Below are 54,092 nucleotides of genomic sequence, written 5' to 3'. Positions count from 1 at the left end.
GGGATCGATGCCGGGCGGTAGAAGATGTCGACGCGGACATGGTCGTCGCGCAACAGCGCGAAACCGGCCACGGCGGTGAACATCGCACCGTTGAGCCAGATGTAGAGGTCCTGCATCCAGACATAGCTGACCGCGAAGACGTAGCGCTGCACCACCACGGTGAAGCAGACCGCGACGATCCCCAGTGCCAGCCACGAAAAGACCTGTCCGACGATCCGGTTCAAGGCCGATATGGCGGTCACCACCGCCGCGAGCGCGCGCATCCTGTCCTCCCTCGGGTTCCCTTGCTTTGCGCGCTCTCATGACATGTCGGACGTGCATGCCGCAACGCCCGGCTTGAGCTGCGACCGGGAAAAATGCCCGGGACTTCGGCAATCGCGCGGCCGACGGCGCCGACTTTCTGCGCAGCGGCGTATTGACCTCGCGTATGCGGCATCCCCGAGCCAACCGGCAGTTGACAGTCGAACCGCCACCCGCCTAGCCTCCGAGCAAGCCGTCCGGGGGAAACGGAGACGGCGTCAAACGGGAGGAAGGCCGTGAGCTTGATCACGATAGCCGGTCCGCGCATGCAGGGCCGACGCTGATGGATGCTGTTCTCAGGGCCGAAGGGCTGACCAAGGAATTCAAGGGCTTCGTCGCGGTCAACAAGGTCGACCTCGCGGTCGAGCGCGGATCGATCCACGCGTTGATCGGGCCCAACGGGGCGGGCAAGACGACCTGCTTCAACCTGCTGACCAAGTTCCTGCAGCCGACGCGCGGGACGATCACCTATGACGGGCGCGACATCACCAAGATGGCGCCGGCGGACATCGCGCGGCTGGGCATGGTGCGCAGCTTCCAGATCTCGGCGGTGTTCCCGGATCTCAGCGTGCTGCAGAACGTCCGCGTGGCACTGCAGCGCAAGCGCGGCGACAGCTTCGACTTCTGGCGCTCGGAGCGCGGGCTGAGCCGGTACGACGACGAGGCGCGCGAGCATATCGACGCGGTGGGCCTGTCGTCCTTCACCGACACCCGCGCGGGCGAGCTGTCCTATGGGCGCAAGCGCGCGCTGGAGATCGCCACCACGCTGGCGCTCGACCCGGAGATGCTGCTGCTGGACGAGCCGATGGCTGGCATGGGTCAGGAAGATGTCGAGCGGACCTCGGCGTTGATCAAGCGGATCGCGGCGAACCGCACGATCCTGATGGTCGAGCACAACCTTAAGGTCGTCGCGGATCTATCTGACAAGATTACGGTTCTTGCCCGTGGCGAGATTCTGGCCGAAGGCGATTACGCCACCGTGTCGAAATCGCCGGATGTGATCGACGCCTATATCGGAGCCGGACATGACTGACGCCGCCGCCATGACCCACCGCCCCGCCGCGACCGGCGAGGCCCTGCTCAAGGTCGAAGGACTTCAGGGCTGGTACGGCGAAAGCCACGTGCTGCACGGCATCGACTTCGAGGTGCGCGAAGGCGAGGTGGTGACGCTGCTGGGCCGCAACGGCGCCGGCAAGACCTCGACGCTCAAGGCGATCATGGGGATCCTGTCCAAGCGCACCGGATCGGTGACCATGCGCGGCAAGGAGACCGTCGGGCTCGAGCCGCGCCACATCGCCAAGCTCGGCATCGCGCTGTGCCCCGAGGAGCGCGGCATCTTCTCCTCCCTTAATGTCGAGGAGAACCTGATGCTGCCGCCCAAGATCGCCGAGGGTGGCCTGTCGGTGGAGCGCATCTATCAGCTGTTCCCCAACCTGCTGGAGCGCAAGCGCAGCCAGGGCACCAAGCTGTCGGGGGGCGAGCAGCAGATGCTCGCCATTGCCCGCATCCTGCGCACCGGCGCCAAGCTGCTGCTGCTCGACGAGCCGACCGAGGGGCTCGCCCCGGTCATCGTCCAGCAGATCGGCGCGACGATCCGCGAGTTGAAGCAGGAGGGCTTCACCATCGTGCTGGTCGAGCAGAACTTCCGCTTCGCGGCCTCGGTCGCGGACAGGCATTACGTCGTCGATCAAGGCCGCGTGGTGGACATGATCCCCAACGCCGAACTCGACGCGAACATCGACAAGTTGCACGCCTATCTGGGCGTCTGACGTTTCAAGGCGCATGAAAAGCGCCGCTCACTGGGAGGAAAACATGAAGAAAACGGTACTCGGGGCGCTGACCGTCGCCTCCTTCGGCCTGCCCGCCATGGCCCAGGACAACATCGAGGTCACGCTCGGTGTCCTCAACGACCGCTCGGGCGTCTATGCCGACCTCTCGGGCGAAGGCTCGGTGGTGGCTGCGCGCATGGCGGTCGAGGATTTCGACGCCGCCTCCAAGGGCCTCGACGTCGAGGTGATCTCGGCTGACCACCAGAACAAGCCCGACATCGCCTCGAACATCGCTCGCCAGTGGTACGATCAGGACGGCGTCGACGCGATCCTTGACGTGCCGACCTCCTCGACCGCGCTCGCCGTGGCCGACATCACCGCGCAGGCCAACAAGGTCCTGATCGACAGCGGCGCCGGCTCCACCGCGCTCACCGGCGAACAGTGCCAGCCGACCACCATCCACTGGACCTATGACACCGCGGCGCTCGCCAAGGGCACCGGCGGCGCCGTGACCGAGCGCGGCGACACCAAGTGGTTCTTCCTCACCGCCGACTACGCCTTCGGCCACTCGCTCGAGGAAGAGACGATGAAGATCGTCGAGGAATCCGGCGGCGAGGTCGTGGGTTCGGTGCGCCACCCCTTCCCGGCCACCGACTTCTCCTCCTTCCTGCTTCAGGCGCAGGGCTCGGGCGCCGACGTGATCGGTCTCGCCAACGCAGGCGGCGACACGGTCAACGCGATCAAGCAGGCCTCGGAGTTCGGCATCACCCAGGCCGGCCAGTCGCTCGCCGCGCTGCTGATGTTCATCACCGACGTTCACGCGCTGGGCGCCGAGACGGCCCAAGGGCTGGTGCTGACCGAGGCGTTCTACTGGGATCACGACGACGACACCCGCGAATGGTCCGCCCGCTTCGAGGAGAAGTTCGGCTCCAAGCCGACCATGGTTCATGCCGGCGTCTACTCGGGCACGATGCATTACCTGCGCGCCGTCGAGGCCACCGGCTCGACCGATGGCGACGTCGTGGCGGAATGGATGAAGGCCAACTCCTTCGACGATCCGCTGTTCGGTGAAGGCTATGTCCGCAAGGACGGCCGGGTGATCCACGACATGCACCTCTACGAGGTGAAGACGCCGGACGAGTCGACCGGCGAGTGGGATCTCTACAAGCACGTCTCGACCATCCCCGGCGAGGAAGCCTTCCTGCCGATGGAAGGCTCGGGCTGCGCCTTCGCCAACGAAAGCTGATCCTGACCGGGCGCGCCTCAGGCGCGCCCATCCCCGCCCGTGCGCGGGCCAACTGACAAGAACGGGACAGGCATGTTCGACCTTCTAGGCATTCCGCCGCAGGTCCTGATGGGGCAGCTGCTGCTCGGGCTGATCAACGGCTCGTTCTACGCGGTGCTGTCGCTCGGGCTGGCGGTGATCTTCGGCCTCCTCAACATCATCAATTTCAGCCACGGCGCGCAGTACATGCTCGGCGCCTTCGTCGCCTGGATGCTGCTCGAATATCTCGGGATCAACTACTGGTGGGCGCTGATCCTCGTGCCGGTGGTGGTCGGCGCGACCGGCGTGGTGCTCGAGAAGCTGGCGCTGCGACGGCTCTACCATCTCGACCATCTCTACGGCCTGCTGTTGACCTTCGGCGTCGCGCTGATCATCCAAGGGCTGTTTCGCAACTATTACGGCATCTCGGGCCTGCCCTACCAGATTCCCTCCCAGCTCTCCGGTGGGCAGAATCTCGGCTTCATGTTCCTGCCGAACTACCGCGCCTGGGTGGTGGTCGCCTCGGTGATCGTCTGCTTCGGCACCTGGTTCGTGATCGAGAAGACCCGGCTCGGCGCCTATCTGCGCGCCGCGACCGAGAACCCGACGCTGGTCGGCGCCTTCGGCATCAACGTGCCGCTGATGATCATGCTGACCTACGGCTTTGGCGTGGCGCTGGCGGGCTTCGCGGGCGTGCTCGCGGCACCGATCTACTCGGTCAACCCGAACATGGGCGCGGATCTCATCATCGTCGTCTTCGCGGTCGTGGTGATCGGCGGCATGGGCTCGATCATGGGCGCCATCGTCACCGGCTTCGGCCTGGGCGTGGTCGAAGGCCTGACCAAGGTGTTCTACCCGGCCGGTTCGGCGGTGGTGATCTTCGTGATCATGGCGATCGTGCTGATGATCAAGCCCGAGGGCCTGTTCGGGAGGAACGCGTGATGAGCGTGAGCGACATCCAGGCCACCGAGAACGAGCGTCGCCCGGCGACGGTTGGCATGTCCAAGCTGCACATGGCGATCTTCGCGGTGCTGTTCATCGTGCTCGCCGTGCTGCCGATGCTGGTCTACCCGGTCTTCGCGATGAAGGTGATGTGCTTCGCCCTCTTCGCGGCGGCCTTCAACCTGCTCTTGGGCTTCGGTGGGCTTTTGTCCTTCGGCCACGCCGCCTATTTCGGCGGCGCGAGCTACGTTGCGGCCCATGCCTCCAAGGTCTGGGGCTGGACGCCCGAGGCCTCGATCCTGGTGGGTACGGCAGCCGCCGCGCTGCTCGGTCTCGCGATCGGCGCGTTGGCGATCCGGCGGCAGGGCATCTATTTCGCCATGGTCACGCTGGCCTTCGCGCAGATGGTCTACTTCTTCGCACTGCAGGCCGAGTTCACCGGCGGCGAGGACGGCATCCAGTCGGTACCGCGCGGCGAGCTGTTCGGCCTGTTTCCGGTCAACAGCAACGAGGCGCTCTACTACCTCGTGCTGGCCGTGACCTTCGGCGGCATCCTGTTCCTCTACCGGATCGTGCACTCGCCCTTCGGGCAGGTGCTCAAGGCGATCCGCGAGAACGAGCCGCGCGCGATCTCACTGGGCTACCGGGTCAACCGCTACAAGCTTCTGGTCTTCATGCTCTCCGCCGGCTTTGCCGGGCTCGCCGGGGCGACCAAGAGTCAGGTGTTCCAGCTTGCCTCGCTGACCGACGTGCACTGGTCGATGTCGGGCGAGGTGGTGCTGATGACGCTTCTGGGCGGTGTCGGCACGATCTTCGGCCCGCTGATGGGGGCGACCATCGTGGTGACGATGCAGAACTACCTCGCCTCGATGGGCGCCTGGGTCACGGTGATCCAGGGCGTGATCTTCGTGCTCGGCGTGCTGCTGTTCCGCGAAGGCGTGGTCGGCGTGATCTCGCGCTGGATCAAGCGGCCGCTCTGAGACCGCTTCCAGGACAATGAAGGACCCGGGGCCTAGCCCCGGGTCCTTTGCGTTTCAGGACCGCTCAGCCGAAGCGCCGCCCGGCGTCGAGCGCCAGGCCGGTCCCGACCGAGCCCAGCATGTCGCCCGTGGCGATCCGTGCCTCCGGCAGTAGCGTCTGAACCAGGCCCCGCAGCACCGGCAGGCGCGACGAACCCCCGGTCATGAACACGGTGCCGATCGCCGACGCGCCGACCCCGGCCTGCGCCAGCACGGTCTCGATCCGCGCCCCGATCCGCGCCAGCGGCGCCGCGATCGCCACCTCGAAGGCCTCGCGCGTAACCACCGGGTTCGGACCGCCGACCAGTGGCTTGAGTTCCAGTCGCGCTGCCTCGGCCTCGGAAAGCGCGACCTTGACCCCTTCCACCGCCATCGCGATGGCGTGGCCGCGCCGATTCTCGACCGCGCGCAGCATTCGTTCCACGCGCTCGGGCGCGTCCGCCTCGCGCAGCAGTGCCTTCAGGTCCGACAGGGCCCGGGCCGCATAAAGCCGGTTGATGCGATGCCAGGTGGCGAAATCGACGTAGTAATGGCGCGGCATCTCGCCCTTGCCGCCCCGGATCGGGCTCCCGAGGCCCAAGTGCGGCATCGCCGCCGCGAGGCTCAGCAGCCGGTCGAGATCGGTGCCGCCGACGCGGATGCCGTCATTGGCGAGGATGTCGTCGGCGCGATCGGGACGGGCCCGGCGACCGGGGCCGACCCGCACCACCGAGAAGTCCGAAGTGCCGCCGCCGATATCGACGATGAGCACCAGCTCCTCTTCCGAGATGCCGCTCTCGTAATGCAGCGCGGCGGCGATCGGCTCGTACTGGAAGCCGACCTCGGCGAAACCCGCGCCGCGCGCGATCTCTTCCAGCGCGCCTTGGGCTGCGCGGTCACCCTCCGGGTCATCGTCGACGAAATGCACCGGACGGCCCAGCACCGCCCGCTCGATCCCCGGCGCGACCGCGTCGAGCCGCGCGCGCAGATGCCCGAAATAGCGCCCCAGGATTTCGACGAAGCTGACCGACCGGCGACCGATGGCGGTGCGCTCTGTGATCAACGACGATCCCAACGTGCTCTTGAGCCCGCGCAGCAGCCGCCCGTCCTCGCCCTCGGCATAGGCCGCGATCGCGGCGCGGCCGAAGATCGGCGCCGGGTCGTCCACCTCCCAGAACACTGCGCTGGGAAGCGTCGCCTCCTCGCCTTCGAGCGCGATCAGTTGCGCGCCATCCGGGCGGCCGAGCCCCAGCGTGGAGTTGGAGGTGCCGAAATCGATGCCGCAGGCGGTGGGGGTCATGCATGCGCTCCGTGCTGAACGGCCCTCGCGGGCCAAACCGAGCGGACCGGTCTAGCCCCGCGTGAGCGCCGAGGGAAGCCCCTCAGCCCGCAGGATCGGCGCGGCGCAGCGGCGCGGGCGGTTGCGGCGCCTTGGGCAGCGTCACGTTAATGCCCGCCTCGCCCAGCATGCGGTAGATCTCGGCAAAGCTCTCATCGGCGCCCATCGCCTCGCCCTTGCGCTGGCTGAGAAAGACATCGGCGGGACGGGCGAAGCGGATCGCGGCATCGACCTCCTCGTCGGAGCCGTCCTTGTAGGCGCCGATGCGGATCAGCTCCTCCATGTCGGCATGGCGCGCAAGGCTGCGGCGGGCGGCCTGCAACACCGCGTATTCGGCCGACGAATGGCAGCCGGGCAGCATCCGCGAGATGCTCTTCTGGATGTTGACGGCCGGAAAGCGGCCCTGCTCGGCGATCGCGCGGTCGAGCACGACGTGGCCGTCGAGCACGCCGCGCACCGCGTCGGCCACGGGCTCGTTCATGTCGTCGCCATCGACCAGCACGGTATAGAGCCCGGTGATGTCGCCCTGCCCCGCGGCGCCGGGGCCGGAGCGTTCCAGAAGCTGCGGCAGCTCGGCAAAGACGGTGGGCGGATAGCCCTTGGCGGTCGGCGGCTCCCCCGCCGCCAGCCCGATCTCGCGCTGCGCCATGGCAAAGCGGGTGACGCTGTCGAGAAGCAGGAGCACCTCGAGCCCCTGGTCGCGGAAATGCTCGGCCACGGCGGTGGCGGTCCAGGCCGCCTGGCGGCGCATCAGCGGCGGCTCGTCCCCGGTGGAGACCACCATGACGGTGCGGGCCATGCCCTGCTCGCCCAGATCCTCCTGGATGAAGTCCTGCACCTCCCGGCCACGCTCGCCCACCAGCCCGACGACGATCACGTCGGCCTTGGCGCCGCGCGCCAGCATCGCCATCAGGGTCGACTTGCCGACGCCCGAACCGGCGAAGACGCCCATGCGTTGGCCGCGGCAGAGCGGCACGAAGACGTCGAGCGCCTTGATCCCGGTATCGAGCCGGGCACCGACCCGGCGCCGCGCGAAGGCCGAGGGCGGGCTGGCGCGGACCGGGCGCGGGCGCTCGCCCTCGACCAGCAGGCCGCGCCCGTCGAGCGGCGCGCCCAGCGCGTCGACCACCCGCCCGATCCACGAGGCGTCGGGCCGCACCAGGTCGCCGCGCGGGCTGTGCTCCACCCGGTCGCCCACCACCACGCCGGCCCAGGAGCCGAAGGGCAGAAGATGCGTGCCGCGCGCGTCGATGCCGACCACCTCGCCGAGAACCGGGCCGCGCGCGCCATGCACGGTGCAACGCCCGCCGATGCCGACCGCGCGTTCGAGGCCGCTCACCGTCAGCGACAGGCCCAGAACGGCACGCACCTCGCCGGTGATGCTCGCCTCGGGGGCGTTGCGCGCAAGTGACGTCAGCTCGGAAAAGGCGGTCTGCATGAAGCTCATCCCGTAGTCATGACAATTTATACATGCTATTCATGGCTCGTCCAAAAGGAAAAGCTTATGCTCGACGGCATGTCCTTCTTTGCTCTTGCTTCCAAGCGGCTCGACTGGCTTGCGGCGCGGCAGAAGGTGATTTCCGAGAACATCGCCAATGCCAACACGCCGCAATACCGTGCGCGCGAAGTGGCAGGGTTCGAGACGGTGATGGCCGGCGCCCGCTCAGGCGGCGTGGCCACGACTGATCCGCGCCACATCACCTCGACCGGGGGATCGCAGGGCGGCCCGCGGGTGATGGATGACCCCGCCGCATGGGAGCGCAGCTTCGACGGCAACACCGTCGTGCTCGAACAGCAGACCGTGAAGGCCGCCGAGGTCAGCGAAAGCTACCGCCTCGCGACGCAGCTCTACCGCAAGGGCCACGAATTGCTGACCATGTCGGCAACCGGCCTGCGCTGAGTAAGGAGTAACAGATGGACCCGCTTTCCTCGATCAGCGCCATTGCCGCCAGCGGCATGCGGGCGCAGGGCGAACGCCTCAAGATCGTCTCCGAGAACGTCGCCAACGCGGATTCGACCGGCAACGCGCCCGGTGCCGATCCCTATCGCCGCAAGACGCTGGCCTTCGAGGAGATGCTCGACCGCGAACTGGGTGCGTCGATGGTGCGGGTCGAGAAGATCGGCCGCGACGACAGCCCGTTCACGCTCGTACACGACCCCGCCCACCCGGCGGCCGACGCGCGAGGCATGGTCAAGATGCCGAACGTCAACCCGATCCTCGAGATGAGCAACATGCGCGAGGCGTCGCGCAGCTACGAGGCGAACATGAACATGTTCGAAGCGGGTCGGAAGATGCGCAACCAGATGATCGACCTCCTGCGATAGGGCTGACTGACCGATGACCGAGTTTTCCTCGATCCTCTCCACCTCCAACATCCGTGGCGCCTACAAGTCGTCGCAGGAGCTGACGACCTCCCCCGTCGCGCCGGAGCCGCAAGGCACGGGCGAAAGCTTCGCCGACGTGCTGCGCAACGCCGCGCAGTCGACGGTCGAGACCACGCGCCAGGCCGAGGCCGTCGCGCAGCAGGGCCTGACCGGCAAGGTCGGCGCGCAGCAGGTGGTCGAAGCGACGCTCGAGCTAGAGAGCACCGTCAAGGTGATGATCTCGATGCGCGACAAGGTGGTCGAGGCCTACCAGGAAATCATACGGATGCCGATCTGATCGCGCTGGCGATCGGGCGGCGCGAGGGGCCCCGGCGATGACCGAGAGCGACACCTACGACATCCTGTCGGACACCATCCTCGCGGTGCTGATCGGCTCCGGCCCGATTCTGGCGCTGGCGCTCGGCGTCGGCCTTGCCATCGCCTTCTTTCAGGCGCTGACCCAGATCCAGGAAATGACGCTGACCTTCGTGCCCAAGATCGTGGCGATCTTCCTCGGGCTGCTGGCGGCGACCCCCTTCATCTACGCCACGCTGACCCGGCTGTCGGACCGGGTGTTCGACCTGATCGCGAGCGGCGGCGCGTGAGGCGGCTTGGCCTCGCCTTGGCGCTGGTGGCGGCGCTCGCCCCCCGGCCCGGCCTCGCCGGCTGGGGCGATTTCTATCGCGGCAGCGAGGCGCTGAACGCGGGTCGCGAGACGATCTCAGCGGCCGGCGCGCCGGTGGCGGGCGCGCCGCTCGAGCGCGGCGTTTGCGTCGCCGAGATCCTGCGCGCCCAGCTGCGCCATCGCATTCCCGGCAACCTGCTTCTGGCGATCGGTATTCAGGAGGCCGGTGTGACGCGCGGCGGCCACCTGACGATCTGGCCTTGGGCGGTCAACGCCGCCGGCGAAGGCCGGCTGTTCGACAACCGCGATCAGGCGCTCGCCTGGATCGCCGCCCGCCGCGCCGCCGGAATCGACAGCATCGATGTCGGCTGCATGCAGATCAATCTGCGCTGGCACCCCGACGCCTTCGACGGCGTCGCACAGGGCTTCGATCCGGCCCGCAACGTCGAATACGCCGCCCGCTTCCTCCGCGGACTTTATGAGGAGTTCGGCGACTGGACCGCCGCCGCCGGTGCGTATCATTCGCGCACCCCCGAGGCGCAGAAGGTCTATCTCGCGGCGCTGCGCGGCAATATCGAGGTCGCTAACGAGCGCATCGCCGGCTTCAGGGACGTGGCCGCGCCGGGCATGCGGAGCGCGGCACCGGCTTCCACTCCTGGCGCCCCAGTGGCCCCTGCCGCCGCGCCCGGCGCGATCCGACGCGGCTGGTCGGTCGGTGGCGGCGATGGCGCCCGCTTCGGCATCTACTCGGACGCGCCGCTCCGACCGATGATCGGTCGCGCGGCGCCGTCGTCGTGAGCCGGTCATGAGCAGCGAACCCACCCGCAGGCCCAACGGGGCCAGGATGCTGGCACTGGGCCTGGCCAACCGCGACGTCGGCTTCGCGGTCGGCGTGACGCTGGTGTTGGCGGTGCTGTTCGTGCCGCTGCCCTCGGTGCTGCTCGATCTCGGTCTCGCGGTGTCGTTGGCGCTCTCGGCGCTGATCCTGATGGTGGCGCTGTGGATTCCGCGCCCGCTCGACTTCAACTCCTTCCCGACGCTGCTGCTGGTGGTCACCATGCTGCGGCTGTCGCTCAACGTCGCCTCGACCCGGCTGATCCTGAGCCAGGGCCATACCGGTCCCGGCGCCGCGGGCGGGGTGATCGAGGGCTTCTCGCGCTTCATCGTCGCAGGCAGCTTCGTGATCGGCATCGTGATCTTCGCGATCCTCGTGGTGATCAACTTCATCGTCATCTCCAAGGGCTCGACCCGCATCGCCGAGGTCTCAGCGCGGTTCTCGCTCGACGCGATGCCGGGCAAGCAGATGGCGATCGACGCCGATCTCGGCGCCGGGCTGATCGACGAGGCGCAGGCCAAGGCGCGGCGCAAGGAACTCGAAGACGAGAGCGGCTTCTTCGGGGCGATGGATGGTGCCTCGAAATTCGTGCGCGGCGACGCGGTGGCCGGCCTGATCATCACCATGATCAACATCGTCGGCGGCATCCTGATCGGCGTGGTCCAGCACGGGCTGCCGATCGGCGAGGCGGCGAACGTCTATACCACGCTGACCATCGGCGACGGACTGGTGAGCCAGATCCCGGCGCTGATCGTCTCGCTCGCCGCCGGCCTGATCGTCACCAAGGGCGGCACCGAGGGTGCGGCGAACGAAGCGGTGCTGAGCCAGCTCGGACGCTTTCCCAAGGCGCTGTGGATGGCCGGCGGGCTGCTGTTCGGCATCGGCCTGCTGCCGGGCTTCCCGCTGCCGGTCTTCGCCATACTGGCGCTGATGCTGGTCGGACTGGGCTGGGTCATGGATCGCGAGGCCAAGGCCCGGGTGACGCGCGAGACGGCGCAGGCCGCCCAGGCCGAGCGCGACGAGGCGACCCCGGCCGAGGACGACGTCGCCGCGACGCTGCGGCTCGATGAGCTGCGGCTCGATCTGGGCGGCGCGCTGGTGCCGCTGATCAACCGTCCCGACGCCGCCCTGCCCGGCAAGATCAAGAGCCTGCGCCACCTCTTCGCGCGCGAATACGGCTTCGTGCTGCCCTCGGTGCGGATCAAGGACGACCCGGCGCTTTCGGCGGACGCCTATGCGATCACCGTGCAGGGCGTCCGGGCCGCGACCGCCGAGGTGCGAGCCACCGGCATGATGGTGATCAACCCCTCCGAGGCCGGGATCGACCTGCCCGGCCAGCGCACCAAGGACCCGACCTTCGGGCTCGAGGTGGTCTGGGTCGACCAGCAACTCGCCGAGACGGCCGAGGCGGCAGGCTGCACCGTGGTCGACCCCGAAAGCGTCATCACCACCCACCTGACCGAGATCATCAAACAGCACATGCCCGAGCTGCTGACCTATGGCGCGGTGCAGGAGCTGATCGAAAAGCTCCCGCGCCCCTACCAGAAGCTCGCGGGCGAGATCTCGGGCACCAGCCCCGCGATCCTGGTGCAGCACGTGCTGCAAGCGCTGCTGCTCGAGCGGATCTCGATCCGCAACCTGCCGCTGATCGTCGAGGCGATCGCCGAGGCCAACCGCACAACCTCGAGCGTGACGCTGATCACCGAGCATGTCCGCCGCCGCCTGTCGAACCAGATCTGCCACGCGCTCACCGACGGACAGGGCTTCGTGCCGGTGATCACCATGTCGGCGGCCTGGGAGGGTGAGTTCAACGCCGCCGTCCGGATGAACGGCGAGGAGCGCAACTTCCTGATGTCGCCGCAGCGGGTGCAGGAATTCGTCCTCGAGGCGCGCAAGGAGATCCAGCGCTTCGCGCAGGCCGATGAGTGGCCGGCGCTTATGGTCAGCCCCGAGGTGCGCAGCTTCGTGCGCTCCATGCTCGAACGGGTGAGCCCGATGACGCAGGTCATCTCCCACAACGAGGTGCATCGGAAGGCCGCGCTGCGCACCGTCGCCACGATCGGCGGCTAGGCCGGTGGAGCTGGGCGAGCTGCTGGTCGCGCAGGCGCTGGCCGCCGCGCTGGTCTTCGCCCGTTTCGGGGCGGCGCTGATGTTCCTGCCCGGCTTCGGCGAGCCGTCGATCCCGGTACGTCACCGGCTGCTCTTCGCGCTGGCGCTGAGCGCGGCGCTGTCGCCCTTGGCGCCGATCGAGGGCGCGGCGCAGGTCTCGCCGATCACCCTTTTGGCGATGTTCGCGACCGAGATCACCATCGGGCTGTGGATCGGCACCACCGCGCGCATCCTGTTCTCTGCCTTGGGCTTCGCTGGCTACCAACTCGGCATGGTGGCGGGCCTGTCGAACGCCTTCGCCCCCAGCCAGGGCAGTTTCGAGGGCTCCACCCTGATCGCCGGGCTGCTGCTGATGGCCGGGGTGGCGCTGGTCTTCGCGACCGAGCTGCATCACGTCATGATCCGGGCGCTGCTCGACAGCTACGAGCTGTTTCCGCCGGGGCGGCTGATGCTGGGCGATCTCGCCCAGCAGATGGTGCGGGCGGTGGCGCAGAGCTTCTATCTCGGGATTTCGCTGGCCGCGCCGTTCTACGTGCTGTCGCTGGTGCTCAATCTCGGCATGGGTCTGGCCAACCGGGCGATGCCCAGCCTGCCGGTTTTCTTCGTCGCGGCGCCGCTGCTGATCGTCGCCGGTCTCGCGGGCCTCGTCTTCGCGGGGCCTGCCATGCTATCGGGGACGGTGCAGGCCCTGGCCGACTGGCTGATCGGCTTCGAGTTCTGAGGGGGCGCGATGTCGGACGAAGACAAGAGCAGCAAGACCGAGGAACCGACCGAGCAAAAACTGCGCAAGGCGCGGGAGAAAGGCGACGTCCCCTCCTCCAAGGAAACCGGGAACATGATGAGCGCCTTCGCGCTGCTCGTCATCTCGCTCTACGTGCTGCCGATGATGTTGCCGCGGCTGGCGGGCGACCTGTCGGGGCTGATCGCCCAGGCCGGCGGAATGGAGATCGGCAACGGCGCCGCCGGGCTGCGCGATGTCAGCGGCGTGGCGCAGGCGCTGGCCACGACGGTGGCAGGCACGCTGGCGCCGGTGGTGCTGGTGATGGTGCTCGCGGCGCTGTTCGGCGTGCTGATCCAGGGCCAGACCGTGGTCGCGCTGGAGCGGATCAAGCCGAAGCTGTCGAAACTCAACCCGCTGTCGGGCTTCAAGCGGCTGTTCTCGGCCGACGCCTTCGTCGAGTTCGGCAAGAACGTCGCCAAGGTAGCGGTGGTGGCGATCATCGCCGCGCTCGCGGTGCGCGGCTCGGTGATGGAGATCTGGGAAGCGCCCGGCTTTTCGCCCGAGACGCTGCTGCCGCATGCGCAGGGCGCGATTGTCCGGATGCTGGTCGGCGCCACCGCGTTTCTCGCCGCCGTGGCGCTGATCGACATCATCTGGAAGCGGATCGACTACATCCGCAAGCAGCGGATGAGCCTCAAGGAGATCCGCGACGAGCACAAGGACAGCGAGGGCGACCCGCATATCAAGGGCAAGCGGGCCCAGATCCGCCGCAAGCGGGCACAGCAGCGGATCGGCGTTGCGGTGCCGCAGGCGACCTTGGTGCTCACCAACCCGACCCATTACGCGGTGGCGCTGCGCTACACACCGGGGGTGGACCCGGCCCCGGTCTGCGTTGCCAAGGGCACCGACCTGATCGCCGCCCAGATCCGCCGCATCGCCCGCGAGAACGACGTCAGCATCGTCGAGAACAAGCCGTTGGCGCAGGCGCTGCACGCCGTGGTTGAGGTCGATGACGCGATCCCGGCCGAGCATTGGCAGGCTGTGGCCGAGATCATCGGCTACATCATGGATCTCAAACGACGCATCCGCCGCGCCCCGCCCGAAGGGTCGAAGCTGCACGAAGAGGACTGAGCCATTATTGCAGGCGGATGCCGTCGAGCCGCTGGTCGCCCGGAAGCTTGGAGCGTTCGAGGATGATCATCGAGATCGCCTGCGCCCGCACGACGTTCATCGCGGCCAGGATCGGTGCGGCGTCGCGCTCGGGCATGGCGCCCAGCACCGTCACCGCCACCTCGATGTCGAGATCGTTCATGATCGTCGCGGCTTCGCGCGGCTTCATGTTGACGTAGAGCGCGACCAGCCGGTCGACATCTGCCTGCCGGGCCGCGTCGATCTCGACCAGCAACCCCTCGAGCGCACCGCGCAACTCCTCGAGCCGGGCGGTCTCGACCGCCAGCGTCTCGCGTGCCAGCGCGATCTCGGCCGCGCGGGCATCGAGCGTGTCGCGCTGCTCTTCGAGCAAGCCGCGCTCGGTGGCGATCGCCGAGAGCACCTCCTCGGGCGCGGCGCAGCTTTGCGGGATCGCGGCCGGGGCCGGTTCCGCGGCAGGCGCGGGCTCTGCCGGGGCCTCGGCATCGCCGGCAGCGGCGTTCGCGGCGCTCACGAAGAGGCCGGGACGCGGCTGCGGCGGCGCGGTGGTGTCGCCGACCAGCAGCGCCGCCTTGGCGACCCCGGCCAGCGCCAAAGCGCCTAGAACGATGTGGAAAGGACGCGGTGTCGTCACTGATCGCGCTCGCGCACGCTGTCGAAGAAGCCCTGCACCAGTTCGGTCTTGCCGGTCACGCGGGTCACGCCGGCAGCCTGGGCGCGGGCGCGCGCGGTGCGCGCCGCCTTGTCGCCGACGCGGGGGGTGGTCTTCGCGGCAGGTGCGGCCGGCTTGGCGGCGGGCCGGGCCTCGGCCTCCTCCAGGCCACGCGCGGCGGTGCTCAGGCCGCGCACCGATTCCTCGGAGCGGTCGACGGCCGCCGAATAGGCGTTGATCGCGGGTTGCAGCTCGCGCAGCGTCTCCATCAGGCGCCGCACACGGCGATCGACCATGAGCGCATAGGCCAGCACCCCGGCCAACAGCAGCAGGATCATGGCGTCAATCAACACCGCCATCGTCGCGCTCCTTTTCCTCGCCCAGATCGTCGGTCACGCGCAGCGCCACCGCGCCGTTCCTGCGCCGCCCCATCGCCGCGCGAAACAGCGCACGGCCGTTGCAGGATACGGTAGCCTCATGCTCCATGTCGATGCCGAGATCAATCATATCGCCCGCCTTCCAGGCGAGGACCTCGCGCATGCCGATCCGGACCTCGTGGAGAACGGCGGTCAGCTTGGCCTCCGACCCCTCGATTGAGCGCCCCAAGGCGGCGCGCCAGCCGCTGTCGCTCCCGGTCTCGCCCGCCGGAAAGCTCTGGACCAGCAACGTCCGGATGCTGTCGATGGCGGCATCCGGGATCACGAAAGTCAGCGTGCCGCCGCGCCCCTCGAGGCCGACCGAGAGCGTGACGCGGACCGCGGCCGAGTTGGGCGGCGCCAACACGGCGTTGATCGGGCTATTCTCGAGGTGGTCGACCCGGAAGGTGACCGCGCCCACAGTGGCAAAGGCGTTGGCCAGATCGGCCAGGACCAGCTCCGCCAGCCGTTGGCCGAAGCGGCGCTCGATCGCGGTGAAGCTGCGCGGCGTCCAGGGCCGGCCGCTGGCATTGCGACCGCCCAGCATCAGTTCGAGCATCGAGAACAGCAGCTCGGGCGATAGCGCTACGCCGATCCGCCCGTCCCATGCTTCGGCCCGCGCCACGGCCGTCAGGGCCGGCGCCGGAATGCCTTCGAGCGCGGCGCCGCAGGGCAGGTATTCGAAGGCGGTCAGCACCGCCTCGGCGGGCATCGCGGCGAAGCCCTTGAATGCGGCGCCCAGCGACAGGGCGTAGCGTTCGAAGATCGCTTCCAGCAGTGGCAGCCGCTCGTAGCTGAGCGAGGCCATCTGGATGATCTGTTCCTCGATCGGCCCGTCGGCAAGGCCGCCCTCGGGCTGGCGCAGTGTGCGCTGGCTGCTCATCATGCGCCCCTTCTCACTGCACGATCATGTCGGAGATGAGAATCTCGCGCGGCGCCTCGCCACCCGAGATCGCACGCGCCCGGCGCAGCAGCTCGGACTTCAGTTCGGCCAGGCCGAGGCTGCCGCGCAGGTCGCGCTCATCGAGCGTGCGCAGGTAGTCCTGAAAGCTGTCGCGCATGTAGATCTCCCGCTCGGCCAACCGCGCCGCATCGGGAGCGGCCGCGTCGTAGATCAGCGCCAGGTCGAGCTTGAGGAACCGGCTGGTCTGCCGACCGGTCGCGGTCGTCGCGGTGATGTTGACGATGATCTCCTCGAGCGGCAGCGCCATGCGGCCCGGATCGGCGGCCAGCGCGGCGCGCATCTCCTCCGTCGAGGGTTCCGCCGGGGTTTCCGGCGCCACCTCGTCGGCCGCGCCACCCAGCCCGGCCAGCTCCGCCAGCCGCGACGGCCCGACCGCCGCGATCAGCCCGCCACCGAGCGCCAGCACCGACACAAGGAGCATCAAGATGAATCGCAGCCGCCCGGGCCGGGCGCCGCTTTCCTTGCCTGTCGTCTTCGCTGCCGCTTCGCTCATCCGGGGTTCCCGCCGATCGTCGGATCATGGACAACATGTGTCATATGGGCCGAACAGGCAAGAAGTTATCCATGACTATACTTGTTCGAACCGATGGATTGGGGATAGTTTTGCAACAACGACCGGCTAGGACGAGGCCCTTGTGCAATCCATCATCGATAATCTCGCGGGCCTCGGCCGGACGCGGCTGATCGCTCTGGGCGCCACCGGGCTGGGGCTCGTGCTGGCCCTGTCTGTCGGCCTCAACCTCGTCCTCGCCCCGAGCTTCGCCCCGCTCTACTCGGACCTGTCTCTGGCCACCGCCGGGCGGGTCGTCTCGGCGCTCGAACAGGATGGCTTCGATGTCGAGCTGTCCGGCGGCGGCACCATCGTGTCGGTCCCGCAGGATGACGTGGCGCGGGCGCGCATGTCCCTGGCCGAGCAGGGCCTGCCCGGCGAAGGCGGCGCGGGATGGGAGATCTTCGACCAGTCCTCCGGCCTCGGCATGAACAGCTTCATGCAGCAGGTCAGCCGCCTGCGCGCGCTCGAAGGCGAGCTCGCCCGTTCGATCCAGACCATCGACGGCATCGACGCGGCCCGGGTGCATCTCGTACTGCCCGAACGCGAGGCCTTCTCCCGCACCCGTCCCGAGCCGTCGGCCTCCGTCATCGTGCGGGGCCGCGCCACCTCCTCGATCTCGCGCCGGCAGGGCCTCGCGATCCGGGCGCTGGTGGCTTCGGCGGTGCCCGATCTTGCCCCCTCGCGCGTCACCGTGCTGTCGGCCAGCGGCGAGACCATCCTGAGCGAGGAGACCGAGGGCGACGCGGGCGTGCAGGCCGCAGGCGCATCGATGCAGGAGCGGCTGCAGCGCTCGATCACCGAGATGCTCACCGCCCGCGTCGGCGCCGGCAACGCCCGGGTGCAGGTCAATGTCGACCTCTCGACCGAGCGGCAGGTGATCCGCGAACAGAGCTTCGACCCCGACCAGCAGGTGGTCCGCTCGACCGAGACCCGTCAGGAAGAAGCACAGGATCGCGAGGGCACCCAGACCGAGGTCGGCGTGGCCAACAACCTGCCGCCCGAGCTCGGCGGCGACGCCGGCGGCGAGCAGTCGGCCTCGACCTCGACCCGCACCGACGAGATCGTCAATTACGAGATCGGCTCGACCCAGCGCGAGACGGTGCGCGAGCCCGGCTCGGTGGAGCGGATCTCGGTCGCGGTTCTGGTCAACGGCATCTACAACGTCGCCGCGAATGGCGAGACGGTCTACGAGGAGCGCAGCCCCGAGGAGCTGGAGCGGCTGACCGCGCTGGTGCGTTCGGCGGTGGGCTTCGACGAGGCGCGCGGCGACACCGTCTCGGTCGATAGCCTGCGCTTCATGGATTACTCGATGGATGTCGGCGCGCCGATCGGCCTGTCGCTCGGCCAGACCATCGCGCAGAACTTCGGCGCGATCCTGCGTGGTACCTTCGCGCTGGCGCTGGTCGCGGCGGTGCTGGGCTTCGGCCTGCGGCCGATGCTGCGCCGGGTGCTCCCTGAAACCGGGACCGGCCTGGCGCTCGCGGGCGCGACCGCCGGCGCGGGCAGCGCGGGTCAGCTCGGCTACGAGGCCGCCCCCGGCCAGGCGCCGCAGCTTCCGGGCGCGGCGCGCGACGCCGCCGGCCAGCCCGGCGCGCTGGCCCAACAGCCCGGTGCACGCGGTCCGAGCCAGCAGGCGATGCTGCCCTACGAGCAGCAGATCGCCACCTATGACGGCGACGAGATGGTGAGCCTCGCCTCGGTCGACGGCAAGATCGGCATGCGCCGTCTCGTCTCGGTCGGCGAGATGGTCGAGAACGAGCCGGAGGCCTCGCTCAAGGTCGTCCAGAGCTGGCTCGCCGAGGAGGCCTGAGATGTCGATCTTCGAGCGGGATTTCGACAGCGAGATCGCCCAGGAGCGCCAGCTCGCCCGACGCGGGGCCACGGCGCGCCACAGCGATGATGCCTTGCAGGCGGCGGTGGCCGAGGCGCGCGCGGCGGCTCTGGCGCAGGGCCGCGCCGAAGGCCGGGCCGAGGCCGAGGCCGAAGCGCGCGCGGCCGAAGCCGCGTCGCGGGCCGCGGCGCTCGAGCGGATCGCCGCACGGCTGGGCGAAGTGATGGATGACGCGGCACGGCATCGCGCCGCGCTCGAAACCCAACTCCTGTCCTACGCCGCCACCACCGCCGAGACGGTGCTGCCCGAAATCCTCGCCAGCCGGGCCGAGGTCCGGGCGCTGGCGCAGATCCGGCGCGGGCTGAGGCTCGGGCTGGACAGCTCCCGGCTCGAGATCGCCCTGCCCCCGGGCGCGAAAGAGCTGCGCGCGGAGGTCGAGGCGCTCTTGGCGACGCAAGGCCTTACGGGCCGCACCACGCTTACCGAGGATGCCGGACTCGCCCCGGGCGACGCGCGCGTCGTCTGGGATGGCGGACGGCTCGATTACAGCTTTGCCGGGATCTGCGACGCGATCCTCGGCACATTGCGGGCCCGCACCCGCACCCACCCCGAACCGGAGGACCGCACGTGACGGACACCCCCACCAAGGCCACCGGCGCCGAGTTCCCGGAGATCGAGGACGACGCCGCCGGGATCTTCGATGACGCCCCGCAGGCCGAGGCCCCCAAGGGTGGCCGCAACATCGAAGCGATGCTCAATGTCGGGCTCGACGTGCAGATCGTGCTCGGCCATGCCCGGCTGCCGATCTCGCAGCTTTTGAAGTTCGGCCGCGGCTCGGTGATCGAGCTAGACAAGAAGATCGGCGAGCCGGTCGAGGTGATGATCAACGATCGGCTGGTCGCCCGGGGCGATCTGGTCAAGCTCGGCGAGGCGCGGATCGGCGTGTCGCTGACCGAGATCGTCAAGGACTACGTTTCGGGCGACTGACCAGCAGCATGATCCGCACCCTCCCCTTCGTCGCCGCCGCCGCGCTGGCGCTCATGGCCCTGCCCGTCTCGGCGCAGGACGGCGCCGGCGTGCTCGACGCGCTGGGGGGCGTGCTGTCGGATGCGGCGCCGGGCACGGATCAGCGCGCCACGCTGTCGGGGCGGATCATCCAGCTCGTGGCGCTGATGACGGTGCTGTCGATCGCGCCGGGCCTGTTGATGATCATGACCAGCTTCACCCGCTTCGTGATCGTCTTCTCGATGCTGCGCTCGGCGCTCGGTCTCAACCAGACGCCGCCGAACATGGTCCTGTCCTCGATGGCGCTGTTCATGACCTTCTTCGTCATGCAGCCGGTCTTCGAGGATGCCTGGGAGGGCGGCCTGCAGCCGTTGATGAACAACGCGATCACCGAGGAGCAAGCGCTCGCGCGGATCGGTGATCCGTTCCGCGCCTTCATGTTCGCCAACACGCGGCCGCGCGACATCGAGCTGTTCCAGAATCTCGCCGCGCGCTCCGACCGTGCCGAACCCGCGCCGCTGCCCGAGACCGCCGAGGAGGCGTCCTGGCGGTCGCTGATCCCGGCCTTCATGATCTCGGAACTGCGCCGCGCCTTTTCGATCGGGTTCCTGATCTACCTGCCCTTCGTGGCGATCGACCTGATCGTCGCCTCGGTGCTGATGAGCGCCGGCATGATGATGCTGCCGCCGGTGTTGATCTCGCTGCCCTTCAAGGTGATCTTCTTCGTGCTGATCGACGGCTGGTACATGCTGGCGGGCAGCCTGATGGAAAGCTACGTGCCGCTGGCCGGAGGATGACGATGAATGCGATGACCCCTGCCACCCGCCCTTCCGAACCGAGCCCGGTGCGCGCCGCGGCCCAGCCCCCGACCCCGCCGCTGCGCCGGCTGCGCGGCGCCGAGAAGGCTGCGATCCTGTTCTTGTGCCTGGGCGAGGAGCGCGGCTCCGAGCTGATGCGCAAGCTCTCGCCGGAGGACATCGCCAAGATCACCCGTGCGGTGGCGCGGCTTGGCGTGGTCCAGGCCGAGCTGGTCGAGATGGTTCTGGCCGAGTTTTCCGAAGGCGTCGATGCCGGCGGCGGCGTGGTCGGCTCGCTCGCCTCGGCCGAGGCGATGCTGCGCGCCTTCCTGCCCGAAGAGCAGGTCGAAGTGATCCTGCGCGACATCCGCGGCCCGATGAAGGAACGCGACCTCTGGGCCAAGTTCTCGGCAATGAACGAGGCAGTGATCGCCACCTATCTCAAGGGCGAGCACGAGCAGACCGCCGCCGCGATCCTGTCGAATGTCGACACCGAGGTCGCCGCCAAGGTGCTTCCGCTCCTCGGCGAGGATATGATGCGCGACGTGGTCGAGCGGATGATCCGGATGGAAGCGGTCCCGCCCAAGATGATGGCGCAGATCGAGGAGACGCTACAGGCCGACATGCTTTCCGCCGGTGGCCAGTCCAGCGCTGTCGAGATGGAGCAGCGCATGGCCGACCTGTTCAACAAGCTCGACCGCGACGTGTTCGACGGGCTGCACCAGGCGATCGACGCCCGCAAGCCGGGCGCGCTCGACGGCATCATGGCCAAGATGTTCACCTTCGAGGACCTGATCCGTCTCGACGCCCAGAGCCTGGCGCGGGTGATGCGCGGTCTCACAGGCAACACGCTGCCGCTCGCGCTGCGCGGCGCCTCCAAGGAGATGCGCGAGCATTTCCTCGACGCGCTGACCGCGCGGGCACGCGACATGCTGCTCGACGAGATGAACACGATGGGCCCGGTCCGGGGCCGCGACGCGCGCGCGGCGCAGACGATGATCGTCGACTACACCCGCCAGCTCGCCGAGGAAGGCTCGATCGAGCTGCCGAGCGCCGGCGACGAGGAGGAGGATATCCTCGAATGAGGGGCCGGGCTCAGTAGCCCTTGCGCAGCGCCGTGATCGCCGTGATGTCGATGGTGATCGGGGTGAACTGCCCCCCGGCCCCGGCGCTCACGGCCGCGTTCATCAGCGTCAGCGCAGCGTTGGCAGAGGACTGCACCCCTGCCTTGGCGTCCGAGATCGCCACGTAGCGCCGCTCGAGCTTCTCGAGTTCGGCGGGATCCTTGAGCTTGGTGATGTCGAACTTGGCCTTGAACAGCTCGACCTGCTTGTCGATGTCGAGCCCGGCGCTCTGGCTCGGCACGCCGAGCGCAGTACGCATGAACTCCGACAGCTCGGAATCCTTGAGCACGTCGAACCAGTTCTTGATGTCCCCCGCCTTGCGGCGAAATTCGAGCACGGTGCCCACAGTCTCGTTCTGCTCGGCCTGCGCGCTCTCGAAGCGCTGGCCGACATAGCGGTCGACCATCTCCGCGCGCCAAGACGCGGAGAAAGTCTTGGTGTTGGTCTTTCCATCGGCGACGAAGCCCATGCCCTTGTGCAACTCGCGGAAGCGCGGGTCGGTCAGGCGGTTGACGAGAGAGCTGCTGTCGCTGATGTCGCTGCGCAGCACCTTGCCGATCAGCGCCTTACCAAAGATCTGATCCTCAAGGTCGAATGCCTTCATGACGAAGACATAGAGTTCGCGATCCTCAAGGAGCTGATCGACCGTTTCGACTTTACCGATACGCTCCTCAAAGGCGGCAATCGCGCGCTTATGCTCCGGCGCGTTGCGGATCAGCTCTTCCTGGCGGTCGCGGGTTGCGTCCACCAAGCTGAGCCCCATCCGGGCGTTAAGGCCGGAAAGCGAGATCACGACGCCTGCCCTGCCCGCCGCTCCGGCGCATGACCAGCGCCGAACGCCGCGAGGCCGGGCTGCGTAACGCCTGAGATCCGGCTAAGGGTCTCCGCCTCGTGCGCGATCACCGGGCGCAGGGCGCGCATCGCCTTGTAGTAATCACCGGCACTGACGAAGCTCGCTGCTTCAAAGATATTGCCGAGACTAGGATTACCGAAAGTCGTCGCTAGCTCGGCGAGCTGGCTCTGGATCAGCGGCAGAAGCTCGTCCCGCAGGGCGCGCTGGATGAGCGCGGTCTGGATCAGGAAATAGGCCTTGGTAACCGGCGTCGGTTTCGCATTGTCATCCAGCAGGTCATGCCCACGCACCACATCGGCGTGGCTTTCGATGGTCAACACGTGACGACGCCCGGAATTCCGCATCATGCAGCCATTGACCACGATCCGCTCGTCGGGCTTGAGGGTGAGCTTGAGCGCCATCTCAGGCCACCGCGCCTTCGGGTGCCTGGCCGGCAAGACCGGCGGCGACGGAGGAATTGATCCGAACCAGCGCTCCGACGCCGGCGCTTCCGCCGAGTACGGTGGAGGTCTGGCGGTCGACCCAGAATGCCAGCGAGATCAACCCGGCCCGGAGCTCGGCGGGCAAAGCGTTCTCAGGCGAGGCGAGGTCGAAGCGCAGCTCGTTCCAGAGCTTCTGGTTGTCAAGGAGATCCGACATCAACCCCTCGGCCATGATCATGCTGCGCGCCGTGGCGCTCTCGGCGCCGTCATAGGCCTCGGCATGGCGCGACAGGCCAGCAGTGATACGTGCGATGATGCGGCGTTCGATCTGACGGGGGGATTCGCTTTCGCGGATGGTGGTTTTGTAGGCGGCGATGCTCATGCGTTCTGCTCTCGCTCTGGGCCCTTGCTCTTCTCGCGGGGCACTGGAATGGAGGCACGCGGGACTACAGGATCGCGCGCGCGCGTTTGGCCTTCCGGAATGATGGAATGAACCGGGGCGGATCGCGTGGATCCGAAGGGGCGGGGCCCGGCCATGTCGGCCGGCCCCCGCCGTCGCGCATTAGCGGAACAGACTCAGGATCTGCTGAGGCGCCTGGTTGGCGATCGACAGCGACTGCGAGGCGAGCTGCTGCTGCACCTGCAGCGCCTGCAGACGGGCAGCCTCTTCTTCCATGTCGGCGTCAACCATCGAGCCGATGCCGCTATCAAGACGATCGGTCAGCTTGGTCAGGAAATCCTGCTGCGTCTCGATGGATTTCTCAGAAATGCCGAGCGACGTCGCCGCGTCAATCGCCATGGTGGTGGCCTTGTCGACGACCTCGAGGAAGAAGGCCATCTTGTCGGCTGCACCCGCTTGGAGCGCTGCATTAGTAGTTCCGTCGAGGTCACCAGTAGGCTTGATTGTGGCGTCGGCAGCGTTGGCTTTGTCGCCTTCTTCCTGCCCGAATGCCATTTGCCCTTTTATGAACACCGAGCCCATTTGGGCGATTTCGTCGTCGTTATTCCGTGTTTGCTTGGTAAGAGCGTCGTACTGCGTATTATCAGCTCCATCGGTCTCCAGGTCGAGTTTGATACGACCCAGCGCTTCTTTAATGGAACCGAGGTCCACCTTGCTGACCGACATGGAGGTGGTGGAGATACTCGTCCCCGCCCGAGTAATACCTGTTGCAATATTGACCGTCTTTGCCGTCCCCGTGCCGTCGACTTTGTCCTCGTCACTGTCAACGAAGCTAATGCCATTGAAGGTGGCCTGCTCGATGGTCGTACCGATCCGAGCGACAATCTCATCGATCTCGCCTTGAACTTTCTTAGTATCGTAGTTCGGGTCCGACGCCATCTGGCCAGAGGCGAAGGCGATCTTGGTGCCGATCTCCTTGGTCATCTCCATTACTGCTTCGGCACTTGCGCGGCCGGCAGAGACGGCGTTCTTGGTCAGGGTCAGGCTTTCGTTGATCGCCTTGTTCATGCCGCTGTCAGAATCCATCGTCTTCGAGATCGCGAAGTACGAGGCATTGTCCTTGGCGGACTGGATCTTCAGGCCCGACGAGATGCGGTCCTGGGTTTGGTTGAGGCCCTTGTTGATACCACGCAGGGTCGACAGGGCGTTCATCGCAGAGTTGTTGGTAAGGATCGAAGACATTCGTATTCTCCAGCATTCTAACTGTTCGATCGTCTTTCTGACGAAGTCGGCATGCCCGCCGCGGTGTAGATATCGTTAAACCCATGAATTGGGGCGCGTTTGTGACGCTATACCGACTTATCCATGGGGCTGCGCGAAAGCGTGTCCTTGGCGCTACGGTTTCCGTCTGCACCATAGAGCCCGGCCAGCCCGTGGCGGGCGCGCAGACGCTCGAGATCGCGCAAAACCTCGGCCGTGATCAGGCGCATCCGCTCGAGGATCTCGGCATCGCGGGCGACGAGACCGGCCAGCCGGTCGAGCGCGTCGCGCAGCATCTCGGCATCCGAATCCTCTGCCTCGAGCCGCGCCGCGATCTCCGGCCCCTGCCCCTCGATCCGGGCCACCAGGGCCGCCTTCTCCTCGAGTCGCGTGGCGACACGGTCGAGCGTACCGCCGCGAATCTCCTCGATCTCGGTCTCGAGCAGCTTCGAGAGCGCCGCGATGTCGGTGTCGATCGTATCGATGTGGTCGCTCATGCGTCCTGCTCCCCCTGCCCCTCATAGGCGCCGATGGCGCGCGCCACGCTCTGGGCGATTCCGGTGCCTCCCTGATCTGCGATCTGTTCGGCGAAGGCGCGCGCCAGAAAGCTGCGCCAGGTTTCCTCGGCATGACCGCCACCGAAAGTGCCGATATCCACGCTCTTGAGCATCTCGTCCACGGTCTGCGCGAGGAACATCTCCTCGAACTTCTTCGCGGTTTCCATCGTCTCCGGGTCGGCCTCGCGCGGCTTGGTGCGCAGGGCCGGCGACGGCGCGCCGGGCGTGATCTGCATCAGATGATCTCCAGATCGGCGTGAAGCGCGCCCGCGGCCTTGATGGCCTGCAGGATCGAAATGGTCTGGCTCGCGGTGACGCCGATGGCGTTGAGCCCGTCGACGAGGCGCTGCAGGCTGACATCGCCCTCGAGGATCGAGAACTGCGCCTCCTGCTCCTCGACCGTCACCTCGGTCTGCGGCACGATCACGGTGTTGCCGATCGAGATCGGCTCGGGCTGGCTGACCTCGATCTCTTCCTTGACGATCACCGTGAGGCCGCCTTGGCTCACCGCGACCTCGGCGATGCGCACCTCGGAGCCGATCACGATGGTGCCGGAACGGGCATCGATCACCACCTTGGCGATGGCGTCGGGCTGCACGCGCAGCCCCTCGATCTCGGCCAGCATGCCGGGGATGTCGACCTTTGCGGCCGAGCGCACCTCGACGGTGCCCGAATCGAGCGTTCTGGCGATCGCGCCCATATGCGCGTTGATCGCCTGCTCGATCCGCTTGGCTGTGGTGAAGTCAGGGGTCCGGAGCGCGATCCGGATGGAGTTCATGGCGGAGAGGTCGAAATCGATCTCATTTTCCACCGTCGCACCGTTCTCGATCCGGGCCACAGTGGGGACGCCTTCGACGATGCTGGCATTGGCACCCTGCGCGGCATAGCCGGCCACCGCGATCGGGCCTTGGCTCACGGCATAGACCTCGCCGTCGGCGCCGGTCAGCGGCGTCACGATCAGGGTACCGCCCCGCAGGGACGAGGCGTCGCCTAGCGAGGAAACCACCACGTCGATGGTCGAGCCGCGCCGGGCGAAGGGCGGCAGCATCGCAGTGACCATCACGGCGGCGGTGTTCTGGGTGCGCATCTGCTCGTCGGTCAGATTGCCGACGCCGAGCCGTTCAAGCATCCCCTCGATCGAGCGCTCGGTGAAGGGCGAGTTGCGCAGCGAATCCCCGGTGCCGTTCAGACCGACCACGAGGCCGTAACCGACGAGCTGGTTCTCGCGGACACCCTCGAACTGGGCGATGTCCTTGATCCGGACCTCCGCGGCAAGCGGCGCCGCTCCGAGGGTCCCGGCCAGAAGCATCGCCAGTCCGATCCCCCGTTTCAGCCCGTTCCGCATGCGCTGCTCCGAATGACGCGTTCTGGTTCGAGACTAGCCGAGCCCTACGACACGCCACAAGAACAGTCAAAACAATCCATGGATAGGTTGCATTTATGCAATCTATCCATGGCTTATTCGTGCTACATGTAGTTCAGGAAGGACAGCTTCGACAGCCGCGCCGTGATCGCGTAGCTTGCCTCGAGCTGGGTCTGCAGCTGGGTCAGCCGGGTCGCGGCCTCGTAGGGATCGACGCCCTCGACGCTGTCGATCTGCTGACGGTAGAGCGTGACCCGCGCGGCCTGCGACTCCATCGTGTCCTCGAGCTGGCGACGCTGCGCGCCGATCCGAGTCTCGGCCGAAAGCAGCCCCGTCCGTCCGTTTTCGAGCGCCTCGAAGGCCCGCGAGGTCCAAGCTCGGGCCGCCTGATTGTCGAGCGTGCTGATGTCGACCGACGCCAGCATCGATAGGCCACGCAGCATCTCGGAGAAGGCCGGATCATCGGCTTGGACGCCGTAATCCAGCACTTCTTCCTCGTCGATCCGTACGGACATGCCCTTGCCAGCAGCGTCACGGGCCGCGCCGTTATAAACCGTCCCGCGATATGTTGCGGCGCCGGCAGCGGCCGGATCAAAGATCGCGGCCAGCGCATCGGCCTTGGCATTGGCCTGCGCCGCGTCAACTGGCATGGCGCCGATAGCAGTCTCGACCATTCCACGCGGCGACAGACCGCTGGCCGGGTTGACCGTGTCGTAGGGCTGGATGGCCTGCACTGTGTTGGCGACTCCGGAGAACAGCGAGACTCCCTCGTAGCTACGGTTGACCTGACCGATTACCTGGTCGAGCGCGGCACGCGCGGCAGCTTGGAGCTGGGCCCCAGTGAAGGCATGTCCTTCGGTACTTGGCACGGCGAGATCGAGAACCGTCTGGAGGCTGGCGCGCATGTCGCCGAGACTGGAGCCGGTCATCTCGAGGCGGCGATCGAGCGTGGCGTTGATCGTGGCGAAGCTCTCGAGCCGATCGAGCCGCGCGCGGGTGGCCATCGCCTCGCCGGCCCGGCTGCCAAGCGCGCGGAACCGGTCCGATTTGTAGCCGGTGGTCGCCTCCTCGCCGGCCTGGTTCAGCTGGCGACTCAAATCGGCAACCTGCCGACGGCCGTCGACGCTGGCCTGCAGGGTGGAATAGGTGCGCATCAGGGTGATCATTCCGGTCTCTCCTTACCGCACCGCTGCCAGCAGCGTGTCCATCATCTCACCGAGCGTCTTCATCACCGTCGCGTTGGCGGCGTAGCTCTGCTCGATCAGCATCAGCTGCTGTAATTCGTCATCGACGTTGACCCCCTGCACCGACTGGCGCGAGGTCTGGATCGAGTCCCGACCCGCAGCGAGGGTTTCGGACTTCGCTAGTGCATCGTTGTGCAGCTGCTTCTGCGCCGAAACGAGGCCAGCGGCGAAATCGCCGATCGTCCGGCGCTCCCCCAGACCGGCCGCGGGATCATAGGAGACATCGGTCGAGAGCAGATCGACGAAGGCCGCGACCCGGCTGCCGTCCGAGGCCGGACCTTGGACCGCCGCGCCGATCCCGTCCCGCATCCGCCAGGCCGCGCCGCCCGCCTCAGAACGGACCGCCGTGTTGACCGCGATACGTCCGGCCAGACCTTCGCTCTTGGTGGGATCGAAAGCCGCCCGGACACCGTTCCCGTCCACAGGCGCCGTGCCGTCGACGAAGAGACCGGCCGTGCCCGCCGCGCGGGTCGTGTCGATCCTTTCGAACTCCTGCACCAGGCTGCGTGCCATCTCGTCGAGCTGCAGCTCTAGGCGCGGCAGGTCATTGGTCAAGAAGCCCAGCCTGCCGGCCAGCGCCCCCTCGCTCGAGCCGCGCGCCTCGGCGACGCCAGGGGTGATGTCGACATCGTTGACGGTCAGCCGCCCGGTGCTGGTGTCGAAGCTCAGTTCGTGCCGCTTGTTGTCCTCGACCAGCGCCGCACCGGCGGCGGTGTAGATCGAGATGCGCCCGGAGGCGTCGGTCTGCATCTGCAGGTCGATCAACTGCGACAGGCTGTCGAGGCTCTCCGACAGCTGATCCTCGAACATCACCCGGCGCTCGGTCCCCTGCTGCTGCCCGGCGATCCGTTCGTTCAGCGCCACGATCCGCGCCAGCTGGTCGTTGATCTCGGTGACGTCGGCGACCACCGCGTTGCGCACCCGCTCCTCGGTCCGGGCCAGCGTGCCGCTGGCGTCGCGCAAGGTGGTGGCGAGACCTTCGGCCGCGCGGACCGCGGCCTCCTGCAACGCTGGCTCGGATGGCGTCGTGGCCAGCGCGTCGAGCGTCGTGCGGAAGGTCGAGACCCGCCCGGAAAGGCCGGTGGTGGAATCGATTTCGCCCAAAGCCGCGACATGGACCTCGAGCGCACCGGCCCTGGCCTCCTGCGTCGCGGTGCGCGAGACCTCCTTGCGATGCGCCTGCTCGAGCGCCGCGTCGGTGGCGCGCTGGAAGCCGGTCATCGCCACGCCGCCGCCGGGCAACTGGGTCAGCGGGGCGCTGCGCTTGGCATAGCCCGTGCGGTTGGCGTTGGCGATGTTGGTGGCGGCGATGTCGGCCCAGCCCTCGGCAGCGGCAAGACCGCTGCGGGCGTTGAGAAAGGCGCCGGTAATGCTCATTCTGATTCTCCGGTGTCGGGGCCGGGCGCGTTCTGCTGCCCTTTGCCCCCCGCGTTCAGCGCTTCAGTCTGGTCGTTTCGTCGAGCATCTCGTCGACGGTGGTCACGATCTTGGCGTTCGAGGAATAGGCCCGCTGGGTGCTGATCAGGTCGGTGAGTTCCTGAGCCACCTCAACGTTCGAACTCTCCAGTGCGCCCGCCGTCAGCGTCCCGGCCGAGCCCTCGCCCGCCTGGTTGAGGCTGAACTTGCCCGAGGATCGTGACAACAGGAAGGCGTTGCCGTCGGTCTTGAGCAGGCCGTCGGGGTTGGCCACCTCGGCCAGCGGGATGTTGTAGAGCGGCTTGCGGCTGCCATTGTTGAACACGCCGTAGACGTCGCCGCGCTCGTCGATCTCGGTCCGCACCAACACCCCGCTCTCGGCACCGTCGGCGGTGATCTTGAGCGGCGAGTAGTCGCCCGCGAACTGGGTCATGCCGGTGTGCTGGTTGGGGGCGCCGACCGTCACCTCGACGATCTGCGGGACCTCGCCGTTATCGATTGTCAGCGTCGCCACGCCGGTCGCATCGTCAAAAGCGAAGTTCGCAGGTGCAGCGGCGGTGGAGGTGGCGTTCGAATAGAGCCGCGGCGCCCCTGCCAGCGGGCCGCTGTCATGGAAATCGACCGTGACGTTGCCGTATTGCGCGCCGTCGGCACCGCTGATCGACAGCATCCACTGGCTCGGTGCGGCGCTGGGCTGCCAGGAGAACTGCATCCGCTCCGCGGCACCCAACGGGCTGAAATACTCCGCCGAACTTAGGAACGGCTCGCCCGGTGTCGCCAGGCCGGTCTGCTGGGCCGGGATGTTGCCGCTGATCGTCATCGCACCAGTGGGGGAGCCGGTCTGCGACAGGCTGCCGAGGTTGACGGTCTTGAGATCACCGAACTGGTTGCGGTCGATGTTGCCCAGATTGGCGGTCTGGTCATAGGGAAAGCCCGCCAAATAGTAGCCCGCGGCGTTGCGCAGGTTGCCGTTCTCGTCGGGCAGGAAGGAGCCTGCCCGGGTCAGCATGAAGTTCGCCTCGTTGGTCTCGTTCGGCTGCTTGGAGACCACGAAGAAGCCCGGCCCGCCGATCGCGAGATCGGTCGCCCGCTCGGTGGCGCGCAGCGCGCCTTCGGTCGAGATCTCCGAGGTTTGCACCGCGCGCACGCCGGAGGGCGCTACCGTGCCGTTCTGGCTCAGCGTGCTGGTGGTGACCATCTGCACGAAGCTGCGCCGGTAGCCGTCGGTGTTGGCGTTGGCGATGTTCTCCGAAATCCGGCCCACCGCCGTCGAATTCGCCCGCAGACCGCTCACACCGGTCTGCATGGCATAGGAAATGCTCATATCGGCTGTCCTTCGATTGTCTTGCCGCCGCGGGCGATGATGCCCGGGCCGGGTGGTGTGTCCGGCATCGGCCGGGTCTGGACGGGGGCGGGCATCAGCCATCCCCCGCTGCGGTTTCGATTCGGCGGAGCGCCGCGTCGGCACCCTGCATCCGATCCGTGGCGGATTTCTGCCCTATCGGAAGGGCCAGCGGCGCAACCGGCGCGAGCGAACGCGCCACCTCCGCGAGTTCGGGCGTCCGGGCCAGATTGGGCAGACGCTCCAGCAACTCGGCCACCAGCTCGGCATCCCCGGCGCGATGGGCCGCGAGCAGCAGGCGGATCGTGCCCGCCTCGCCCAGACCGGCCCCCTTTTCGCGCCACAGCGCCACGTAGGCGTCGCGCGCGGCCTCCCAATCGCCGCGCTCGAACAGGGCCGCAGCACGCAGCCTGCGGTATCCCTCGGTCGGTGCCTCCATGCGCACAGCGATCACCCCTTCGCCGTCGCCCTCGGCGCTCGACAGACGGGCCTGCAATAACGCCAGCCGGTCGCGCAGTTCGGGTGCCGAGGCGGGCGCGGTGCCCAGCGCTTGCGCCGCCGCCTCGGTCTGGCCGCCGCGCAGCAGCGCTTCGGCCTGCGCGAGGCGCAGAGCGTCGCGCCGCGCCGGCGTCACCTCTTCGAGCCCGAGATCCTCCATCAGCGCCAACTGGTCCCGCAGCGCGGCGTATTCGCGCGCGGCGGCGTCAGTAGCTCCGATCTCCAAAAGCCGTGCTGCCACCTTCTCGGCATGGGCCACGAAGCCCGGGCGGAACATCAGGTCGGGAGACAGTCGGCGATGCGCGGCGACGAATTCGGCGATCGGCAGCGCGCCGCGACCACCGCGTGCGTAGAGCCCGGCCACCAGCTCGTCGAGCCTGGCCTCGGATTGCTGCGCCGCGTCGCTGCCGGGATGGCGGCGTTGAATCTCCGTCAGCGCGGCGATCGCGGCCTCGGTTTCGCCGCGGCCATGTTCGACTTCGGCAAGGCGCTCCAGCGTCGCGACCTCCAAGGCGTCACCGCGCCAGATCCGCCAGCTCTGCCGCAGCAGTTCGGCGGCGTCCTCGGGCGCGAGCGCGCCGGTGGCACGCCCCAGATCGACCAGTGCCAGCCGCGCCCGCTGGGCCCAGGCGTCACCGCCGCCCGCCGCCATGGCATAGCTGTCGAAGGCCATCACCGGGTTGCCGCCGGCCTGGGCCGCGCGCCCCAGCAGGAACCGGTAGGCTGGAGAATTGCGCAGCTCGGCATGGGTGTCGAAACGCTGAGCCAGCCCATGCGCCGTATCCCACAACCCGCCTTCGATCGCGGCCTCGAGCAGCTCCGGCAGGATCGCGGCGGCCAGCGCCGGCGCCATCGCGTCGAGGGCGGGCCCGGCCTCGGGAAGCACGTCCGCAGCGGCGCGGATCTCGCCCTCGCGGGCGAAGGACAGGGCACGCCAAGCGGCGCGTTCGGGCCAATCGACATCCGTAGAGAGCAATGAGCGGACCGATTGCGGCGCGGGGTCGGTGCCGCCCGCCACGCCCCAGGCCGCCAGCGCGATCCTGTCGCGCCGCAACGCCCGCTCGGCGTCGAGCGTCTCGGGCAGGCCGGACAGGAACGAGAGCGCCTCGGGCGCCAGCGCCTGACCGATTTCGAGCCGGGCCAGATCGAGCAGCAAATCGGCGCGCAGCTCTGGATCCTTGGCATCGCTCAAACGCGACACCATGCGCCCCCGCGCATCCAGATAGCCCGGCTCGAGCTCGGGCGCCGGCACGGCCTGCGGACCCGTGACGGGTTCGGCCACGAGCGGCGCTTCGGCCAGAGCCGCGCTGCTGGTCATAGCCAGCCCAAGACATATGCCGAGTAATCTTGGCAAATCCGCCACGACCCCATGAATTGACAAGGACTATCCTTGATCGCTTTCCGCATTGGCGCAACAACAGTCTCAACAAAGCCGGCCAAGCGTCGGGAATCGTGGGAAACGGGAGACAGGGCAGTATGGACAACGGCACCTATGTTTCGCTGTCCCTTGCCACGGCGATGCGCAACGCGCTCGACGTGACGGCCAACAATATCGCCAACGCCAATACCGCCGGCTTCAAGGGCGAGCGGGTGGTGTTCGACAGCTACATGCTGCGCGAGACCGGCACCGAGGACGGGCGCGAGACCGATTTCCTCATCGACCAGGGCTCCTTCATGGACCCGGCGCAGGGCGCGATGAGCCGCACCGGCAACCCGCTCGACCTGGCGCTGCAGGGGGACGGCTGGTTCGCCTACGAGATCGATGGCGGCACCGCCTATGGCCGCGACGGCCGCTTCGCGCTCTCGCCTGACGGCAATCTGGTGACGCTGAACGGCGCGCGCGTGCTCGATCCCGGCGGCGCGCCGATCGCCCTGCCCCCGGATATCGGCGGCGAGGTGACGATTTCGCAAGACGGCACGATCTCGACGCTGGCCGGCGGCGTGATCGGCCGGGTCGGCCTGTTCGACCTGCCCGACGCGCAGGGCTACGAGCGGATCGGCGCGGGGATGTTCGTGCCGCCCGAGGGCGCCGCCGACACCGCCCGCCCGGCCAGCGACGCCACCCGCGTCGTGCAGGGCGCAATCGAGGCCAGCAACGTCCAGCCCGTGGTCGAGATGACCCGGCTGATGGCGATCCAGCAGGCCTATGAGCGCGCGCTCAAGCTGGTGAGCAGCGAGGACGACCTGACGCGCGACATGCTGCGCCGCATCGGCGACACCAGCGCCTGACCCCTTTTCACGGACCCGATACAGGAGCCCGACGATGAAAGCCCTCGGAATCGCCGCCACCGGCATGCTGGCGCAGCAGACCAATGTGGACGTCATCTCCAATAACATCGCCAACGCCAACACCACCGGCTTCAAGTCGAGCCGGGCGGCGTTTCAGGACCTGATCTACGAGACGGTGCGCCGCGAGGGCGCGCTGACCTCCGAGGCCGGCACGATGCGGCCCACCGGGATCGACATCGGCTTTGGCGTCGAGACCGCCGGGACCGTCCGGCTCAACACCCAGGGCGGGCTGATGGCCACCGAGAACCAGCTCGACATCGCGATCGACGGGCGCGGCTACTTCACCGTCAACCTGCCCGATGGCGGTCAGGCCTATACCCGCGACGGCGCCTTCCAGCTCTCCCCCGAAGGGCAGATGGTGACGATGCAGGGCTACGAGCTCGATCCCGGCATCGTCGTGCCCGAGAACACCGTGCAGGTAGAGATCGCCGAGACCGGCGTGGTGATGGCCTATGTCGGCGCGGATCCGATCCCGGTGGAACTCGGACGGATCACCATGGCGACCTTCACTAACGAGGCGGGGATGCGCCAGCTCGGCTCCAACCTGCTCGAAGCTACCACCGCCTCGGGCGACGCGGTGCCCGCCAACCCGGGCGATCCGGGCGTCGGCATCCTGCGTCAGGGCTATCTCGAGAATTCGAACGTCAACATCATCCAGCAGATCACCGACCTGATCTCGGCGCAGCGGGCCTACGAGATGAACTCCAAGTCGCTCGAGACCGCCGACCAGATGATGACCGCTGCCAACCAGATCAAGTGATGCGCGCGCTGGCTCTCCTCTTCACGCTCGCGGCCTCCGCCGCCTCGGCCGCGCCGCTACCGGTGCTGGTCGAGGAGCGCGCGCGCGACCATCTCGGCCCCTCGGTGCCCGAGCGGGCGGAGTTCGAGATCGGTTTCGCCGGCAACCCGCCATCCGAGGCGGCGCTGATCGCCGAATTCTGGATGGACCCGACCACCGGCCGCTTCGTGGCCAACGCCGTGGGCGACACCGGCGAGCTGCACCGCGTCAGCGGTCTGGCCTCGGTGATGGTGCCGCTACCGGTGCCGAACCGGCGGCTGATGCCCGGCGACATCGTCTCCGCGAGTGACCTGACCGAGCTGCGGCTGCCGCAGGCTCGGCTCGGCCCCTACGCGGTGATCGATCCCGAGGCGGTGATCGGCATGCAGGTGCGCCGAATGCTGCCCGAGGGCCGCCCGGTGATGGTACAGTCGGTGATGCAGCCCCTGGTGATCGAGCGCGGCGACGAGGTCGCGATCAGCTTCACCGACGGCGCGCTGCGGCTCAAGGCACCCGGTCGGGCCCTGTCGGACGCGCATCGCGGCCAAGAAGTCCGCATCGTCAACACGTCCAGCAACACCACCCTCACCGGCATCGCCGCCGCCGAGGGCCTCGTGGAGATCACCCGTTGAATTCGACCCTGCCGCGCGCCCTGCCCCATCTGCTGCTCGCCAGCGCGCTCCTCGCCGGTTGCGGCGGCGTGCGCAACAGCTTCGACCGCGACCCGCAGACCACGCCGATCGCCGTCAACCCGGTCACCGTGCCCGAGGCGGCGCAGGTCTCGGTGCCGATGCCGCCGCCGGCGCCGCCGCGCGTCTACCAGCGCGCCGAGGCCGCCTCGCTATGGGAGCGCGGCGGCTCGGGCGGATTCTTCGCCGACCAGCGCGCCAGCCAAGTGGGCGACATCCTCACCGTCGACATCGAGATCGACGACCGCGCGCAGCTGCGCAACGCCGGCCAGCGGTCGCGCGACGGCCAGAGCACGGTCGCCTTCCCCACCCTCTTCGGCTACGGCACCCAGATCGACAAGATCCTGCCGGGCGTCGGCCCCGAGGACCTGCCGTCGGGCGACATCGTCGATATCGGCTCCTCCACGGATGTCTCCGGTTCGGGCTCGATCACCCGCAACGAATCGATCGAGCTGAAGGTCGCGGCGCTGGTGGTGCAGGAGCTGCCCAACGGCAACCTCGTCATCGCCGGGCGCCAGGAGGTCAAGGTGAACCAGGAACTGCGGGAACTGCGGGTCGCGGGGATCATTCGACCCGAGGATATCCAGATGAACAACACCATCCCCTACGAGAAGATCGCCGAAGCCCGCATCACCTATGGCGGCCGCGGCCAGATCTCGCGCACCCAGGAGCGCGGCTATGGCGAGGATGCGATGGACATCATCTTGCCCTACTGAGGAGAAACCCCCGCCACGATGCGGGGTGATACGGGGACCATACGCCTCTAACGCGATGGTCCGATGAAAAGCATGATCATGATGGCAGCCGTGCCGCTGGCCGCCCTTGCGGGTGGCTATGCCGCGGGGCTGTTCCTTGTCCCCTCCGAAACGGTGGTCGCCGCCGCGGAGCCCGAAATCCTCAGCGACGCGCTCCCCGGGGTGGCGGACGACTCCTCGGCGATTCCGCCCGCGCCCCAAAACCCTCAGGCCGATGCGCATGCCGCAGCCGAAGGGGCGGACGCCGAGGTGCCTGCCTCGACCGCGCCGCTTTTGAAGATCGGCCGGCTGACCGTGCCGGTGCTCAAGCCGCGCAGCATCACCTATGTGGTGGCCGACATCGCACTGGCGATGCCCGAGGAGAGCCTCGTCGACGAGGTCGAGGGCAGCCCGGAGACGATGATGCGGATGCGCGACGCCGTGCTGGCCTCGCTCACCGAGGCGGCGAGCACGCCCGCCATGGCCGGGCCGGCGATCGATACCGCCGCGCTCTCGGAGCGGGTTCTGGCCGATCTCGTGGCGATCGGCATGCCGGTCAGCGAGGTGCTGTTTCCCAACCTGTTCAAACAGGACGTGGCACGCCAGGACGTGCCGCAGCGGCGGGCCGATGCCGGCACCGCCACCGACGCGCCGGTCACGCACTAGGCGCACCGCCGCCCCGGATCACTCGATGCTGATCACGCTGTCGGGGGACACCTCGGCACCGGTGTCGAGCGCGAGCATCGGCCAGCCGTCGCGGAAGGCCAGGCGTTCGACCTGACCGGAGGCAAAAGTGACGTGCGACACCGCCTCGTCATCGGCATCGGTCGCCGCGATCTCGACCCGGAAGCTGCCATCCGGCACCGGAAGCCCGTCGGGATCGCGGCCGTCCCAGACCACCTGATGGCGGGCGTCGGAGGTGACCGGCAGATCGTCGATCTTTCGCACCAGCGTGCCGTCGCTGGTCAGGATCCGCGCCGAGACGCGGCTCGCACCCTCTGACAGGCTGTAGGAGAAGGTGGCCTTGCCGTCGCGCAGCGAAAGCTGGTCACTGGGGACGAGAACCTCGCGCCCCAGCAGCATCACGTCGGAGCGGCTCCCGGCCTCGCTGAGGCGGGTCTCGATCTTGGACAGCGTCTCGTTGGTGGTGATCGATTGCTCCACCTGGGTGAGCTGAGCGAGCTGCGACACGAAGGCGGTCGAATCCATCGGCTCCAGAGGGTCCTGGTTCGAGACTTGGGCGATCAGCAGCTTGAGGAAGCTCTGGTAATCCGCGTCGAGCTTGTTGCGCGAGGTCTCGGCGGCGCTCGTCTGCGCGGTTTGCGCCAAGGCGGCGCTGGTCGGGGACAGCGTGGTCATGACGGGCTCCGGTCGGGTCAGGTGATGATGTCGAGGCGGTCGGGCGAGAGGGACGGCATGACGGCGTCCGGCAGGGCGGCTTCGGCCGTCTCCGCGCCGTCCGCGCCTTGGCTCGGCGCCCGGCGTCCCTTGTCGCCGTCATCGTCGCGGTCGTCGCCCCGGGCGAAGGATTCGAAGCTCAGCTGACCGTCGTCCAGACCGCCCGCATCGCCCAGCAGCGCCGCGATCCCGTCGCGGTCACCGCGCAGCGCCTGCAGCACGGCCTGGTTCTCGGCACGGATCACGACACGCATCTGGCCGTTCTCATGCGCCAGGTCGATCTCGATCTCGCCGAGACCACCGGGGGTGAGCGTTATCCTCGTATGCCCCTCGACAACGCCGGCCTCGCGGATCTGCGCGGTCAGCGCCCGTGAGAAGCCGCTGGGCGGCGGTGGCGGCGCGGCCGGGGTCGGCGCGCGCAACGGCGCCGCGGCCTCGGCCTGGCGCGCCTGCTGCGGCAGTTCGAGCCCACCGGGCCGCGCGTTTTCGGGTAGATCGCCGCCGGGCTGCGTTGCGTCGATCCGGCCGGCATCAAGCGCCTCGGCCAGCATCGCCGCAAAGCCCTGCGGTCGGGCCGCCTGGGCGTTCTGCGCGAGGGGTTCCGTGGCAGCGACTTCAGCTGCAGGCACGGCACGACCGGCGGATGCCGCACCGAGCAGCAAACCGGGTTCGGGCTTCGCGGCGTTCGCGGTGCCACCAGCATCGGTGCGGATCACCGGCATGTCTCGTCCGGCGCTGAGCTGGGACACGGTAGCGCTTCTGGCCTGCGGCCGGAGCGGCAGCGTGAACCCCTGCAGGGCAGTATCCGGGGCGAGGCCCCCTTCGAACTCGGTGCCCGCCGTACCGGTGAGCAATGTCGCGAGCTGTGGCAGCTGCGGCATCACCCCGTCCAGCGCCGCAAGCAACTCCTCCCCCGACCGCCCACTCGTGGCGGCGAGCCCCTCGATCATGGCCCCGATCATCTCGCCGGGCGTCGCCGCCACCCCATCGGGACCGACAAGGGCATCGAGGCGGGCAACCAGATCGCCGCCCTGTGCCGCGTCAAACCCGGCTGCCAGATCACGCAACGCCGCGCCGAGCCCCGCTTGCGCGGAGACGGCGCCCTGCCCGGTCAGATTGACGGTTGCCGCGTCGAACCCGGCAGCGACACCGTTGAGAGCCGCGCCAGGCTGCATTTGCTGCTGGACACCACCCTCTCCGGTCAGGCCAGTGGCTGCCGCCTCCGACACGGCGGCGGCGATGCCTTCCAGCAGATCGGTGGCCGCATCCTTGGCCGGCGCGGCTTTCGGCGCCGCCCGGGGCGCGCTTTCGCCGCGCTTCGCTGCCAGCAGCGCACCGAACCCGCTTGCGTCGCCATCGCCGCCGGTCCCACGACGCGCCGCGCCCCCGGCGCTGGTGGCACCGGGGGCGATCTGGCTGGTCGTCATGGTGATCGGCATGGTCATGCTCGAAGCCTCAGTGTCGGGCCGCCGCGTCGACCGATTCCGGCCGCAACCGTTGCGCCACCCGCGCGCCGATCGCGCGCAGCCAGTCGTCATGTCCCCGCACCCGGCCCTCGAAGTCGATCAGCGCCGCGTCCGCCAGCGTGACCGAAGGTGCGGTGAAGCTCGCATCCATGGCGGCAAGGTAGTCGCGCAGCCTGGGGTTGCCGAGGAAGATCGAGCCGCCCAGCAGCCGTGCGGCGTCGGAGCCGGGTACCGAGGCCCCGATCCAGTAATCCGCCAGAACCTCGGCCAGTCCGGCCCGGAAGGGCGCCGCGATCAGACCCACGCGGTGCATCGTCTCGCTATGTGCGAGCGCATCGTAGCTCAGCGCCAGAAGGTAGAGCGCATCGGTTTCGTGCTCGACCGGAAAGGCGCCGCGCTGCACGGCATCGATCAGCAACTCACCCGCCAGGCGGCCTGCGAGTCGCGACCGCGCCGCTTCGCCCGCGCCGGGGCGCAGTGCGGCGCGATCGAGGATCACCACCAGCGCGCCATAGGGTGCCACGTGCTCGAGCTCTTCCTCGATCACGTCCCCCAACGCCAGCGCGGGCATCAGCTCGGTCTGTTCGGGCAGGACCTGCCCGCCCGTCCGGTCACCGCGCTGAAGTTCGACGCGCCGCATCGGCATGATCCGGTCGAGAATACGGCCGAAGCCGGTCGCCGCGTCGGTGTCGCCCGCGCAGGCGACATCGCCGCGCCAGATGGCTTCGAGAAGGTCACTGCTCTGCATCGATCCGCCCTGTTTTACCGGGTCTGTTCGTCTTAGTGCCGGACGCCGCTTTGCGGTTCATCCTGCCCTGTCCGCCCCGCCGCGGGCCTGTCCGCGGCATCAGTTCGGGGCAGGTTCAGGCTATGCACGAATTGGGGCCGAAATGGGGCAGCCTCGGCCCGATTGCGGCAAGCTTGGCGCAGCCGTGGCCGGATTGCATCACGCCGCTATGCGGCGACGGCAGCATTCAGCGGGGCGCCTGACCGGCCTCCAATGCGGGCTCGGGATATTCGAGCAGCAGCCCGATCCGCCTGTTTTGCGGCGCTTCGGGGCGTTCGGGATAGAGCGGCATGGTGTCGGCCATGCCGCTGACACGGCTGATCCGCTCGGCGGGAAGACCGGCGTCGATCAGCGCCCGGCGCGTCGCATTCGCGCGGTCCGAGGACAGCTCCCAGTTGCCATAGCCGGCCTGTTGCGCAAAGGGCAGCGAATCCGTGTGCCCGGAGATCGCCACAACCTGGGGCATGTCTCGGATCGTCTCGCCGACGATCTCGATCAGCGCCTGGGTCTGCGGCACGATCCGGGCAGAGCCGGTCGCGAACATCGGACGCTCCTCCTCGTCGAGGATCTGCATCAGCAGGCCTTCGGGCGTGCGGTCGAGCCGCAAGTTGTCGCCGAGATCGGCCAGGTTGGGATTCGCCGCGATCCGGGCCGCGATCTCTTCTTCGATGGCGTCGAGCTGTGCGGCGCGCGCATCGGCGCGTTCCTGCAGCCGCGCCGCGGCTTCGGCCATGCGCCGGGCCTCGATCTCCTCGGCGCTGGGCGGCGCCGCGTCGGCGGGAAGGTACTCGACCACCACCTCGGGCTCGGCATCGCGCAGTCGGCTGTCGAACACCTCGAGCGGGCTGTTCGCGCCGAAATCCGGCAGGTCGGGTGCGGGCTCCTGCGCACCATCGGAGGCGATCTGCTCGCCGGCCAGCTCGACCACCTGCCCGCTCAGCATCCCCTCGGCGCCGCCGCCGCGCATCGCCGACATGGTCGGCGTGAAATATTCGGCCAGCCCCTCGAGGGTCTCCTCCTCGCTCGCGGCGAGGATCCACAGCAGCAGGAAGAACGCCATCATCGCGGTCATGAAGTCGGCATAGGCCACCTTCCAGCCGCCGCCGTGATGGTCGTGATGACCATCGTCTTCGATCTTCTTGATGATGATGGTCTGACCGGCGGGCATAGGCGCGTCTCTCCTGTCACCGGCCCGCCTGGGCCGGTCCATGTCGAGCGGCGCCGGTTTGGCGCCGCGTCAGCGTCGGGGGTGGTCGTCTATCAGTCGACCGTTTCGTCGCCTTGCCGCGCGGCCTCGCGGCTGTAGCGTCCGAAGCCGACCTTGCGGGCGTAATTCGCCTTGCGCTCGGAATAGCTCGGCGCAACCAGCGGCATGTCTTCGGGCAGGCCGAAGGCTGCGCGGTACTCGGCTTCGGTCATGCCATGCTCCGCGCCCAGATGCCGCTTGAGCATCTTGAAGCCCTTGCCGCAGCACAGGCAGAAAACCTTGTCTTGTGTAACGGCACGCGACAGCGGCAGCGCCGGGGTCAGCCCGCCCGGAACGGCAGCGTGGGCCTCGGTTACCGCATCGCCTTCAACGGCGATGCCGAGCTCGCGGCTCAGCTTTGCAACCAGCGCCACGATGTCGTCGGAGGTGACGTCGGGCCGCGATGCGTATGAAGCGACGATCGTGCTCAGAAGCTCGGTCTTGGAATTCGATTTGGTCATGTCTGCCCTCTCATCCAGGGAGTGCGCGCCACCCGGCGTCGCCTGCCGTCCCCGAAGGGCCGGGCCGCCGGCTGGCGGCAAGTCGAATTCTTCGACGTTCGAGATTTATCCTTGCACAAGCTTCATGCATAATCAACGACTGATTGCGGTTACTGTGCATAGCTGCTGCGCTTTCGTATATAGTTCGGCGCAGCCATCGGGTATTCCGGCGGCAAGCCCCAGCGGGCCCTGTATTCCTCCGGGGTCAGGTGCAACGTCTCGCGCAGATGGCGACGCAGCAGCACCAGCTTGCGACCGGTTTCGAGGCAGATGATGTAATCCGGCGTCACGCTCGTCTCGATCGGCACGGCCGGCGATCGCGGCGGGCCCTTCGAGCCGGGTGCGGGGCTCATCTGGCCACCTCCCCGGCATTGGTCAGGGCCGCCAGGCCGGACCGCGCCGGTTGCAGCGGCGCCGCGCTGTGCTCGGTCGTGGTGCCCGGGTTCCAGCCCACCAGCAGCGAGCCGCCCACGGCCAGCATGCCCGCGACCAGCAGCGCGGCGCGCAGCGGGCGGCCCAGACGCCAGCCCTCCTGCACCTCGACCATCGGTGCCTCAGCCGGGGCCTCGGGCGCCGGCAGTTGCGGCCGTACGAAAACGCCGCGCGCGGTGATCGAAACCTGCGCGTGATGGGTCTGGCGCCGGAACCGCGCCGCCCAGGCCTCGGGAAACTGGGCCTGCGGCATGTCGATCACCAGGGGCAGCCCCGGCTCCCAACCCGCCAGCGCGCCGCGCGGCAGCACGAAGCAGCCGAAATCCTCGCTATGCCCGACGTTCTCCACCGTGACCGGCAGCTCGGCCGCACCGGGTGCGAGCGCCTCGGGCTCCAGCGTCAGGCGCACCCGCGCCCCCTGCCCGTGCAGATGCGCTGTCACCAACGCGCATTCGCGGCGGGCCGGGTCGTCGGCAGCCTCGAAGCCTTCCGGAAAAAGCCGCGGCTCGGCCGGGGCGGCGTTGCGACGGGCGACGCGCCGCTCGCTCACCTGCGGCAGGTCGCTTTCGATCTCATCGGCGAAGCGGCGCGCGTCGCGGCCGATCACCGTTTCCGGGTCGAGCCCTTCCTCGCGCGCAAAGCGGTAGTTGATCGCGTAATCCTGCGCGCTCTCGCTCAATCCATCGGCCGAAGCGGCCAGCGCCAGCAGCTGCTGCTCCTCGGAGAAGCGCACGCGCCGCGTCGCATAGCCTTCGACCTCAGGCACCACGGCCAGCGTGTCCACCGCCTCGCCCAAGCCTTCGCGCAGCGTTTCAAGCACGCGCGCCGCCTCGTCGCGATGATGGACCACCAGCTCGCAGCGCCCCGACCCGTCGAGCCGCACCATCAGCTGCATGCCGGCCGGCCAATCCCGCATCACGCCCCGTAGGGCGTCCTCTTCGAGGAAATAGGCGAGTGTCTCGACGCTGCTCATTTCAAACACCACTGACGCAATCTTGGGAACTATCCTTGTTTATGCTTGAAATGGTGTCAATTATCCTTATCCGGTTTAAGCGGAAACACGCGATGCTGTGTCGCGAAAGCAAGGTTTTCGGAGCGCTGCGATGACCCTAATCCTCGGACTTGCCATGGTTTTCGGACTTGTCTTCGGGGGATTCATGCTCTCCGGCGGCAACATGGACATCGTGCTGCACGCCCTTCCCTTCGAAGGCATGATGATCGGTGGCGCGGCGCTGGGCGCCTTCGTGATCGCCAATTCGATGACCGTTACCAAGAGCGCCCTCAAGGGCATCGGCAAGGTGATGAAGGGGCCGAAATGGAAGGCCTCCGACTACGAGGCGCTGCTGAACCTGATGTATGAGCTGGCACGGCTCTACAAGCAGAAGGGCATCCTCGCGCTCGACGAGCATATCGAGACTCCCAAGGACAGCTCGATCTTCCAGCGCTACCCGACGATCCTCAAGGATCACTTCGCCACCGAACTCATCACCGACAGCTTCCGGATGCTGGCGATGCAGTTCGACGACAAGTACCAGACCGAGGACGTCATCAACCGCAAGATCAAGAAGCACCACCACGAGGCGCTCGGCGCCGCCGGTGCGATCCAGACCATGGCAGACGGCTTGCCGGCGATCGGCATCGTCGCGGCCGTGCTCGGCGTGATCAAGACGATGTCCTCGATCGACCAGCCGCCCGAGGTGCTTGGCAAGATGATCGGCGGCGCGCTTGTCGGGACCTTCCTCGGCGTGTTCCTCGCCTATTGCATGGTCCAGCCGATCTCGGGCCGTCTCAAGCAGATCGAGGATGAGGACGGCGCCTTCTACATGATCATCCGCGATATCTTCGTCGCCATGGTCGCCAACCATCCGCCGAACATCTGCGTCGAGATCGGCCGCGGCAACATCCCCACCTCCAAGCAGCCCGACTTCTACCGCGTCGAGGCCGCGCAGAAGGAGCTTCCGGCGGCATGATCCGGCTGGTCCTGCTCGCGCTCTCGATGGCTCACCCCGCGATCGCCGTCGCGGCGGAAGAGCCCGCGAAGGAAGAAAAGGCCGAGCCGGCGGCGGAGATCGTCGGACCCTATCAGCTGCTGCCGCCCGAGCAGATCAACGCCTTTCCCCCGGAGATCCTGACCCGTATGCGCGAGGCGCTGGTGGCGCTCGAAGAGGCACGCGATGGCGGCTAGGCGCGACCGGGCCCTCCGGTTGATCGAGCGGCTGCACCGGGTCGGGATCGAGGCTCGCGCGGTGGAGCTCGCCGGGATCAACGCGCGGATGGAGGAGCTTCGTCGCCAGAGCGAAGAGACCGCAGCCGCACTTGCGCGCGACGGCCGCATCACCAGCATCGAGACCGCGCCCTATGTCGGCGCCTATATCCGCGACGCACGGGCGCAGATCGGCGCGCTCGACCGCGCGGCCGAGGCGCTGCGGCCCCAGGCCGAGGCGCTGGAGGAGGCGATGCGCGAGGGTTTCCGCGAGATGAAGACCGTCGCCACCGTGGCGGCCCGCGCCAAGCTGCGCGCCGCGCAGGACCGGGCCGCGCGCGAAGCCGCAGAGCGCGACGAGATGGTGCTCCTGCGCTGGGGGCGGGACGACTGAACCCTACGGCTCCTGTTGAGCCTGCCGCGGCGCATGTCTATATGCCCCTCGCGCCACCCGCACGTGGCCCGACACGCGAGGGAGCCCCGAGATGTTGCGTACCCCCTACTACCTGATCGACAAGCAGGCGCTGCTGCCCAACCTCGAGAAGATCGCCCGCCTGCGCGAGTTGTCGGGGGCCAAGTCGCTGCTGGCGCTGAAATGTTTCGCCTCGTGGTCGGTCTTCGACCTGATGAGCGAATACATGGACGGCACCACCTCTTCGTCGCCTTTCGAGGTGAAGCTCGGACGTACGCATTTCCCGGGCGAGACCCATGCCTATTCGGTGGCCTGGGACGAGGCCGATATCCCGGACGTGCTCGCCAATTCCGACAAGATCATCTTCAACACGATCGGCCAGCTGGAGCGGTTCGGCGCGGCGGCCCGCGATCACGTGCGCGGCCTGCGGGTGAACCCCGGCATCAGCTCGTCCTCCTTCGACATCGCAGATCCTGCCCGCCCCTTCTCACGGCTGGGCGAGCACGATCCCGCCCGGATCGAGACGGTCTGCGACCAGGTTTCGGGCTTCATGTTCCACAACAACTGCGAGAACGCCGATTTCGACCGTTTCGACGGGATGCTCGGCCATATCGAGGAGCGCTTCGGCCATCTCATCGGCCGCATGGAGTGGATCAGCCTCGGCGGCGGCATTCATTTCACCGGGGCGGGCTACCCGCTGGAAAAGCTGGCCGAGCGGCTCAAGCGCTTCTCCGAAACCCATGGCGTTCAGGTCTATCTGGAGCCCGGCGAGGCGGCGATCACCAATTCCACCACGCTGGAGCTGACGGTGCTCGACACGCTCGACAACGGCAAGAACCTCGCCATCGTCGACAGCTCGATCGAGGCGCATATGCTCGATCTGCTGATCTATCGCGAGAGCGCGAAGGTCGCGCCGAACACCGGCGCGCATGAGTGGATGGTCTGCGGCAACTCCTGCCTGGCGGGCGATATCTTCGGTGAATTCCGCTTCGAGGAGCCGCTGAAGCCCGGCGACCGCGTGTCGATCCGCGACGCCGCCGGCTACACGATGGTCAAGAAGAACTGGTTCAATGGCGTGCGCATGCCCGCCATCGCGGTGCGCGAACTCGACGGCACGGTTAGGACTGTGCGCGAATTCGGCTATGGTGACTTCGAAGCCGCCCTGTCCTGAGGCGGCGCAACACGAAAGGAGGCTCGAGGGTCTTGAAGAAGAACGTCCTCATCATCGGCGCCGGTGGCGTCGCCCAGGTCGTGGCGCATAAATGCGCGCAGAACGCCGACCTGCTCGGAGACATCCACATCGCCTCGCGCACGCAGGCGAAATGCGAGGCGATCCTCGCCAGCGTCCGTGAGAAGGGGAGCCACAAGACCGACGGCGCCCTCGCGGCCCATGCCGTGGACGCGACGGACAGCAAGGCGGTCGCCGCACTGATCGAGAAAACCGGCGCCCAGATCGTCATCAACGTCGCCTCGGCCTTCGTGAACATGCACGTGCTCGAGGCCTGCATCGAGACCGGCGTCGCCTATATCGACACCGCGATCCACGAAGAGCCCGAGAAGATCTGCGAGACGCCGCCCTGGTACGCCAACTACGAGTGGAAGCGTAAGGAACGCTGCGCCGAGAAAGGCGTGACCGCGATCCTCGGCGCTGGCTTCGATCCGGGCGTGGTCAACGCCTATGCGCGGCTGGCGATCGACGAATACATGGACGAGGTGAAGTCCATCGACATCGTCGACATCAACGCGGGCAGCCACGGCAAGTACTTCGCCACGAACTTCGACCCGGAGATCAACTTCCGCGAATTCACCGGCACGGTGTATTCCTGGCAGGAAGGCGAATGGAAATCGAACGAGATGTTCGAGGTCGGCCGTGATTGGGATCTGCCCGTCGTTGGCACGCAGCGCGCCTACATGTCTGGCCATGACGAGGTGCACTCGCTGGCGACCAACTATCCGCATGCCGACGTACGGTTCTGGATGGGCTTCGGCGAGCACTACATCAACGTCTTCACCGTGCTGAAGAACATCGGGCTGCTGTCCGAGCAGCCGGTGAAGCTGGCCGAGGGACAGGAAGTCGTGCCGCTCAAGGTGGTGAAGGCCTGCCTGCCCGATCCGTCGAGCCTGGCGCCCGACTACACCGGCAAGACCTGCATCGGTGATCTGGTGAAAGGCACCAAGAACGGCGAGGAGGTCGAGGTCTTCGTCTACAACGTGGCCGACCACAAGGAAGCCTACGAGGAAGTGGGCAGCCAGGGCATCTCCTACACCGCGGGCGTGCCGCCCGTCGCCGCGGCGATGCTGATCGCCACCGGCGAATGGGACGCGCGCGAGATGCGCAACGTCGAGGAGATGGACCCCAAGCCGTTCCTCAAGGTGCTGGGCGAGATCGGCCTCGGCACTTGGGTGCGCAAGGACGGCACAGACGCGAAGCTCTACTGAGAGAGCGCGGGCGGCCTAGCGCCGCCCGCCCGCCAGTTGCGCCGCCTCCGGCAGGCGGCGCAGCACCAGCATCGCGCCTGTGCCCAGCACCGGTCCCGGCACGAGCACGAGGAAGGCCCAGCGCCAGCCTCCCATCGCCTCCGCCACCCATGGCATGATCTGGATCGCCAGCACCGTCAGCGCGAAGCCGATGCCGAGTTGCAGCGTGACCGAGGTGCCCACCAGATGCGGCTTGGCCAGCTCCGTGACGGCGGCCGAGAACTGTGCGCTGTCGGCGACCACCGTGATCCCCCAGACCAGCGCGACCAATGCCAGAAACCAGCCCGGCCCGTCGAAGGCGAAGCCGATGGCGAGCGCGGAGGCGCCCGACAGTCCCATCATCCATGCCGTCGTGGCGCAGCGCCCGATCCGGTCCGACAGGGTCCCGGCGAGCACGCAACCCAGCGCTCCTGACGCCACCACGAAGAAGGTGAGCATCGACGCAGAACCCATTGGGAATGGTATGATTTCCGCCTCTGCCGCCGTGGCGAATGCAAGGAACCACGCCCACATGGCGTAGAGCTCCCACATATGGCCGAAATAGCCCAAGTTGGCGAGCATCACGCCCCGCTCGCGCAGCACCGCGAGGCTCTGTCTTGGGTCGAAGGTGGCCCGGCCGAAGCCGTGCGGCCCTTCGGCGAGGCCCAGCCCGAAGATGGCAGCGGCAAGCCCGGTGGCCAGTGTCGTGCCGAGCACCACCGCACGCCAGTCGAGCCCCTCGGTCAGCGCGCGCAGCAGATGCGGCATCGACGAGCCGAGCGTCAGCGCGCCGATCAGAAAGCCGAGGGCCAGCCCGCGCCCGCGCGTGAACCACGTCGCCATCAGCTTGATCGCGGGCGGATAGACCCCGGCCAGCGCGGCGCCGGTAAGCGCGCGTGCCGCGATTGCGATCCCCGCCCCCGGCTCGAACAGCAGCACCGCGTTGGCGAGCGCCGCGACCATCGCCGATACCATCATCAGCCGTGGCAGCGCCACGATGTCGGGCAGGTTGACGAAGCTCGCGGCGACCGCACCCACGACGAAGCCGAGCTGCACCGCGTTGGTCAGCCATGCCTGCGCCGCGGGACCGAGATCCCAGTCGCGCACCAGGTCGGGCAGGATCGCCGTGGCCGAGAACCAGCTCGTCATCGCGCAGACCACTCCGGCGCAGATCAGCGACAGGGCCTGCCAGCGCCCGGGCGCACCGATGTCGCTCATGCGACGGCTACCGGAAACAGCGGGATCGCGGCTGAACGGAAAGAAATGACCACTATCGTTCGTTTACCTCTTGCTGCGCCGCGTAACATCAACCGTCCCTCGTGACCGTTCGGGCGACCTTCGCCCGGCCCCCGCCCGCTGTCGAGAGCGGCTGGACCCCGCAGCGGGTTTTGGGCATTCCGCCTTCAACCCATGCGAAGACAGGAGGGCCTCATGGCCAAGATGATCCATTCGATGATCCGCGTGCGCGACGAAGCCCGCTCGCTCGCCTTCTACGAGCTGTTCGGGCTGGAGGTCGCCGAGCGCCTCGATTTCGAGAGCTTCTCGCTGATCTACCTGAGCAATCCCGAAAGCGGCTTCGAGCTGGAGCTGACGGTGAACAAGGGCGACAAGACCTACGATCTGGGCAATGGCTACGGCCATCTGGCCTTTCTCGAGGATGATCTCGAAACGCTGCATGGCCGCCTCGCTGAGGCCGGTCACCAGCCGCGCGAGATCAAGGATTTCGCCCCTGACGGCGACGTGGTGGCGCGGTTCTTCTTCGTCGCCGACCCCGATGGCTACGAGATCGAGGTGCTCGCGCGCAAGGGCCGCTTCGCCAACCAGTGATCCCAGTCGGGGCGGCCAAGCGCCGCCCCCTTGCCCCTGATTACCCGAGGTCAGAAAGAAAAGCCCCGCCGCGCTACTAGACGACCGGTCTAGTGGTGCCTAGCTGGGGATCATGACCGACACGCGACAGCACATCCTTGCCACCGGACGCGCCCTCGTGGCGCGGCGCGGCTACACCGGCGTCGGGCTTTCTGAGCTGCTGACGCAGGCCGGCGTGCCCAAGGGCAGCTTCTATCATTTCTTCAGATCCAAGGAGGCCTTCGGCTGCGCCCTGCTCGACAGCTTCGTCGAGGGCTATGCCGACGACCTGGCCCGAACGCTCGGCGCGCCTAACCTCCCCGCTCGCGACCGGCTGCTGACCTATTTCCAGGGCTGGCGTGCGCGCCAGTCGGGCGAGGCCTACGAGGCGCGCTGCCTCGTGGTGAAGCTCTCGGCCGAAGTGGCCGAGCTGTCGCCGGGCATGCGCGAGGTGCTCGATCGCGGCGTCTCGGCGATCGTCGCCCGGTTGGCGGCGGTCATCCGCGAGGGGGCCGAAGACGGCTCCCTGCCCGCCCATTCCGATCCGCAGGCGATCGCCACCACGCTCTACCAGATCTGGCTCGGTGCGAGCCTAATGGGTGGGCTGTCGCGCGACACCGCCCCCTATGACAGCGCCCTGACCGCGACGGCCGCGCTCATCGATCAACAAGGACCGACTTCATGACCCAATCCCCCGACACCAATCGCCGCTGGGTTCTCGCCGAGCGCCCCAAGGGCGAGCCCGACGAGAACACGCTGCGGCTCGAGACCGTGCCGGTGCTTGAGCCCAAGGAGGGCGAGGTGCTGCTGGCGACCGAGTTCCTGTCGCTGGATCCCTACATGCGCGGGCGGATGAGCGATGCGCCCTCCTATGCCGCCCCCGTTGAGATCGGCCAGCCGATGGTCGGCGGTACGGTGGCGCGGGTGGTGCAATCCAACAACCCGAACTTCGCCGAGGGCGATCGGGTAGTGAGCTTCTCCGGTTGGCAGGACTATGCCGTCTCGGATGGCACCGGGCTCAACAAGCTGCCCGCGAATATGCCCAACCCGTCCTGGGCGCTGGGCGTGCTGGGCATGCCGGGCTTCACCGCATGGGCGGGCCTGCGCGAGATCGCCAAGCCGAAGGCGGGTGAGACGCTGGTGGTCGGCGGCGCGACCGGCCCGGTGGGCGCCACCGTGGGCCAGATCGCCAAGCTGCAGGGCCTGCGCACCGTGGGCGTTGCGGGCGGCCCCGACAAATGCCGCCACGCGGTGGAGACCTTGGGCTTCGACGCCTGCGTCGATTACAAGGCCGAAAGCTTTGCCGAGGACCTCGCGCGCGAGACGCGGAACGGCATCGACATCTACTGGGAAAATGTCGGCGGCGCCGTGCTCGACGCGGTCCTGCCGCAGCTCAATGCCAATGCCCGCGTTCCGGTCTGTGGCCTGATCTCGCAGTACAACGCCACTTCGCTGCCCGACGGGCCGGACCGGATGAACTGGCTCATGGGTCAGATCCTGCGCAAGCGGATCACCCTGCGCGGCTTCATCATCTTCGACGATTTCGGCCATCTCTACCCCGAATTCGCCAATGAAATGGGCCAGTGGGTCGCGGAGGGAAAGATCGCCTACCGCGAAGAGATGATCGACGGGCTGGAACAGGCGCCTTCGGCCTTCGTTGGCCTGCTGCGCGGCGAGGCCTTCGGCAAACGCGTGATCCGCGTCGCCTGAACGGCTCCGCACCTGGTATTCAAGGAAAGACCATATGACCAAGATTCTGATGATTCTCACCTCGCATGACCGCCTCGGCGACACCGGCGAGAAGACCGGCTTCTGGCTCGAGGAATTCGCCGCCCCCTATTACGTCTTCAAGGATGCGGGCGCCGAGGTCACGCTGGCCTCTCCGCAAGGTGGAAAGCCGCCGCTCGACCCCAAGAGCGACGAGGAGGATTTCCAGACCGACGCCACCCGCCGCTTCAAGGAAGACAAGGAAGCCCAGGAGCTCCTGGCCAACACCGAGCGCCTTGACGAGATCTATCCGACCCAGTACGACGCAGTGTTCTACCCCGGCGGCCATGGCCCGATGTGGGATCTCGCCGAGAATGCCGACAGCCGTCGCATCATCGAGGCCTTCGTCAATGGCGGCCGCCCGCTCGGCGCTGTCTGTCACGCGCCGGCGGTGTTCCGTCATACCCAGACCGAGGATGGCAAGCCGCTGGTCGAGGGCCGCAAGGTGACCGGCTTCACCAATGGCGAGGAAGAGGGCGTCGGGCTCACGGACGTGGTTCCCTTCCTGCTCGAGGACATGCTCAAGGAGAAGGGCGCCGATTACTCCAAGGGTGAGGACTGGGCCCCCTACGTGCTGGTCGACGGCAAGCTCGTCACCGGCCAGAACCCCGCCTCGTCCGAGGAAGCGGCCAAGAAGCTCCTCGAGCTGATCGAGGACTGATCCTAGCCTTGGCAGGCTGCATGGGCCCGTCCGCCGCGCGCGGGCGGGCCCATTTTACGTTACGTGGTGCGCCTTGCCATGCGCGCGCCATGGCGTAGAAGGGCGCCGACCCCCAACGGAGCCCGACCGATGCCCCAGCACCCCACCCGCCGTGCCGTCGCCCTTGCCGCTGTGCTGCTTGCTGCCATGCCGGCGATGGCGCAGGACAGGCCGACGCTCTATTTTTCGGCCATCCCCGATGATGACGAGACCAAGCTCGAGGCCCGCTTCGGCAAGGTCGCCGACCACCTCGAGGAGCGGCTCGGCGTGCCGGTGCAATACGTCCCGGTGAAGGACTACGCAGCCTCGGTCACCGCATTTCGCAACGACCAGATCCAGCTCGCCTGGTTCGGCGGCCTGTCGGGCGTGCAGGCGCGTCGCCTCGTGCCCGGCAGCCAGGCGATCGCCCAGGGCGTCGAGGATCAGAGCTTCGTCACCTATTTCATCGCCCATGAGTCGACCGGCATCACCGAGCCCGAAGGCGACGCCTTCCCGGAGGGCATCGAGGGTCTGAGCTTCACCTTCGGCTCGCAGGGTTCGACCTCCGGGCGGCTGATGCCCGAATACCACCTGCGCCGGCTGTTCGAAGAGGCGCCGGAAGAGATCTTCTCGGATGTCGGCTTCTCGGGCGATCACGGCCAGACCCTGCGGCTCGTGGCTTCGGGCGCCTATGATCTCGGCGCGCTGAACTACAGCGTCTTCGACGCGGCCGTGGCCGAAGGCGCGCCCGAGGTCGAGACCGCCCGGGTGATCTGGCGCACGCCGCCCTACCCCGATTACAACTGGACCATCCGTGGCGACGTGGACGAGCGCTGGGGCGAGGGCTTTACCAAGCGCGTGCAGCGGGCGCTGATCGAGCTCGAGGATCCGCAGATCCTCGAAAGCTTCCCGCGCACCGCCTTCATCGAGGCCGAGAACGACCTCTATCTGCCGATCGAACGCATCGCCAAACAGCTCGACCTGATCGACTGATGGGAACGGCGCCGCTCCTGCGCTTCGACCAAGAGACGCTCTCCTGGGACGGCACCGCCGTGCTCGAAGGGTTGTCCTTCTCGGTCGCGCGCGGCGAGCGGCTGGTGCTTCTGGGGCGCAGCGGCTCGGGCAAGAGCACGCTGCTCAACGCGATCCGCCTCAAGCTCGAAGGGGCCCGTCCGGCACCCCGCCTTGCGCTGGTGCCGCAGGACCCCGGGCTGGTGCCGCAGCTTTCGGTGTTCCACAACGCCTGGATGGGGCTGCTCGACGATCACTCATCGGCCTACGGCCTGCGGGTGCTGCTGCGTCCGCCTTCGCGTGAGCGGGCGCGTGTCGCGCCTATGCTGGAAAGGGTCGGCCTCGCCGGGCTGGACCGGCGCCGCGTCGCCTCGCTCTCGGGCGGACAGAAGCAGCGCACAGCGCTGGCCCGCGCGCTGCTCAGGGGCGGCGATGCGCTGATCGCGGACGAGCCGGTCTCGGCGGTCGATCCGCGCCAGTCGGGCGATCTGCTCGACGCGCTCGCCGCACGGTTCCCGACCATGGTGCTGGCGCTGCACGACCCGGCACGGGCGCTGGCGGTGGGGACCCGGATTGTCGGGCTGCGGGCCGGCCGGATCGTGCTCGACCGGCCGACCGCCGGTCTCGACGCGGCCGAGCTGCACCGCCTCTACGAGATCTGAAATGGCACGTCCCCGCCGCCTGTCCGCCGCGCGGGTCCTCGCCGGCTTCGGTCTCGCGACCCTGGCGGCGCTGGCATTGGCCGATCTCGACCTCGCCCGCCCCGATCCATGGCTGACGCTGCAACGGATCGGCGCCGGGCTGCTCGCGCCCGAATTCGGCGATCCGGCGGCGCTGGGCTACGCGGCTGCGCTGACCGTGGCATTCGCGGTCTGCGGCGTCTTTGCCGGGGCGACGGCCGGTTTCGCGCTGAGCCTCGCCTACGGCTTCGCGCCGGTGCGCTGGCTGTGCATCCTGATCCGCTCCATCCACGAGCTGTTCTGGGCGCTCCTGCTGCTGGGCATCACGGGCCTCGGGCCGCTCACCGGGGTGCTGGCGATCGCCCTGCCCTATGCCGGGATTTTCGCCAAGGTCTTTGCCGAATACCTCGCCGAGGCCGATCCGGCGGCCACGCGCGCGCTGCCGCGCCGCACGCCGCCGCTGTCGCGGCTGCTGTGGAGCCGTCTGCCGCTGGCGCTGCCCGAGCTAGGCGCCTACACGCTCTACCGGCTGGAATGCGGGCTCAGATCCTCGGCGGTGCTGGGCTTCGTCGGGCTGCCGACGCTGGGCTACCTGCTCGAGACCGATTTCCGGCAGGCGCAATACGGTGCGGCCGCGGCCGCGATCCTCGTCTATCTCGCGCTGATCCTGCCGATCCGCTACTGGATGCGGCTACGGCTCGCCCCGTTCTGGCTCATGGCCTCGCTATGGCTGCTGGCGCGCCACCCGGCGCCGCCGATGGGCGACGGCGCGCTGCTGCGCTTTCTGCACGACGCCGTCCCCGCGCCGATCCGCGTCGGCGACTGGGCCGGGCTCGGCCCCTGGCTCTCCCGGCTCCTCGGGGATCAGGCGCTGCCCGGCATCCTGTCGACACTGGTGCTGTCGCAGCTCGCGCTGGCGTTGGCCGCGCTGATCGCAGTGACCGGCTTTCCGTTGATTGTGCGGCGCGTCACGGGGCGGGCGGGCGCGCTGCTGGGGCATCTGGCGCTGGTGCTGGCCCGCTCGATCCCCGACTACATGCTGGCCTTCGTGATCCTGCAGATCACCGGCCCCTCGATGATACCGGCGATCCTTGCGCTGGGGCTCCATAACGGCGCGATCATCGCCCATCTGATGGGGCGGCAGGGCGACGCGCTGACGCCGCGGCTGAGGTCGGACGCCCCGCGCGGTGTGCGGCTGGCGGCGTGGGAGTTGCTGCCGCGCCTGTCGGGCAACTTCTTCGCGCTGTGCCTCTATCGCTGGGAGATCATCGTGCGCGACAGCGCGATCCTCGGCCTGCTGGGCGTCGCCACGCTGGGCTTTCACATCGACGCGGCGATGCAGGAACTGCGCACGGATCGCGCCGTGCTGCTGCTCGGTGTCGTGGCCCTGCTGACGCTGGGGATCGACGCGCTGTCGGGCTGGATCAGGGGACGGATGCGGCTGTCGGCGCCGGGAATGCGCAAGGCCGAGCCGGAGACCGCCGAAGCGGCCTGAAAACGGCCCGGCGCGCTGCGCCGGGCCGTCCTGTCGTTCAGAGCTTTTCGGTGAGCTCGGGCAGCGCGGTGAACAGGTCGGCGACGAGGCCGTAATCGGCGACCTGGAAGAT

General features: G+C 68.0%; 61 protein-coding genes and 1 pseudogene (1 of these 62 running past the window's edge). 35 read left to right on the top strand and 27 right to left on the bottom strand.

Features of this window, described 5'->3' with window-relative positions:
* Positions 1 to 263 carry the 5' end (the start) of a TRAP transporter small permease subunit gene (locus tag FHS00_RS15400; protein ID WP_183474981.1) on the bottom strand. It extends 310 nt beyond the left edge of the window, so 263 of the gene's 573 nt are visible here — the first part of the coding sequence; its start codon is at positions 261 to 263; its stop codon lies beyond the left edge, outside the window.
* 320 nt (positions 264 to 583) lie between these two features.
* Between FHS00_RS15400 and FHS00_RS15395 the strand changes: the two genes are divergently transcribed.
* The 5 genes from FHS00_RS15395 (at position 584) to FHS00_RS15375 (ending at position 5,255) form a co-directional block, all read left to right on the top strand.
* Positions 584 to 1,333, top strand: coding sequence for an ABC transporter ATP-binding protein (locus FHS00_RS15395; RefSeq protein WP_183474980.1), 750 nt, complete (start codon positions 584 to 586; stop codon positions 1,331 to 1,333).
* Complete coding sequence (locus FHS00_RS15390; RefSeq protein WP_183474979.1) at positions 1,326 to 2,069, top strand: ABC transporter ATP-binding protein; 744 nt, start codon at positions 1,326 to 1,328, stop codon at positions 2,067 to 2,069. The genes FHS00_RS15395 and FHS00_RS15390 overlap by 8 nt, the downstream gene beginning before the upstream one ends.
* Before the next feature lie 43 nt (positions 2,070 to 2,112).
* Complete coding sequence (locus FHS00_RS15385; RefSeq protein ID WP_183474978.1) at positions 2,113 to 3,315, top strand: ABC transporter substrate-binding protein; 1,203 nt, start codon at positions 2,113 to 2,115, stop codon at positions 3,313 to 3,315.
* A 72-nt stretch (positions 3,316 to 3,387) separates the two neighbouring features.
* Positions 3,388 to 4,275, top strand: coding sequence for a branched-chain amino acid ABC transporter permease (locus FHS00_RS15380; protein WP_183474977.1), 888 nt, complete (start codon positions 3,388 to 3,390; stop codon positions 4,273 to 4,275).
* Positions 4,275 to 5,255 (top strand): branched-chain amino acid ABC transporter permease, encoded by a 981-nt coding sequence (locus tag FHS00_RS15375; RefSeq protein WP_183474976.1) that lies wholly within the window; start codon positions 4,275 to 4,277, stop codon positions 5,253 to 5,255. Before FHS00_RS15380 ends, FHS00_RS15375 begins: the two co-directional genes overlap by 1 nt.
* A 64-nt stretch (positions 5,256 to 5,319) precedes the next feature.
* On the opposite strand, the gene FHS00_RS15370 is transcribed toward FHS00_RS15375, so the two are convergent.
* Positions 5,320 to 6,573 (bottom strand): Hsp70 family protein, encoded by a 1,254-nt coding sequence (locus tag FHS00_RS15370; RefSeq protein WP_183474975.1) that lies wholly within the window; start codon positions 6,571 to 6,573, stop codon positions 5,320 to 5,322.
* Positions 6,574 to 6,655: 82 nt separating this feature from the next.
* Positions 6,656 to 8,050, bottom strand: a complete 1,395-nt coding sequence (gene fliI, locus FHS00_RS15365) for a flagellar protein export ATPase FliI (RefSeq protein WP_183474995.1) — start codon at positions 8,048 to 8,050, stop codon at positions 6,656 to 6,658.
* Positions 8,051 to 8,116: 66 nt separating this feature from the next.
* Between fliI and flgB the strand changes: the two genes are divergently transcribed.
* Genes flgB through FHS00_RS15325 form a run of 8 tightly spaced genes read left to right on the top strand, consistent with a single transcriptional unit; the run spans position 8,117 to position 14,397 of the window.
* A complete protein-coding gene (gene flgB / locus FHS00_RS15360) occupies positions 8,117 to 8,512 on the top strand; it encodes a flagellar basal body rod protein FlgB (protein WP_183474974.1) in 396 nt (131 codons plus the stop codon).
* Positions 8,513 to 8,526: 14 nt separating this feature from the next.
* On the top strand, positions 8,527 to 8,937 hold the full coding sequence (gene flgC, locus FHS00_RS15355) for a flagellar basal body rod protein FlgC (protein ID WP_183474973.1): 411 nt from the start codon (positions 8,527 to 8,529) through the stop codon (positions 8,935 to 8,937).
* A gap of 13 nt (positions 8,938 to 8,950) precedes the next feature.
* Positions 8,951 to 9,274, top strand: coding sequence for a flagellar hook-basal body complex protein FliE (fliE, locus tag FHS00_RS15350; RefSeq protein ID WP_183474972.1), 324 nt, complete (start codon positions 8,951 to 8,953; stop codon positions 9,272 to 9,274).
* Positions 9,275 to 9,311: 37 nt separating this feature from the next.
* Positions 9,312 to 9,581, top strand: a complete 270-nt coding sequence (locus FHS00_RS15345) for a flagellar biosynthetic protein FliQ (RefSeq protein WP_183474971.1) — start codon at positions 9,312 to 9,314, stop codon at positions 9,579 to 9,581.
* A complete protein-coding gene (locus FHS00_RS15340; protein ID WP_183474970.1) occupies positions 9,578 to 10,399 on the top strand; it encodes a transglycosylase SLT domain-containing protein in 822 nt (273 codons plus the stop codon). Before FHS00_RS15345 ends, FHS00_RS15340 begins: the two co-directional genes overlap by 4 nt.
* Before the next feature lie 7 nt (positions 10,400 to 10,406).
* The gene (gene flhA / locus FHS00_RS15335) at positions 10,407 to 12,506 is read left to right on the top strand and encodes a flagellar biosynthesis protein FlhA (protein ID WP_183474969.1); all 2,100 of its coding nucleotides are present in this window, start codon (positions 10,407 to 10,409) and stop codon (positions 12,504 to 12,506) included.
* 4 nt (positions 12,507 to 12,510) lie between these two features.
* Entirely contained in the window at positions 12,511 to 13,266 is a 756-nt protein-coding gene (locus tag FHS00_RS15330; RefSeq protein ID WP_183474968.1) for a flagellar biosynthetic protein FliR, read from the top strand.
* Positions 13,267 to 13,275: 9 nt separating this feature from the next.
* Positions 13,276 to 14,397, top strand: a complete 1,122-nt coding sequence (locus tag FHS00_RS15325; protein ID WP_183474967.1) for an EscU/YscU/HrcU family type III secretion system export apparatus switch protein — start codon at positions 13,276 to 13,278, stop codon at positions 14,395 to 14,397.
* 4 nt (positions 14,398 to 14,401) lie between these two features.
* On the opposite strand, the gene FHS00_RS15320 is transcribed toward FHS00_RS15325, so the two are convergent.
* The 4 genes from FHS00_RS15320 to FHS00_RS15305 are packed head-to-tail and all read right to left on the bottom strand — an operon-like array spanning position 14,402 to position 16,940.
* The gene (locus tag FHS00_RS15320; protein ID WP_183474966.1) at positions 14,402 to 15,049 is read right to left on the bottom strand and encodes a MotE family protein; all 648 of its coding nucleotides are present in this window, start codon (positions 15,047 to 15,049) and stop codon (positions 14,402 to 14,404) included.
* A complete protein-coding gene (locus FHS00_RS15315; RefSeq protein WP_183474965.1) occupies positions 15,046 to 15,426 on the bottom strand; it encodes a flagellar motor switch protein in 381 nt (126 codons plus the stop codon). Before FHS00_RS15315 ends, FHS00_RS15320 begins: the two co-directional genes overlap by 4 nt.
* Positions 15,410 to 16,366 (bottom strand): flagellar motor switch protein FliM, encoded by a 957-nt coding sequence (locus FHS00_RS15310; protein WP_183474964.1) that lies wholly within the window; start codon positions 16,364 to 16,366, stop codon positions 15,410 to 15,412. The genes FHS00_RS15315 and FHS00_RS15310 overlap by 17 nt, the downstream gene beginning before the upstream one ends.
* Before the next feature lie 13 nt (positions 16,367 to 16,379).
* Positions 16,380 to 16,940, bottom strand: a complete 561-nt coding sequence (locus tag FHS00_RS15305; protein ID WP_183474963.1) for a flagellar basal body-associated FliL family protein — start codon at positions 16,938 to 16,940, stop codon at positions 16,380 to 16,382.
* A gap of 142 nt (positions 16,941 to 17,082) precedes the next feature.
* Here FHS00_RS15305 and fliF point away from each other — a divergent pair, with 142 nt between their 5' ends.
* The 5 genes from fliF to FHS00_RS15280 are packed head-to-tail and all read left to right on the top strand — an operon-like array spanning position 17,083 to position 21,718.
* Positions 17,083 to 18,810 (top strand): flagellar basal-body MS-ring/collar protein FliF, encoded by a 1,728-nt coding sequence (fliF, locus tag FHS00_RS15300; protein ID WP_183474962.1) that lies wholly within the window; start codon positions 17,083 to 17,085, stop codon positions 18,808 to 18,810.
* Between the two features lies 1 nt (position 18,811).
* Positions 18,812 to 19,462 (top strand): FliH/SctL family protein, encoded by a 651-nt coding sequence (locus FHS00_RS15295; protein ID WP_183474961.1) that lies wholly within the window; start codon positions 18,812 to 18,814, stop codon positions 19,460 to 19,462.
* Positions 19,459 to 19,818: a FliM/FliN family flagellar motor switch protein gene (locus FHS00_RS15290; protein WP_343064608.1), complete on the top strand. Its 360-nt coding sequence runs from the start codon at positions 19,459 to 19,461 to the stop codon at positions 19,816 to 19,818. Before FHS00_RS15295 ends, FHS00_RS15290 begins: the two co-directional genes overlap by 4 nt.
* An 8-nt stretch (positions 19,819 to 19,826) precedes the next feature.
* A complete protein-coding gene (gene fliP / locus FHS00_RS15285) occupies positions 19,827 to 20,633 on the top strand; it encodes a flagellar type III secretion system pore protein FliP (protein ID WP_183474960.1) in 807 nt (268 codons plus the stop codon).
* Between the two features lie 2 nt (positions 20,634 to 20,635).
* Positions 20,636 to 21,718 (top strand): flagellar motor switch protein FliG, encoded by a 1,083-nt coding sequence (locus FHS00_RS15280; protein ID WP_183474959.1) that lies wholly within the window; start codon positions 20,636 to 20,638, stop codon positions 21,716 to 21,718.
* A gap of 10 nt (positions 21,719 to 21,728) precedes the next feature.
* Here the strand turns inward: FHS00_RS15280 and FHS00_RS15275 are convergent, their stop codons facing one another.
* The 11 genes from FHS00_RS15275 to FHS00_RS15225 form a co-directional block, all read right to left on the bottom strand.
* Positions 21,729 to 22,505, bottom strand: coding sequence for a DUF1217 domain-containing protein (locus tag FHS00_RS15275; RefSeq protein WP_343064611.1), 777 nt, complete (start codon positions 22,503 to 22,505; stop codon positions 21,729 to 21,731).
* Positions 22,506 to 22,546: 41 nt separating this feature from the next.
* A complete protein-coding gene (locus tag FHS00_RS15270; RefSeq protein ID WP_183474957.1) occupies positions 22,547 to 23,011 on the bottom strand; it encodes a flagellar biosynthesis repressor FlbT in 465 nt (154 codons plus the stop codon).
* Position 23,012: 1 nt separating this feature from the next.
* Positions 23,013 to 23,414 carry a flagellar biosynthesis regulator FlaF gene (locus FHS00_RS15265; protein WP_183474956.1) on the bottom strand — a complete coding sequence of 134 codons (402 nt, stop codon included), beginning with the start codon at positions 23,412 to 23,414 and terminating at the stop codon, positions 23,013 to 23,015.
* 180 nt (positions 23,415 to 23,594) lie between these two features.
* The gene (locus FHS00_RS15260; RefSeq protein WP_183474955.1) at positions 23,595 to 24,674 is read right to left on the bottom strand and encodes a flagellin N-terminal helical domain-containing protein; all 1,080 of its coding nucleotides are present in this window, start codon (positions 24,672 to 24,674) and stop codon (positions 23,595 to 23,597) included.
* Between the two features lie 107 nt (positions 24,675 to 24,781).
* On the bottom strand, positions 24,782 to 25,189 hold the full coding sequence (locus tag FHS00_RS15255; RefSeq protein WP_183474954.1) for a hypothetical protein: 408 nt from the start codon (positions 25,187 to 25,189) through the stop codon (positions 24,782 to 24,784).
* Complete coding sequence (locus FHS00_RS15250) at positions 25,186 to 25,485, bottom strand: rod-binding protein (RefSeq protein WP_183474953.1); 300 nt, start codon at positions 25,483 to 25,485, stop codon at positions 25,186 to 25,188. Before FHS00_RS15250 ends, FHS00_RS15255 begins: the two co-directional genes overlap by 4 nt.
* Complete coding sequence (locus tag FHS00_RS15245; RefSeq protein ID WP_425486050.1) at positions 25,485 to 26,594, bottom strand: flagellar basal body P-ring protein FlgI; 1,110 nt, start codon at positions 26,592 to 26,594, stop codon at positions 25,485 to 25,487. The genes FHS00_RS15250 and FHS00_RS15245 overlap by 1 nt, the downstream gene beginning before the upstream one ends.
* 122 nt (positions 26,595 to 26,716) lie before the next feature.
* The gene (locus FHS00_RS15240) at positions 26,717 to 27,778 is read right to left on the bottom strand and encodes a flagellin (protein WP_183474952.1); all 1,062 of its coding nucleotides are present in this window, start codon (positions 27,776 to 27,778) and stop codon (positions 26,717 to 26,719) included.
* A gap of 12 nt (positions 27,779 to 27,790) precedes the next feature.
* On the bottom strand, positions 27,791 to 29,233 hold the full coding sequence (flgK, locus tag FHS00_RS15235; protein ID WP_183474951.1) for a flagellar hook-associated protein FlgK: 1,443 nt from the start codon (positions 29,231 to 29,233) through the stop codon (positions 27,791 to 27,793).
* A gap of 55 nt (positions 29,234 to 29,288) precedes the next feature.
* Complete coding sequence (locus tag FHS00_RS15230) at positions 29,289 to 30,596, bottom strand: flagellar hook protein FlgE (protein ID WP_183474950.1); 1,308 nt, start codon at positions 30,594 to 30,596, stop codon at positions 29,289 to 29,291.
* Between the two features lie 94 nt (positions 30,597 to 30,690).
* A complete protein-coding gene (locus tag FHS00_RS15225; protein WP_183474949.1) occupies positions 30,691 to 32,430 on the bottom strand; it encodes a hypothetical protein in 1,740 nt (579 codons plus the stop codon).
* Positions 32,431 to 32,588: 158 nt separating this feature from the next.
* Here FHS00_RS15225 and flgF point away from each other — a divergent pair, with 158 nt between their 5' ends.
* The 5 genes from flgF (at position 32,589) to FHS00_RS15200 (ending at position 36,268) form a co-directional block, all read left to right on the top strand.
* The gene (gene flgF / locus FHS00_RS15220; protein ID WP_183474948.1) at positions 32,589 to 33,341 is read left to right on the top strand and encodes a flagellar basal-body rod protein FlgF; all 753 of its coding nucleotides are present in this window, start codon (positions 32,589 to 32,591) and stop codon (positions 33,339 to 33,341) included.
* Between the two features lie 34 nt (positions 33,342 to 33,375).
* On the top strand, positions 33,376 to 34,161 hold the full coding sequence (gene flgG, locus FHS00_RS15215; RefSeq protein WP_183474947.1) for a flagellar basal-body rod protein FlgG: 786 nt from the start codon (positions 33,376 to 33,378) through the stop codon (positions 34,159 to 34,161).
* Entirely contained in the window at positions 34,161 to 34,811 is a 651-nt protein-coding gene (gene flgA, locus FHS00_RS15210; protein ID WP_183474946.1) for a flagellar basal body P-ring formation chaperone FlgA, read from the top strand. Before flgG ends, flgA begins: the two co-directional genes overlap by 1 nt.
* A complete protein-coding gene (gene flgH / locus FHS00_RS15205; RefSeq protein ID WP_183474945.1) occupies positions 34,808 to 35,584 on the top strand; it encodes a flagellar basal body L-ring protein FlgH in 777 nt (258 codons plus the stop codon). Before flgA ends, flgH begins: the two co-directional genes overlap by 4 nt.
* Before the next feature lie 63 nt (positions 35,585 to 35,647).
* Complete coding sequence (locus FHS00_RS15200) at positions 35,648 to 36,268, top strand: hypothetical protein (protein WP_183474944.1); 621 nt, start codon at positions 35,648 to 35,650, stop codon at positions 36,266 to 36,268.
* Positions 36,269 to 36,286: 18 nt separating this feature from the next.
* Here the strand turns inward: FHS00_RS15200 and FHS00_RS15195 are convergent, their stop codons facing one another.
* The 7 genes from FHS00_RS15195 to FHS00_RS15165 all read right to left on the bottom strand — a co-directional run bounded on the left by FHS00_RS15195 (position 36,287) and on the right by FHS00_RS15165 (position 42,404).
* A complete protein-coding gene (locus FHS00_RS15195) occupies positions 36,287 to 36,961 on the bottom strand; it encodes a flagellar hook assembly protein FlgD (RefSeq protein WP_183474943.1) in 675 nt (224 codons plus the stop codon).
* Positions 36,962 to 36,978: 17 nt separating this feature from the next.
* The gene (locus tag FHS00_RS15190) at positions 36,979 to 38,445 is read right to left on the bottom strand and encodes a flagellar hook-length control protein FliK (RefSeq protein ID WP_183474942.1); all 1,467 of its coding nucleotides are present in this window, start codon (positions 38,443 to 38,445) and stop codon (positions 36,979 to 36,981) included.
* A 10-nt stretch (positions 38,446 to 38,455) separates the two neighbouring features.
* Positions 38,456 to 39,214, bottom strand: a complete 759-nt coding sequence (locus FHS00_RS15185; protein ID WP_183474941.1) for a hypothetical protein — start codon at positions 39,212 to 39,214, stop codon at positions 38,456 to 38,458.
* 226 nt (positions 39,215 to 39,440) lie between these two features.
* A complete protein-coding gene (locus FHS00_RS15180) occupies positions 39,441 to 40,421 on the bottom strand; it encodes a flagellar motor protein MotB (protein ID WP_183474940.1) in 981 nt (326 codons plus the stop codon).
* A 92-nt stretch (positions 40,422 to 40,513) separates the two neighbouring features.
* Positions 40,514 to 40,960 (bottom strand): Ros/MucR family transcriptional regulator, encoded by a 447-nt coding sequence (locus tag FHS00_RS15175; protein WP_183474939.1) that lies wholly within the window; start codon positions 40,958 to 40,960, stop codon positions 40,514 to 40,516.
* A 149-nt stretch (positions 40,961 to 41,109) separates the two neighbouring features.
* Positions 41,110 to 41,352: a MucR family transcriptional regulator gene (locus tag FHS00_RS15170; protein WP_183474938.1), complete on the bottom strand. Its 243-nt coding sequence runs from the start codon at positions 41,350 to 41,352 to the stop codon at positions 41,110 to 41,112.
* On the bottom strand, positions 41,349 to 42,404 hold the full coding sequence (locus tag FHS00_RS15165; protein ID WP_183474937.1) for a hypothetical protein: 1,056 nt from the start codon (positions 42,402 to 42,404) through the stop codon (positions 41,349 to 41,351). The genes FHS00_RS15170 and FHS00_RS15165 overlap by 4 nt, the downstream gene beginning before the upstream one ends.
* Before the next feature lie 130 nt (positions 42,405 to 42,534).
* Between FHS00_RS15165 and motA the strand changes: the two genes are divergently transcribed.
* From motA to FHS00_RS15140, 5 genes are all read left to right on the top strand, one after another.
* Positions 42,535 to 43,401, top strand: coding sequence for a flagellar motor stator protein MotA (gene motA, locus FHS00_RS15160; RefSeq protein ID WP_183474936.1), 867 nt, complete (start codon positions 42,535 to 42,537; stop codon positions 43,399 to 43,401).
* Positions 43,398 to 43,616 (top strand): hypothetical protein, encoded by a 219-nt coding sequence (locus FHS00_RS15155; RefSeq protein WP_183474935.1) that lies wholly within the window; start codon positions 43,398 to 43,400, stop codon positions 43,614 to 43,616. The genes motA and FHS00_RS15155 overlap by 4 nt, the downstream gene beginning before the upstream one ends.
* Positions 43,606 to 44,028, top strand: coding sequence for a hypothetical protein (locus FHS00_RS15150; protein ID WP_183474934.1), 423 nt, complete (start codon positions 43,606 to 43,608; stop codon positions 44,026 to 44,028). The genes FHS00_RS15155 and FHS00_RS15150 overlap by 11 nt, the downstream gene beginning before the upstream one ends.
* A gap of 91 nt (positions 44,029 to 44,119) precedes the next feature.
* Positions 44,120 to 45,217 carry a carboxynorspermidine decarboxylase gene (locus FHS00_RS15145; RefSeq protein WP_183474933.1) on the top strand — a complete coding sequence of 366 codons (1,098 nt, stop codon included), beginning with the start codon at positions 44,120 to 44,122 and terminating at the stop codon, positions 45,215 to 45,217.
* A gap of 32 nt (positions 45,218 to 45,249) precedes the next feature.
* Positions 45,250 to 46,485, top strand: a complete 1,236-nt coding sequence (locus FHS00_RS15140) for a saccharopine dehydrogenase family protein (RefSeq protein WP_183474932.1) — start codon at positions 45,250 to 45,252, stop codon at positions 46,483 to 46,485.
* Between the two features lie 15 nt (positions 46,486 to 46,500).
* On the opposite strand, the gene FHS00_RS15135 is transcribed toward FHS00_RS15140, so the two are convergent.
* Entirely contained in the window at positions 46,501 to 47,721 is a 1,221-nt protein-coding gene (locus FHS00_RS15135; protein ID WP_183474931.1) for an MFS transporter, read from the bottom strand.
* Positions 47,722 to 47,934: 213 nt separating this feature from the next.
* Here FHS00_RS15135 and FHS00_RS15130 point away from each other — a divergent pair, with 213 nt between their 5' ends.
* From FHS00_RS15130 to FHS00_RS15100, 7 genes are all read left to right on the top strand, one after another.
* Positions 47,935 to 48,330 (top strand): VOC family protein, encoded by a 396-nt coding sequence (locus FHS00_RS15130; RefSeq protein WP_183474930.1) that lies wholly within the window; start codon positions 47,935 to 47,937, stop codon positions 48,328 to 48,330.
* 112 nt (positions 48,331 to 48,442) lie between these two features.
* Positions 48,443 to 49,033: a TetR/AcrR family transcriptional regulator gene (locus FHS00_RS15125; RefSeq protein ID WP_183474929.1), complete on the top strand. Its 591-nt coding sequence runs from the start codon at positions 48,443 to 48,445 to the stop codon at positions 49,031 to 49,033.
* On the top strand, positions 49,030 to 50,058 hold the full coding sequence (locus FHS00_RS15120; RefSeq protein WP_183474928.1) for an NADP-dependent oxidoreductase: 1,029 nt from the start codon (positions 49,030 to 49,032) through the stop codon (positions 50,056 to 50,058). The genes FHS00_RS15125 and FHS00_RS15120 overlap by 4 nt, the downstream gene beginning before the upstream one ends.
* Before the next feature lie 34 nt (positions 50,059 to 50,092).
* Positions 50,093 to 50,776 carry a type 1 glutamine amidotransferase domain-containing protein gene (locus FHS00_RS15115; protein WP_183474927.1) on the top strand — a complete coding sequence of 228 codons (684 nt, stop codon included), beginning with the start codon at positions 50,093 to 50,095 and terminating at the stop codon, positions 50,774 to 50,776.
* A 129-nt stretch (positions 50,777 to 50,905) separates the two neighbouring features.
* Positions 50,906 to 51,787 carry a putative selenate ABC transporter substrate-binding protein gene (locus FHS00_RS15110; RefSeq protein WP_183474926.1) on the top strand — a complete coding sequence of 294 codons (882 nt, stop codon included), beginning with the start codon at positions 50,906 to 50,908 and terminating at the stop codon, positions 51,785 to 51,787.
* The gene (locus tag FHS00_RS15105; protein WP_183474925.1) at positions 51,787 to 52,467 is read left to right on the top strand and encodes an ATP-binding cassette domain-containing protein; all 681 of its coding nucleotides are present in this window, start codon (positions 51,787 to 51,789) and stop codon (positions 52,465 to 52,467) included. Before FHS00_RS15110 ends, FHS00_RS15105 begins: the two co-directional genes overlap by 1 nt.
* Before the next feature lies 1 nt (position 52,468).
* Positions 52,469 to 53,980, top strand: coding sequence for a PhnE/PtxC family ABC transporter permease (locus tag FHS00_RS15100; protein ID WP_183474924.1), 1,512 nt, complete (start codon positions 52,469 to 52,471; stop codon positions 53,978 to 53,980).
* Between the two features lie 37 nt (positions 53,981 to 54,017).
* On the opposite strand, the pseudogene FHS00_RS17770 reads toward FHS00_RS15100, so the two are convergent.
* Positions 54,018 to 54,092: pseudogene (locus FHS00_RS17770) on the bottom strand (electron transfer flavoprotein subunit alpha); the annotation flags it as partial.

It is taken from the genome of Limimaricola variabilis (assembly GCF_014195545.1).
GTDB classification, from domain to species: domain Bacteria; phylum Pseudomonadota; class Alphaproteobacteria; order Rhodobacterales; family Rhodobacteraceae; genus Limimaricola; species Limimaricola variabilis.
This window is presented reverse-complemented; position numbering and strand designations above follow the sequence as displayed.

Bases quoted from the DNA above. Each gene is read 5' to 3' on its own strand.
- FHS00_RS15130 (WP_183474930.1), top strand. From the start codon at position 47,935: ATGGCCAAGATGATCCATTCGATGATCCGCGTGCGCGACGAAGCCCGC.
- flgG (WP_183474947.1), top strand. From the start codon at position 33,376: ATGAAAGCCCTCGGAATCGCCGCCACCGGCATGCTGGCGCAGCAGACC.
- FHS00_RS15280 (WP_183474959.1), top strand. From the start codon at position 20,636: ATGAATGCGATGACCCCTGCCACCCGCCCTTCCGAACCGAGCCCGGTG.
- FHS00_RS15175 (WP_183474939.1), bottom strand. From the start codon at position 40,960: ATGACCAAATCGAATTCCAAGACCGAGCTTCTGAGCACGATCGTCGCT.
- flgK (WP_183474951.1), bottom strand. From the start codon at position 29,233: ATGAGCATTACCGGCGCCTTTCTCAACGCCCGCAGCGGTCTTGCCGCT.
- FHS00_RS15195 (WP_183474943.1), bottom strand. From the start codon at position 36,961: ATGACCACGCTGTCCCCGACCAGCGCCGCCTTGGCGCAAACCGCGCAG.
- FHS00_RS15200 (WP_183474944.1), top strand. From the start codon at position 35,648: ATGAAAAGCATGATCATGATGGCAGCCGTGCCGCTGGCCGCCCTTGCG.
- FHS00_RS15105 (WP_183474925.1), top strand. From the start codon at position 51,787: ATGGGAACGGCGCCGCTCCTGCGCTTCGACCAAGAGACGCTCTCCTGG.
- FHS00_RS15395 (WP_183474980.1), top strand. From the start codon at position 584: ATGGATGCTGTTCTCAGGGCCGAAGGGCTGACCAAGGAATTCAAGGGC.
- FHS00_RS15250 (WP_183474953.1), bottom strand. From the start codon at position 25,485: ATGCAGATCACGCCCGGCGCGCCGTCGCCGGCCCTGCGCACCAAGCCG.
- fliE (WP_183474972.1), top strand. From the start codon at position 8,951: ATGACCGAGTTTTCCTCGATCCTCTCCACCTCCAACATCCGTGGCGCC.
- FHS00_RS15265 (WP_183474956.1), bottom strand. From the start codon at position 23,414: ATGAGCATCGCCGCCTACAAAACCACCATCCGCGAAAGCGAATCCCCC.
- FHS00_RS15230 (WP_183474950.1), bottom strand. From the start codon at position 30,596: ATGAGCATTTCCTATGCCATGCAGACCGGTGTGAGCGGTCTGCGGGCG.
- FHS00_RS15170 (WP_183474938.1), bottom strand. From the start codon at position 41,352: ATGAGCCCCGCACCCGGCTCGAAGGGCCCGCCGCGATCGCCGGCCGTG.
- FHS00_RS15155 (WP_183474935.1), top strand. From the start codon at position 43,398: ATGATCCGGCTGGTCCTGCTCGCGCTCTCGATGGCTCACCCCGCGATC.
- FHS00_RS15245 (WP_425486050.1), bottom strand. From the start codon at position 26,594: ATGCGGAACGGGCTGAAACGGGGGATCGGACTGGCGATGCTTCTGGCC.
- flhA (WP_183474969.1), top strand. From the start codon at position 10,407: ATGAGCAGCGAACCCACCCGCAGGCCCAACGGGGCCAGGATGCTGGCA.
- flgA (WP_183474946.1), top strand. From the start codon at position 34,161: ATGCGCGCGCTGGCTCTCCTCTTCACGCTCGCGGCCTCCGCCGCCTCG.
- FHS00_RS15260 (WP_183474955.1), bottom strand. From the start codon at position 24,674: ATGTCTTCGATCCTTACCAACAACTCTGCGATGAACGCCCTGTCGACC.
- FHS00_RS15305 (WP_183474963.1), bottom strand. From the start codon at position 16,940: ATGAGCGAAGCGGCAGCGAAGACGACAGGCAAGGAAAGCGGCGCCCGG.
- flgF (WP_183474948.1), top strand. From the start codon at position 32,589: ATGGACAACGGCACCTATGTTTCGCTGTCCCTTGCCACGGCGATGCGC.
- FHS00_RS15125 (WP_183474929.1), top strand. From the start codon at position 48,443: ATGACCGACACGCGACAGCACATCCTTGCCACCGGACGCGCCCTCGTG.
- FHS00_RS15310 (WP_183474964.1), bottom strand. From the start codon at position 16,366: ATGAGCAGCCAGCGCACACTGCGCCAGCCCGAGGGCGGCCTTGCCGAC.
- FHS00_RS15255 (WP_183474954.1), bottom strand. From the start codon at position 25,189: ATGAGCGACCACATCGATACGATCGACACCGACATCGCGGCGCTCTCG.
- flgC (WP_183474973.1), top strand. From the start codon at position 8,527: ATGGACCCGCTTTCCTCGATCAGCGCCATTGCCGCCAGCGGCATGCGG.
- FHS00_RS15240 (WP_183474952.1), bottom strand. From the start codon at position 27,778: ATGATCACCCTGATGCGCACCTATTCCACCCTGCAGGCCAGCGTCGAC.
- FHS00_RS15225 (WP_183474949.1), bottom strand. From the start codon at position 32,430: ATGACCAGCAGCGCGGCTCTGGCCGAAGCGCCGCTCGTGGCCGAACCC.
- FHS00_RS15325 (WP_183474967.1), top strand. From the start codon at position 13,276: ATGTCGGACGAAGACAAGAGCAGCAAGACCGAGGAACCGACCGAGCAA.
- FHS00_RS15120 (WP_183474928.1), top strand. From the start codon at position 49,030: ATGACCCAATCCCCCGACACCAATCGCCGCTGGGTTCTCGCCGAGCGC.
- FHS00_RS15115 (WP_183474927.1), top strand. From the start codon at position 50,093: ATGACCAAGATTCTGATGATTCTCACCTCGCATGACCGCCTCGGCGAC.
- FHS00_RS15180 (WP_183474940.1), bottom strand. From the start codon at position 40,421: ATGCCCGCCGGTCAGACCATCATCATCAAGAAGATCGAAGACGATGGT.
- FHS00_RS15135 (WP_183474931.1), bottom strand. From the start codon at position 47,721: ATGAGCGACATCGGTGCGCCCGGGCGCTGGCAGGCCCTGTCGCTGATC.
- FHS00_RS15185 (WP_183474941.1), bottom strand. From the start codon at position 39,214: ATGCAGAGCAGTGACCTTCTCGAAGCCATCTGGCGCGGCGATGTCGCC.
- fliP (WP_183474960.1), top strand. From the start codon at position 19,827: ATGATCCGCACCCTCCCCTTCGTCGCCGCCGCCGCGCTGGCGCTCATG.
- FHS00_RS15165 (WP_183474937.1), bottom strand. From the start codon at position 42,404: ATGAGCAGCGTCGAGACACTCGCCTATTTCCTCGAAGAGGACGCCCTA.
- FHS00_RS15345 (WP_183474971.1), top strand. From the start codon at position 9,312: ATGACCGAGAGCGACACCTACGACATCCTGTCGGACACCATCCTCGCG.
- fliI (WP_183474995.1), bottom strand. From the start codon at position 8,050: ATGCAGACCGCCTTTTCCGAGCTGACGTCACTTGCGCGCAACGCCCCC.
- FHS00_RS15315 (WP_183474965.1), bottom strand. From the start codon at position 15,426: ATGGCGGTGTTGATTGACGCCATGATCCTGCTGCTGTTGGCCGGGGTG.
- flgB (WP_183474974.1), top strand. From the start codon at position 8,117: ATGCTCGACGGCATGTCCTTCTTTGCTCTTGCTTCCAAGCGGCTCGAC.
- FHS00_RS15270 (WP_183474957.1), bottom strand. From the start codon at position 23,011: ATGGCGCTCAAGCTCACCCTCAAGCCCGACGAGCGGATCGTGGTCAAT.
- FHS00_RS15380 (WP_183474977.1), top strand. From the start codon at position 3,388: ATGTTCGACCTTCTAGGCATTCCGCCGCAGGTCCTGATGGGGCAGCTG.
- FHS00_RS15150 (WP_183474934.1), top strand. From the start codon at position 43,606: ATGGCGGCTAGGCGCGACCGGGCCCTCCGGTTGATCGAGCGGCTGCAC.
- FHS00_RS15110 (WP_183474926.1), top strand. From the start codon at position 50,906: ATGCCCCAGCACCCCACCCGCCGTGCCGTCGCCCTTGCCGCTGTGCTG.
- motA (WP_183474936.1), top strand. From the start codon at position 42,535: ATGACCCTAATCCTCGGACTTGCCATGGTTTTCGGACTTGTCTTCGGG.
- FHS00_RS15295 (WP_183474961.1), top strand. From the start codon at position 18,812: ATGTCGATCTTCGAGCGGGATTTCGACAGCGAGATCGCCCAGGAGCGC.
- FHS00_RS15375 (WP_183474976.1), top strand. From the start codon at position 4,275: ATGAGCGTGAGCGACATCCAGGCCACCGAGAACGAGCGTCGCCCGGCG.
- FHS00_RS15370 (WP_183474975.1), bottom strand. From the start codon at position 6,573: ATGACCCCCACCGCCTGCGGCATCGATTTCGGCACCTCCAACTCCACG.
- FHS00_RS15390 (WP_183474979.1), top strand. From the start codon at position 1,326: ATGACTGACGCCGCCGCCATGACCCACCGCCCCGCCGCGACCGGCGAG.
- FHS00_RS15145 (WP_183474933.1), top strand. From the start codon at position 44,120: ATGTTGCGTACCCCCTACTACCTGATCGACAAGCAGGCGCTGCTGCCC.
- FHS00_RS15385 (WP_183474978.1), top strand. From the start codon at position 2,113: ATGAAGAAAACGGTACTCGGGGCGCTGACCGTCGCCTCCTTCGGCCTG.
- FHS00_RS15190 (WP_183474942.1), bottom strand. From the start codon at position 38,445: ATGACCATGCCGATCACCATGACGACCAGCCAGATCGCCCCCGGTGCC.
- FHS00_RS15100 (WP_183474924.1), top strand. From the start codon at position 52,469: ATGGCACGTCCCCGCCGCCTGTCCGCCGCGCGGGTCCTCGCCGGCTTC.